General features: G+C 57.4%; 51 protein-coding genes and 1 pseudogene (1 of these 52 only partly in view). 48 read left to right on the top strand and 4 right to left on the bottom strand.

The annotated features are described in order from the left end of the window. From flgG to JNL86_05895, 11 genes are all read left to right on the top strand, one after another. Nucleotides 1–381 carry the final stretch of a flagellar basal-body rod protein FlgG gene (gene flgG, locus JNL86_05945; protein MBL8042445.1) on the top strand. Its footprint begins 411 nt before the window's first position, so 381 of the gene's 792 nt are visible here — the last part of the coding sequence; the start codon falls outside the window, past its left edge; the stop codon is at nucleotides 379–381. A 33-nt stretch (nucleotides 382–414) separates the two neighbouring features. Further along, nucleotides 415–1,212 carry a flagellar basal body P-ring formation protein FlgA gene (flgA, locus tag JNL86_05940; protein MBL8042444.1) on the top strand — a complete coding sequence of 266 codons (798 nt, stop codon included), beginning with the start codon at nucleotides 415–417 and terminating at the stop codon, nucleotides 1,210–1,212. Nucleotides 1,213–1,222: 10 nt separating this feature from the next. Then, nucleotides 1,223–1,915, top strand: a complete 693-nt coding sequence (locus tag JNL86_05935; GenBank protein ID MBL8042443.1) for a flagellar basal body L-ring protein FlgH — start codon at nucleotides 1,223–1,225, stop codon at nucleotides 1,913–1,915. 43 nt (nucleotides 1,916–1,958) lie between these two features. Next, nucleotides 1,959–3,269: a flagellar basal body P-ring protein FlgI gene (locus tag JNL86_05930; protein MBL8042442.1), complete on the top strand. Its 1,311-nt coding sequence runs from the start codon at nucleotides 1,959–1,961 to the stop codon at nucleotides 3,267–3,269. 18 nt (nucleotides 3,270–3,287) lie between these two features. Next, nucleotides 3,288–3,617 carry a rod-binding protein gene (locus tag JNL86_05925; GenBank protein MBL8042441.1) on the top strand — a complete coding sequence of 110 codons (330 nt, stop codon included), beginning with the start codon at nucleotides 3,288–3,290 and terminating at the stop codon, nucleotides 3,615–3,617. A gap of 101 nt (nucleotides 3,618–3,718) precedes the next feature. After that, on the top strand, nucleotides 3,719–4,024 hold the full coding sequence (gene flgM, locus JNL86_05920; GenBank protein ID MBL8042440.1) for a flagellar biosynthesis anti-sigma factor FlgM: 306 nt from the start codon (nucleotides 3,719–3,721) through the stop codon (nucleotides 4,022–4,024). Nucleotides 4,025–4,100: 76 nt separating this feature from the next. Continuing rightward, nucleotides 4,101–4,550, top strand: a complete 450-nt coding sequence (gene flgN / locus JNL86_05915) for a flagellar export chaperone FlgN (protein MBL8042439.1) — start codon at nucleotides 4,101–4,103, stop codon at nucleotides 4,548–4,550. Between the two features lie 11 nt (nucleotides 4,551–4,561). Further along, complete coding sequence (flgK, locus tag JNL86_05910) at nucleotides 4,562–5,956, top strand: flagellar hook-associated protein FlgK (protein MBL8042438.1); 1,395 nt, start codon at nucleotides 4,562–4,564, stop codon at nucleotides 5,954–5,956. Between the two features lie 31 nt (nucleotides 5,957–5,987). Next, the gene (gene flgL / locus JNL86_05905) at nucleotides 5,988–6,878 is read left to right on the top strand and encodes a flagellar hook-associated protein FlgL (GenBank protein ID MBL8042437.1); all 891 of its coding nucleotides are present in this window, start codon (nucleotides 5,988–5,990) and stop codon (nucleotides 6,876–6,878) included. Between the two features lie 74 nt (nucleotides 6,879–6,952). After that, nucleotides 6,953–7,198: a carbon storage regulator CsrA gene (csrA, locus tag JNL86_05900; GenBank protein ID MBL8042436.1), complete on the top strand. Its 246-nt coding sequence runs from the start codon at nucleotides 6,953–6,955 to the stop codon at nucleotides 7,196–7,198. Between the two features lie 9 nt (nucleotides 7,199–7,207). Further along, nucleotides 7,208–7,681 carry a flagellar assembly protein FliW gene (locus tag JNL86_05895; GenBank protein MBL8042435.1) on the top strand — a complete coding sequence of 158 codons (474 nt, stop codon included), beginning with the start codon at nucleotides 7,208–7,210 and terminating at the stop codon, nucleotides 7,679–7,681. 121 nt (nucleotides 7,682–7,802) lie between these two features. Here the strand turns inward: JNL86_05895 and JNL86_05890 are convergent, their stop codons facing one another. Together JNL86_05890 and JNL86_05885 are read right to left on the bottom strand one after the other, a co-directional pair. Beyond that, on the bottom strand, nucleotides 7,803–10,643 hold the full coding sequence (locus JNL86_05890) for a response regulator (GenBank protein ID MBL8042434.1): 2,841 nt from the start codon (nucleotides 10,641–10,643) through the stop codon (nucleotides 7,803–7,805). Then, nucleotides 10,640–11,896 carry a DUF3391 domain-containing protein gene (locus tag JNL86_05885; GenBank protein ID MBL8042433.1) on the bottom strand — a complete coding sequence of 419 codons (1,257 nt, stop codon included), beginning with the start codon at nucleotides 11,894–11,896 and terminating at the stop codon, nucleotides 10,640–10,642. The genes JNL86_05890 and JNL86_05885 overlap by 4 nt, the downstream gene beginning before the upstream one ends. Nucleotides 11,897–12,110: 214 nt before the next feature. Between JNL86_05885 and JNL86_05880 the strand changes: the two genes are divergently transcribed. The 20 genes from JNL86_05880 (at nucleotide 12,111) to JNL86_05785 (ending at nucleotide 38,664) form a co-directional block, all read left to right on the top strand. Then, a complete protein-coding gene (locus tag JNL86_05880) occupies nucleotides 12,111–12,824 on the top strand; it encodes a flagellar brake protein (GenBank protein MBL8042432.1) in 714 nt (237 codons plus the stop codon). 195 nt (nucleotides 12,825–13,019) lie between these two features. Further along, a complete protein-coding gene (locus JNL86_05875; GenBank protein ID MBL8042431.1) occupies nucleotides 13,020–14,213 on the top strand; it encodes an aminotransferase class I/II-fold pyridoxal phosphate-dependent enzyme in 1,194 nt (397 codons plus the stop codon). 46 nt (nucleotides 14,214–14,259) lie between these two features. Continuing rightward, nucleotides 14,260–15,207: an NAD(P)-dependent oxidoreductase gene (locus JNL86_05870; protein ID MBL8042430.1), complete on the top strand. Its 948-nt coding sequence runs from the start codon at nucleotides 14,260–14,262 to the stop codon at nucleotides 15,205–15,207. A gap of 30 nt (nucleotides 15,208–15,237) precedes the next feature. Next, nucleotides 15,238–16,308: a kinase gene (locus JNL86_05865; GenBank protein ID MBL8042429.1), complete on the top strand. Its 1,071-nt coding sequence runs from the start codon at nucleotides 15,238–15,240 to the stop codon at nucleotides 16,306–16,308. Nucleotides 16,309–16,310: 2 nt separating this feature from the next. Next, on the top strand, nucleotides 16,311–17,039 hold the full coding sequence (locus JNL86_05860) for an NTP transferase domain-containing protein (GenBank protein MBL8042428.1): 729 nt from the start codon (nucleotides 16,311–16,313) through the stop codon (nucleotides 17,037–17,039). A gap of 10 nt (nucleotides 17,040–17,049) precedes the next feature. Further along, nucleotides 17,050–17,937 carry a transketolase gene (locus tag JNL86_05855; protein MBL8042427.1) on the top strand — a complete coding sequence of 296 codons (888 nt, stop codon included), beginning with the start codon at nucleotides 17,050–17,052 and terminating at the stop codon, nucleotides 17,935–17,937. Between the two features lie 71 nt (nucleotides 17,938–18,008). Continuing rightward, nucleotides 18,009–19,025, top strand: a complete 1,017-nt coding sequence (locus JNL86_05850; GenBank protein MBL8042426.1) for a hypothetical protein — start codon at nucleotides 18,009–18,011, stop codon at nucleotides 19,023–19,025. 14 nt (nucleotides 19,026–19,039) lie between these two features. Next, nucleotides 19,040–20,575 (top strand): cobalamin-dependent protein, encoded by a 1,536-nt coding sequence (locus JNL86_05845; protein ID MBL8042425.1) that lies wholly within the window; start codon nucleotides 19,040–19,042, stop codon nucleotides 20,573–20,575. A 69-nt stretch (nucleotides 20,576–20,644) separates the two neighbouring features. Next, the gene (locus JNL86_05840) at nucleotides 20,645–22,534 is read left to right on the top strand and encodes a radical SAM protein (protein ID MBL8042424.1); all 1,890 of its coding nucleotides are present in this window, start codon (nucleotides 20,645–20,647) and stop codon (nucleotides 22,532–22,534) included. A 24-nt stretch (nucleotides 22,535–22,558) separates the two neighbouring features. Next, a complete protein-coding gene (locus tag JNL86_05835; GenBank protein MBL8042423.1) occupies nucleotides 22,559–29,092 on the top strand; it encodes a glycosyltransferase in 6,534 nt (2,177 codons plus the stop codon). Further along, entirely contained in the window at nucleotides 29,082–30,275 is a 1,194-nt protein-coding gene (locus JNL86_05830) for a glycosyltransferase family 9 protein (GenBank protein MBL8042422.1), read from the top strand. Before JNL86_05835 ends, JNL86_05830 begins: the two co-directional genes overlap by 11 nt. Further along, the gene (locus JNL86_05825) at nucleotides 30,272–32,089 is read left to right on the top strand and encodes a glycosyltransferase (protein ID MBL8042421.1); all 1,818 of its coding nucleotides are present in this window, start codon (nucleotides 30,272–30,274) and stop codon (nucleotides 32,087–32,089) included. Before JNL86_05830 ends, JNL86_05825 begins: the two co-directional genes overlap by 4 nt. Continuing rightward, complete coding sequence (locus JNL86_05820) at nucleotides 32,086–33,762, top strand: glycosyltransferase family 9 protein (protein ID MBL8042420.1); 1,677 nt, start codon at nucleotides 32,086–32,088, stop codon at nucleotides 33,760–33,762. The genes JNL86_05825 and JNL86_05820 overlap by 4 nt, the downstream gene beginning before the upstream one ends. A gap of 42 nt (nucleotides 33,763–33,804) precedes the next feature. Further along, nucleotides 33,805–34,347: a hypothetical protein gene (locus tag JNL86_05815; protein MBL8042419.1), complete on the top strand. Its 543-nt coding sequence runs from the start codon at nucleotides 33,805–33,807 to the stop codon at nucleotides 34,345–34,347. 235 nt (nucleotides 34,348–34,582) lie between these two features. Continuing rightward, a complete protein-coding gene (locus tag JNL86_05810) occupies nucleotides 34,583–35,410 on the top strand; it encodes a flagellin FliC (protein ID MBL8042418.1) in 828 nt (275 codons plus the stop codon). Nucleotides 35,411–35,475: 65 nt separating this feature from the next. Beyond that, nucleotides 35,476–35,835: a flagellar protein FlaG gene (locus tag JNL86_05805; protein MBL8042417.1), complete on the top strand. Its 360-nt coding sequence runs from the start codon at nucleotides 35,476–35,478 to the stop codon at nucleotides 35,833–35,835. A gap of 27 nt (nucleotides 35,836–35,862) precedes the next feature. Beyond that, a complete protein-coding gene (gene fliD, locus JNL86_05800; GenBank protein MBL8042416.1) occupies nucleotides 35,863–37,257 on the top strand; it encodes a flagellar filament capping protein FliD in 1,395 nt (464 codons plus the stop codon). 14 nt (nucleotides 37,258–37,271) lie between these two features. Beyond that, complete coding sequence (gene fliS, locus JNL86_05795; protein ID MBL8042415.1) at nucleotides 37,272–37,664, top strand: flagellar export chaperone FliS; 393 nt, start codon at nucleotides 37,272–37,274, stop codon at nucleotides 37,662–37,664. Then, nucleotides 37,651–37,995 (top strand): hypothetical protein, encoded by a 345-nt coding sequence (locus tag JNL86_05790; GenBank protein ID MBL8042414.1) that lies wholly within the window; start codon nucleotides 37,651–37,653, stop codon nucleotides 37,993–37,995. Before fliS ends, JNL86_05790 begins: the two co-directional genes overlap by 14 nt. Before the next feature lie 57 nt (nucleotides 37,996–38,052). Next, nucleotides 38,053–38,664: a PilZ domain-containing protein gene (locus JNL86_05785; protein MBL8042413.1), complete on the top strand. Its 612-nt coding sequence runs from the start codon at nucleotides 38,053–38,055 to the stop codon at nucleotides 38,662–38,664. Between the two features lie 19 nt (nucleotides 38,665–38,683). Here JNL86_05785 and JNL86_05780 read toward each other — a convergent pair whose 3' ends face one another. Further along, the gene (locus tag JNL86_05780; GenBank protein ID MBL8042412.1) at nucleotides 38,684–39,631 is read right to left on the bottom strand and encodes a P-loop NTPase; all 948 of its coding nucleotides are present in this window, start codon (nucleotides 39,629–39,631) and stop codon (nucleotides 38,684–38,686) included. Nucleotides 39,632–39,827: 196 nt separating this feature from the next. On the opposite strand from JNL86_05780, the gene JNL86_05775 reads away from it, so the two are divergent. From JNL86_05775 to JNL86_05735, 9 genes are all read left to right on the top strand, one after another. Further along, nucleotides 39,828–40,058 carry a helix-turn-helix domain-containing protein gene (locus JNL86_05775; GenBank protein ID MBL8042411.1) on the top strand — a complete coding sequence of 77 codons (231 nt, stop codon included), beginning with the start codon at nucleotides 39,828–39,830 and terminating at the stop codon, nucleotides 40,056–40,058. Between the two features lie 110 nt (nucleotides 40,059–40,168). After that, nucleotides 40,169–41,032 carry a protein-glutamate O-methyltransferase CheR gene (locus tag JNL86_05770; GenBank protein MBL8042410.1) on the top strand — a complete coding sequence of 288 codons (864 nt, stop codon included), beginning with the start codon at nucleotides 40,169–40,171 and terminating at the stop codon, nucleotides 41,030–41,032. A gap of 34 nt (nucleotides 41,033–41,066) precedes the next feature. Further along, a complete protein-coding gene (locus JNL86_05765; protein MBL8042409.1) occupies nucleotides 41,067–41,429 on the top strand; it encodes a chemotaxis response regulator CheY in 363 nt (120 codons plus the stop codon). Between the two features lie 26 nt (nucleotides 41,430–41,455). Further along, nucleotides 41,456–42,106 (top strand): protein phosphatase CheZ, encoded by a 651-nt coding sequence (locus tag JNL86_05760; GenBank protein MBL8042408.1) that lies wholly within the window; start codon nucleotides 41,456–41,458, stop codon nucleotides 42,104–42,106. A gap of 8 nt (nucleotides 42,107–42,114) precedes the next feature. Beyond that, nucleotides 42,115–44,010 carry a chemotaxis protein CheA gene (locus JNL86_05755; GenBank protein MBL8042407.1) on the top strand — a complete coding sequence of 632 codons (1,896 nt, stop codon included), beginning with the start codon at nucleotides 42,115–42,117 and terminating at the stop codon, nucleotides 44,008–44,010. A gap of 87 nt (nucleotides 44,011–44,097) precedes the next feature. Beyond that, the gene (locus JNL86_05750) at nucleotides 44,098–45,081 is read left to right on the top strand and encodes a chemotaxis protein CheV (protein MBL8042406.1); all 984 of its coding nucleotides are present in this window, start codon (nucleotides 44,098–44,100) and stop codon (nucleotides 45,079–45,081) included. A gap of 82 nt (nucleotides 45,082–45,163) precedes the next feature. After that, on the top strand, nucleotides 45,164–46,261 hold the full coding sequence (locus tag JNL86_05745) for a chemotaxis response regulator protein-glutamate methylesterase (protein ID MBL8042405.1): 1,098 nt from the start codon (nucleotides 45,164–45,166) through the stop codon (nucleotides 46,259–46,261). A 61-nt stretch (nucleotides 46,262–46,322) separates the two neighbouring features. Beyond that, on the top strand, nucleotides 46,323–47,999 hold the full coding sequence (locus JNL86_05740) for a methyl-accepting chemotaxis protein (GenBank protein MBL8042404.1): 1,677 nt from the start codon (nucleotides 46,323–46,325) through the stop codon (nucleotides 47,997–47,999). A gap of 27 nt (nucleotides 48,000–48,026) precedes the next feature. Next, on the top strand, nucleotides 48,027–48,545 hold the full coding sequence (locus tag JNL86_05735) for a chemotaxis protein CheW (protein ID MBL8042403.1): 519 nt from the start codon (nucleotides 48,027–48,029) through the stop codon (nucleotides 48,543–48,545). A gap of 56 nt (nucleotides 48,546–48,601) precedes the next feature. On the opposite strand, the gene JNL86_05730 is transcribed toward JNL86_05735, so the two are convergent. Then, on the bottom strand, nucleotides 48,602–48,844 hold the full coding sequence (locus JNL86_05730) for a hypothetical protein (GenBank protein ID MBL8042402.1): 243 nt from the start codon (nucleotides 48,842–48,844) through the stop codon (nucleotides 48,602–48,604). 139 nt (nucleotides 48,845–48,983) lie between these two features. Here JNL86_05730 and JNL86_05725 point away from each other — a divergent pair, with 139 nt between their 5' ends. From JNL86_05725 to JNL86_05690, 8 genes and pseudogenes are all read left to right on the top strand, one after another. Beyond that, nucleotides 48,984–49,754 (top strand): flagellar motor protein, encoded by a 771-nt coding sequence (locus JNL86_05725; protein MBL8042401.1) that lies wholly within the window; start codon nucleotides 48,984–48,986, stop codon nucleotides 49,752–49,754. A 72-nt stretch (nucleotides 49,755–49,826) separates the two neighbouring features. Then, nucleotides 49,827–50,606 (top strand): OmpA family protein, encoded by a 780-nt coding sequence (locus tag JNL86_05720; protein ID MBL8042400.1) that lies wholly within the window; start codon nucleotides 49,827–49,829, stop codon nucleotides 50,604–50,606. Between the two features lie 142 nt (nucleotides 50,607–50,748). After that, complete coding sequence (locus JNL86_05715; GenBank protein MBL8042399.1) at nucleotides 50,749–50,979, top strand: STAS domain-containing protein; 231 nt, start codon at nucleotides 50,749–50,751, stop codon at nucleotides 50,977–50,979. 535 nt (nucleotides 50,980–51,514) lie between these two features. After that, nucleotides 51,515–51,661: pseudogene (locus JNL86_05710) on the top strand (chemotaxis protein). Nucleotides 51,662–52,175: 514 nt separating this feature from the next. Next, nucleotides 52,176–52,547, top strand: a complete 372-nt coding sequence (locus JNL86_05705; protein MBL8042398.1) for a response regulator — start codon at nucleotides 52,176–52,178, stop codon at nucleotides 52,545–52,547. Between the two features lie 91 nt (nucleotides 52,548–52,638). After that, the gene (locus JNL86_05700) at nucleotides 52,639–54,759 is read left to right on the top strand and encodes a chemotaxis protein CheA (GenBank protein ID MBL8042397.1); all 2,121 of its coding nucleotides are present in this window, start codon (nucleotides 52,639–52,641) and stop codon (nucleotides 54,757–54,759) included. A gap of 57 nt (nucleotides 54,760–54,816) precedes the next feature. Then, nucleotides 54,817–55,326, top strand: coding sequence for a purine-binding chemotaxis protein CheW (locus JNL86_05695; protein ID MBL8042396.1), 510 nt, complete (start codon nucleotides 54,817–54,819; stop codon nucleotides 55,324–55,326). Between the two features lie 25 nt (nucleotides 55,327–55,351). Continuing rightward, on the top strand, nucleotides 55,352–57,664 hold the full coding sequence (locus JNL86_05690) for a PAS domain S-box protein (protein ID MBL8042395.1): 2,313 nt from the start codon (nucleotides 55,352–55,354) through the stop codon (nucleotides 57,662–57,664). Nucleotides 57,665–57,671 lie beyond the last annotated feature (7 nt).

The following is a 57,671-nucleotide window of genomic DNA, read 5'->3' as shown; positions in this document are numbered from 1 at the left end:
CCCGTCATCACCATCCCGTCCGGCGCCCTCAAGATCGATATCGGCCAGGATGGGACCGTCTCCGTGCTGCTGCCTGGTGTGACCCAGGCGTCACAGGTGGGACAGATTCAACTGGTGCGTTTCGACAATCCGTCCGGTCTGGTGGCCATGGGCGGCAATCTGTTTCTGGACAGTTTTGCCTCGGGCCCGGCACAGCAGGGCACCGGCGGATTCTCTACCGGCTTCGGCACCTTGCAGCAGGGATTTTTAGAAAGCTCGAACGTCAATCTGGCGGAAGAAATGGTCAACATGATCATCGCCCAACGGAGTTACGAAATTAACTCCAAGACGATCCAGGCATCCGACGAAATGATGCAGATCGCGAACAACTTGCGCCGATAATCGGCGCCGTACTTTCAACGAAGGGTGACACCCGTGAATCGAATCGGCCTCGTCAGTGTCGTCACGCTCAGCCTGATCACAGGCGCGGTGCTGCCTGCATCGGCAGGGGAGAAGGCGCCGGTTCGGCCGCTGTTTCGCGTGCACGAAGCGCTCGTACACAGTGCGCAGGGGCTTCCGCACGCACGTGCAAAACGCCTCATCTATCCGGAGCAGATCCGCGGCGTCATTCACGATTTCGTGAAGCGAGAGCTCGCGGGTCGCGCCGCTGATTGCCAGGTGATGCTAGGCGAGCCGCAACAGCCGATTGCGCTGCCGTCGGGAACCGTCGACATACAGGTGAGCGGTGGCCGCTCGGATGAGCCGCTCGGACGACGAGTGTTTCAGGTTCACTTGGCGGTGAACGGCCGCTTCATCAAGACCGTCGAGGCCACGGCTGATGTGGCCGCGCTCGTCGACGTGGTGGTGCCGGTTCGCTCCATCAAGGCCGATGAGGAGATTGCGGCCGACGATGTCGCCACCGAGCGTATCGTGCTGTACGACCTGAAGCAGCCGTTCGCAATCAATCCGGCCGACGTGATCGGGAAAGCCGCCATCCGTCCGTTGCCGCCACAGAATGCGATCCGGCTCACTTCGGTCCGACGCCCCTTCGCCGTGCACAAAGGCGATCGGGTCACGATTGAAGCCCGGCAGGGAGGGCTTTCGATTCAAACCGTGGGAGTCACCAAGTCGCACGGCGAGTTGGGCCAGACCATCACTGTTTCCAATGTCGATTCCGGGAAAGACTTGCGGGCGACGGTCGTCGCTCCGGGGGTGGTCCGTGTTAGCTTTTAAGTTATTGTCCATGGGATCTCGCAGTGCCGCCATGCTGGTGTGCCTTGTGGCGCTCTGCGCCCACACCGGCTGCTCCAGTTCACCTGCCGCGAAGCCTACCAAGACCGATGTGGCCAAGTTGCCGCCCCCGAAAACGACGGGATCACTCTGGCAGGAGGAAAACGGCCGAGCCTATCTCTATGAAGATCTCCGCGCCATGCGGGCGGGCGACATCATCACGATTCTGATTTCCGAAAAACATAAAGGGTCGAAGAGCGCCGACACCAGCGCGGAAAAAGATTCCACGGTATCGAATGGAATCGGCGGCACAGGCATGGGGTATCTCGGGCTTCCGGGCATCCGGCTTGGCGGAGAAGCCAAACGTGGATTTGGGATCGATGCCAGCGCGAAGAACAAGTTCGGCGGGAAGGGCGCGACGAATCGCGAGGATACGTTGACCGGGACCATTTCGGCCACCGTGACCGAGGTACTCCCGAACGGAGACTTGCGGATCGAAGGGCGACGCGAAGTCACGGTCAATTCCGAACGGCAGATCATGACGATCGGCGGCATCGTTCGACGGGTGGATGTGAATACGAAGAACACGGTGCAATCCAGCGCGATCGCCGACGCCAAAATCGAATACTCCGGCTTGGGGGTCGTGGACGATGTGCAACGGCCGGGTTGGTTCGTCAGGATACTGGACTGGGTCTATCCATTCTAATCGCAGGATCAGGGCAAGAGCATTGGGTCAGACAGGAGTCATCATGTCGATGCCACGCAAACAACAACGAGCGATGATCATGCAATGTTTTCGTCTGATGATGTCCAGCGGCGTGCTGCGAACACCGGCAGTGGATCCGGAGCAACTCACCCGCTCCTGGCTGTCTCCTCAGCCGCAAACGACTCCCGCACCGGCGCCGCGCCCGTCCGTGAGTCCCTGGCTGCGTCGAACCGTGGTCGGCATGATCGCATTTCTGACGCTGTCGCTCTTCAGCGTCTCGATGGCCCATGCCGTGCGCGTAAAAGATGTGGCCACCATCGAGGGCGTGCGGGAAAACCAATTGATCGGGTACGGTTTGGTGGTCGGTCTGGATCGGACCGGCGACCAGGTCATCGGCGGACAATTCACCATTCAGGCCATGATGTCGATGTTGAACAAGATGGGCATCAACCTAGTGATCGATCCGATCCAATTGCTGACGCGCAACATTGCGTCGGTCATGGTTACCGCCAAATTGCCTCCGTTTGTGAAGCCCGGTATGACGCTCGATGCAGTGGTGTCCTCCATGGCGAATGCGAAAAGCCTCCAAGGCGGGACCTTGCTCTCGACCCCGTTGAAGGCTCCGAACCAGCAGGTGTTTGCCGTGGCCCAAGGGCCGGTCTCGATCGGCGGGTTTCTGGGCGGAACAGGAGGCGCAGGGGGTGCGACGGTGACGAAGAACCATCAGGCAGCCGGCGTGGTTCCCGCAGGCGCCATCGTGGAAAAGGAAGTCGCTGTGGACATCGATACCTGGGATACCGTGTCGGTGTTGTTGCGGCATCCTGATTTCACCACGGCCATTCGCACGGCAGAGGCCATCGACGGGACCTTCGGGAAGGGAACCGCGGTCCCGGTGAATGCCGGTATGGTGAAGACGACGCTTCCCTCCGCGTTCCATGGGCGGGTGGTGGAATATATCGCGACCATGGAAGGACTGGATGTCAGCGTCGACGTCGCCGCCAAGGTCGTGGTGAACGAACGCACCGGCACGGTCGTGCTCGGTGAACATGTCCGGCTCTCCACTTGCGCCATTTCGCATGGCAACCTCACGATTTCCGTGAAGAACACACTCAACGTGTCGCAGCCTCCCGCACCGTTGATTGGCTCGACCCAAGGTCAGACGACGGTGACGCCTGACGTGCAAACCGAGGTGGCCGAGCAGGAGTCGCGTTTGATCGTGGTGGATCAAACAGTCACGCTTGGAGAAGTGGTACGGGCGCTCAATGCCGTGGGGGTGACGCCACGAGACCTAGTCGCGATTCTGTCCGCTCTCCGGGCCGCCGGAGCGCTGCAAGCGAATCTTGAGATTGTCTAAGAGAGGATACTGCCCCCTATGGAAATACGGGATTTTCTTGCCGGACAGATGGATCTGGCCCAAATGTCCGCCACACAGCCGGCCGGGCTTGATCGAACAAACGAGCAGGGAGCGCTCGCACAGGCGTCCAATAAGGATCTGCACAAAGCCGGGCACGAGTTTGAGGCCTATTTCATTTCGTATCTTATTGGAAAGATGAGAGAAACTGTCCCGAAAGGCCTCTTGGATCGCAAGGGGGAACAGGTCTGGTATTCCTTCTACGACCAGGAGATTGCCAAATTGGCGACTCAGGCCGGAGGTATCGGAATTACCTCCTTTGTCGACGCATATATAGAAAAAAACCGATAATTCGACGGCTTGTCCTAAAGTTCCGTTCCGTCCTCGCCGATAGAGTACTCGACTAGGGGAAAGCCTATCGGAACACCCTGGTAAGGGGAGGAGAAGCAGTTATGGAGATCTCACACAACGGCCGGGCGGCGGATCTCGCAAAGATTTTGTTGGGCGTTCAGGAAACGGATCGGACGCACAATAAGAAGACCGCATCTCAGCAGACGCAGTCGCAAGATCGCGTTCAGATTTCCGAGCGAGCCAAAGAACTTCAGCGTCTGAGGGCGAACGCTGAACAACCGGATACCGAGAGAGACGCCAGAGTCGGCAAGATTCAGCAATCAGTTGAAGGGGGCACCTATACCGTCGACGGGAAAAAGGTCGCGGACGCCATGATCCGTCACGTCTTGACGGACGCGGTCCTGTAGCCAACCACACCGACGGTCGCACCCTTCACGCACGTGTCCTCGCAGGCCGGAATCATATCGTCGGGGAGGAGACAAGGTGTCGACCGTTTCACAAGGCATCGCGACTGAAGCCGACGCGCTCATACAGCGCATGCTCGAGCACATCCTTGCATTCCAGGCATTATTGCGTGAAGAACAGGAAGCGATTCGCTGCCTGTCGTTTGGCCAGTTCACGTCCGTCACGATGCGAAAAGCTCAACTGTTGGATGAGATTCGTGAGTTGGAGCACACACGGCGAGCACGACCAGTTCCGGAAGGCGCCCTGGCGGGACAGGCACGCCAGAGTCGGCAAGAACGCGAGCTGGTTGCAGCAATCGGGGAGACGGATCGCTTGAATCGATTGAACGCCACTCTCATCGGGCAGTCCCTCGAATTCTTGCACGGAGCACTCAAGCGCTGGCAAAAGTCCCCCGAATCAGCCGCACTGTATTCGTCATCCGGCACAGCAGTGGCGGCTGGTACAGGCATGGTGAGAGCCAAAGGATAACGAGCAATCGTATGTCTGGACTCAATGGATTATTCGGCGTCGGCTCCAACGCACTGGCGAGTTTCCAGCGCGCCATGTCCGTCACCAGCCAAAACATCGCCAACGTCAGCACCCCAGGCTATTCGCGCCAGGAGGCGGTGCTCACCGAAACCCTGCCGGAAAATGGGCGCCCGGGTCAGATCGGAACCGGCGTTCAGGTGTCGGAAATCCGCCGCTCCGTCGATAGCTTTGTGGAACAGCAACTGCTGGGTTCCAGCGAACGCATCGGGCAATTCGATGCATCACAGAAAGCGCTCTCTCAAATCCAAATCCTGTTTAACGATTCGAACGACCAGGGTATTGCTGCGGGGCTGAACGATTTCTTCAAAGCCTGGCAGGATGTGGCGACCAATCCCGCTGACCTCACCTCGCGCACCGTGCTTCTGACCAAAGCCGACGCGTTGACGAAACAGTTGAACCAGGCCTCGTCGCAGCTCTCGGCGCAGCGTCTCTCGCTCGATAGCCAAATCGGGAGCGGTATCAACGACATCAATGCGTTGGCGAGCAAGATCGCGGACCTGAATGCCCAGATCAAGTTGACGGAAGTCAGCGGGCAGCAAGCCAATGATCTACGGGACCAACGAGGCCGCTTCCTGAACGAACTTTCCGGCCTGATTGATATTTCCTCCATCGAAGATGGAAGCGGGCAGGTGACCGTATTTGTCGGAATCGGGCAGGTTCTGGTGACAGATCACACAGCGTTTAAACTCACAGGCGTTCCCGACGCGACCAACAACGGGCTCCTCGACGTACGATACGACGGCGGAACTGGGCCCAATACGGATATCACCTCTTCTATCAACGGCGGTCGGCTCAAGGGATTGATTGATGCGCGGGATACCACCGCCGCCGGCTTGCAAACGTCCCTGAACACACTCACGTCGCAACTCGTGTCGCAGGTGAATACGCAACATCGCTTAGGCTACGGGCTCGATGGCTCCACCACGCAAGATTTTTTTACGGCCTCCGGAACAACCGCCGGGACCATCAGTCTGGCGCTGACCGATCGGCAAAAAATCGCCGCGTCGTCGACCGCCACCGGCTTGCCTGGCAACAATGTGAATGCCCTCGCCGTTGCGAATCTCCAAACAGCCGCAGTGTCGGGGTTGGGCAATACGACGTTTCAAGGCTACTACAGCGCGATGGCCGGAAGCTTCGGCGCCACGCTCCAGGGTGCTACACGTGATTTGCAGGGACAGGAAATTCTGAATGACCAACTGCTGGCTCATCGGGCCGAGATCTCCGGTGTCTCCATGGACGAAGAACTTATCAACCTGTTGAAGTATCAGCGGGCGTTTCAAGCCGCCTCAAAGCTCATCACCACCAGTGATGAGATGTTGCAGACGATTATATCTTTGAAGCGGTAACCGTTTTCTCACCTCACCGGGAGCAGGTATTATGAGAGTCGCCGATCAACAGATGTACAACACCCTGCTCGGCAATCTCCAACGTTCCCGGCTACAGATGCTGACCTCACAGGAGCAGATCTCCAGTCAAAAACGCGTCGCTACGCCGGAAGACGATCCAAGTTCGTACGGCCAGATCGTGCTCGACAAATCTGCGTTGTCACAAACCAACCAATGGATTCGTAATATCAATTTTGGGACGTCGCGCGTGAACGCTGCCGATCAGGCATTGGGGCAAGTCCAGACTCTCATCACCCGGGTTCGCGAACTGACCATTCAAGCAAGTAGCGATACGACTTCCGCAGAAGGACGTCAAAGCATTGCGAAGGAAGTCCGGCAGCTGCAGCGACAATTGGTTCAGCTCGGCAACACGGAAGTTGCAGGGCAAGCCGTGTTCGGCGGAACCAAAACCAACGTCAGCCCCTTTGTGGTCACCACCGGCGATACGGTGACCTATCAGGGCAACACCGAGACCCAATCGATCTCCGTCGGTGAAAACCAAACCGTGCAAATTCTCGTTCCGGGAAGCAGCATCTTCACGGGCGGCACCACGAACATGTTCGATTCGCTTCGAGACTTGCTTGCCGCACTCGAAAGCAACAATCGCTCGAGCATTCAAGCCGGAATCGGCAATCTTGACCTGGCCACGGCACAGATCAGTGATGCGCAGGGGACGGTCGGAGCGCTGGCCAACCGCCTGCAAGTGACCCACGACGCGCTGGATACAGCCACATTGACGATTTCCAAAGCGATCTCCGACAATCAGGATGCCGATCTTGCCACAGCGATCAGCCAGTTGAGTCTCCAGCAAGTTGCGGTACAGGCTGCCAGCCAGACATTCAGCAAGATTTTTGATGCCTCGTTACTGAACTATCTGCCGTAACTAACGCTTAAGTTCATCCCTATCTCAACCGATATACCCAATGTACCCGTATTCACACGCCAAGGAAGGCTTGTATGCTGGTCTTAACACGACGTCGGGGAGAGGGTGTTACCATCGGGCCCGATGTCCGCATCGTGGTGCTGGGCATCAAAGGCGGACAGGTTCGGCTTGGCATCGAGGCACCACCCAATGTGCAAGTCCATCGAGATGAAGTACATGCGAGAATCCAGGATGAGAATCGCATCGCGGCAGGGCCAGGAGTCATTCCCCTGGAAGCCTTCCGCCAATTGTCCAACAAAACCAGCCGCCGGGGAGGCTGAACGCTATTTATGAAGTGTCAGTCGACCAGATTCGGCACGTTTGAGGTCAAGGACGACACGCTGCTGGTGTTTCCCTCCGGCATCCTGGGCTTTCCAGACTGGACCACGTATGTGATGCTGGACCATGATACGGATGCCCCGTTCAAATGGCTGCAATGCGTCGACGCGCCGGAACTGGCCTTCGTCGTGATGGATCCGGCGTACTTTAAGTCGGATTATCAGATTACGATTACGACGGATGCCTTGATCGAGATTCAAAAAGCGGAAGAGGACGAGTTGTCGGTCGTGACAATTCTCACCATTCCCTCTGATGATCCCACCGCAGTAACTGCCAACCTGCGGGGCCCGCTGATCATGAATCACCGGACCAGACTCTGCAAACAATTGGTGCTCTCTGAAGATCTGCCTACGCGCTACCCTCTCTTTGCTTCCTCTGCACAGAATCAGACCTCTTCTGCAGCCATACCGGCATCCGTCCGCTAACTCATCGCTTCAGACCAACACGCGTCTGATTTCGTGACACATGATCGTTTCGGCATGTCGTCGTATGGCGACGAGGCGATCGGTCCAAGCGTCGTCCGACTGGTGCCAGTGGACAACGAGGTTAGTGTGAGGCAGGAGGCGTGACTTGGCGTGACAGGACAGGAAGCAGTTCTTGAACAGTGCGGTCGAGTTGGACCAGGAGGGAAGGGGCTTCAGTCAGCGTCCCCAGGCGACCGGTCGCTTCCAGTTGGCCCGCCACCAAGACGACGTCCGGCGCGCAGAGGTTGGCGGCGGTGCCCTTAAGGCTGTGAGCCGCCCGCTCCAGGGCGGATGCATCGGCTTGCCCGATTGCGGTTTCGATGTCTTTCATCAAGATGCCATGCCGATCCAGAAACAGTCGAATCAACTGGTCAAACAATTCGGCATCCCCGCCGATGTTGGCCAACATCGCCGCCGCGTCAAACACGCGTGCGTCGCCCATGGACATTTCCCGTCGCGGCATCGGGGCAGGGGCGTCGGCAGCAGTCGGCAACGGCGCCCATCGCTGCAGGATAAGACCGAGATCATCCGTCTTCACCGGCTTGCTCAAATAGTCGTCCATGCCCGCAGCTTTGCATCGCTCTCGATCCCCGGGCATGGCATTCGCGGTCAACGCGATGATGGGGATGTGCGCTCGCTTCTGGGCATCACCCGATTCCTGCTCTTGCTTGCGAATGCTCCTCGTCGCTGCATAGCCGTCCATCGTGGGCATCTGACAATCCATCACGATTGCGGCATACGATTCCCGTTCGAACGCCGTAACCGCTTCCTGGCCGTTGGACACGACGTCCGGCTGATAGCCGAGTCGATCCAGCATGCGGACAGCCAACTTCTGATTGACGACGTTGTCTTCTGCGACCAGAATTCTCGGGCGTGGAGCCTGCTCAGCCAACGTATGCCTGGTGATGAGAGGCGGGGCGGCCGGCTGGAGTTTTCCGGTTCCGGATGTGACCGGTCCGGATCCCTGCTGTAACCCGAATACGACTCTGAGGCAGCCCTGGAGTTGATCGTGACGAACCGGCTTCGTCAAATACGCAGCAAACCCTGCACGACGAGCCCGCTCTGCATGTCCGGGTTGAATCAGCGAGGTCAAGACGATCAACCGAACACCCGCGCCCTGTGGATGGGTCTTGATGTCTTGCGCCAATTGCAGGCCGTCTTTATCAGGCATCAGCATGTCCAGCACGGCCGCATCGTAGGGTTGTCCCTTGGCCGCGGCTTGCGTCAGCAGCTCCATCGCTTCGGCTGCATTGCGAGCCTGACTGTCTTGCATGCCCCATCCTGAGACCAGATGATGCAGAATCGTACGATTCGACTCATTGTCATCGACGATCAGAATGCGACGGCCACTCAATTCAGCAGACGGGACGATGGCGGGTGCGCAGACGAGTTGCTTCTGGAAGAGAGCCGTGCACCAGAAGGTCGTTCCTTCCCCGGGCCGACTGCGTAAGCCGACCTGACCGCCCATCAACTCCACCAGCTGCTTGGAAATCGCGAGACCCAGGCCGGTGCCGCCATACTTACGCGTGGTGGAGCTGTCGGCTTGCGCAAAGGCTTGGAACAGTCGTCCCTGGACTTCTTCACTGATGCCGATGCCGGAGTCGGTCACCTCGAACTTGATCGTCACGCCGGCCGGAGTGTCGCTTTCCAGAAATGCCTGTAACGTGACTTCGCCCTTTTCGGTGAATTTGACCGCATTCCCTACGAAATTCGTCAGCACTTGCCGCAGGCGGCCTGGGTCGCCTCGAAGGGCATTCGGGACGGACGCATGCACCAGACCGGTGATCTCGAGCCCCTTCCGCTGAGCGCGTTCGGCGAATTGAGACAAGACGTCTTCGACCGTGGTACGCAGGTGAAAGTCGAGGCTTTCGAGTTCCAGTTTGCCGGCTTCGATTTTGCTGCATTCGAGCACATCATTGATCAGCGACAGTTGGGCTTCACCACATTGTTGGATCGTGTGTGTGAAGGAGCGTTGTTCTTCCGTCAACGGCGTGTCCAGGAGCAAGCTCGCCATGCCGATGACACCGTTCATCGGCGTCCGCAGTTCATGCGTAATCATGGCCAGGAACGAGGATTTCGCTAGCGCCGCCGATTGGGCCTGTTGCAATGCCTGATCCAATTGCCGATTACTTTCTCGAAGATGATCGGCTGTGGCGTTCAACGCGCGATGGGTGGCGTAGACTTCCGTGAGATCGATGCCGTACGCGCGCACGAGATGATTGCTGGGCACCGGGCAGAGTGTCCAACTGTAGCAGACCTCGCCACGGACTACGTCTTGCGAACGGAGCGTCCGTCCCTCGAGTAAACAGGTGGCAACCAGAGTGGGAAGGTTGTCCGGAAGAATGTCCGGTCTGCCGCTCAGGTCGTATCCGAACCGACAGAGCACCTCCACCATGGCAGGGTTCACGTAGAGGATGTTTCCATCCCGATCGATTTCGACGATCGGGTAGGGACTTTCATCGGCCACAGTGGCGAGCCGGTCACGATCCGTTTCCAATTCGCATTCGCGAGTCACATCGCAAAGCGTCAGCAGTGCGGCGACACCCGGGATGCCGGATACCCGTAGTTGCTCCCATTCGATCAAGGCAAATGCAGGGGAGTCGGTGTCATTCGTCGCGGTCGCCCCCATCGAATCGGCACCCGCACTTCCCGGCACTTTCCACACACCCGACGATCGCAGTGAATCGTGTAGTTCGACCGTCTGTCCCAGGAGATCGGAGAGGGTATAGTGTGCGCAGTCTTCCGGCTTCCGGTGAAAAAGGCGGGCGGCCGTACGGTTTGCGAATATGACGCGCGAATCGGCTGCCAGAAGACAGACCCCCAGAGGCACGGCATCCCAGAGGAGATACAATGCTTCAATGGGAAGGTCAGGGCCGCCGGGAGGTTGCGCATGCGGAAACGGGGACTGTGACCGAGGACTCATACGGACGCTCCACCCACCGCAAGATCGAGGTATTGCGGTAGGTCTATATGTTCCGTGCCGGGATCCAGCGCTCGGAGAATGGATCGAGTCGGCTGATCGGACGGTTGGTTTTGAAGATCGATATCCACGGGCTGGTGCTGACGTTCTCCATCGACACCCTTGATGATACGGATTCGCGGCCGTAATCGATCTTCATGGTTCAGACCGATCACCACCGCGCATTCGTTGGTGTTGAGCTTGATGAGACTTCCCAAGGGATAGACACCCAACACTTTGATCGCCACCTCAACCAGGGTCTTATCGTACCGGCCTTTGGCGCCCAGCACGAAGAGCTGTCGAATGGCATCGTGGGGTAGCAGGGGCGGGCGGCCATATCTGGTCGTGACCAGATCATCATACGCATCCGCCAGTGCCATCAGTTGAGTGAGGGGGGAAATCGCGCCGGCCTTCACCAGTTTGGGAAAGCCGGTTCCGTCCTGAAATTCGTGATGTTCGGCAATGATTCTGGTGACCGTCTCCGGCACTCGGTCGACTTGCGCCAAAACACTGGCCGCCAATTGCGGATGTTGCCGCATCAGCACCTGTTCCTGCTCCGTGAGCGCGGAGGTCTTCCGATAGAGGTTCCGCGGTAGCCGGACAAATCCGATATCGTGCATGAGCGCGCCCAGTCCGAGCGCTTCCATCTCATCTTCCGTACACTTATTTTCCACCGCCAGAATGAGCGTCAGGACGCACACGTCCATACCGTGGTTGGCGAGCGTGCCGTCAAAGCGGCGCATCTTATCCAGACAGAACTGAATCATCATCGCTTCCGGCTGTTCGATAATCTGCTTCAGCAGGTCGCGCACAACCGGCTTCAAGGCCACAATCTTGGGTGGTTGACCGGCCTCGATATCGAGGAAGACGCGTTCGACCGCTTCCATCGCTTGTCGGTACACCGCCGCAGCCGCCGCGGCTGGAGATGGAGGCTCGTTGCTCTGAGGAGTCGTAGGCTCTGCAGGAGCAGGGGACGCCTGCTCTTCGACGACTGCCGCACTCGACTCCGGCGCAGGGGCTGCGCCCACGTCCAGTCCGCGCTTCGTATCGATGGTGACGATGTGAATGCCGTGCCGTTTGAGTTGAACAATGTCGTCGGGGTTGGTGACCAGCCATTTGTGGAGCAAAAACGGCGTTCGGTACCAGGGTTGATCGAGGCCCGCGATAAACATGCCGACCGTGAGCTGATCAATGGAAATGCGTTTAGTCGAGTCCATATCCGAGTCAGGCTGAATCCGCGCAGGGACGGCGTCGTCGGTAAACGGTATCGGTGCGTTCAGTTGTCGCGGAATATATATCGGTAGATCTGAGGAGGTCCTTTACCGGACAGGCAGCGCCACACGCCCTGCGCACTTCAGGTTGTGCACGTCTCGACCGATACCGGTGATGAGGGTGTGTCTGTGCCGTACCGTACATGTGGGGAGCAGAAGAATGACCGACCTGATCGTGCATCGTCACCCCGCGTCGTTTCTCGAGGTCGGACTTGCGCTTCAGCTGAGCCTGGTCGGGGAAGACACGGGAGCGCAATATGGCTCCACGGTACTCGGCTGGAAACATCGAAGTTGGATCATCTGTGAATGGCCGTTTCATTTCGGGCAACCGATTCCCTGTGCGGCCGGAACGTCGTGTCTGCTGCGGTATATCCATGCCGGACGTATCATCGGGTACCGCACTGAGGTGTTGCAGGCGCTGATGCAGCCGTTTCCATTTCTCCTTCTGGCATTTCCTTCGACGATCGAAGCCGTCTCGCTCCGCAAGCATGGACGGGTGGTGGCGCAGGAACCGGTGGTGGTATTGCAGCTGACCGGTGGCTCGCGCGATCCGCAAGCCGCTCATCAACCGCGTATCGGTGGACTCCTGACGGACCTGAGCGCATCGGGATGCGCGATACGTCTGCAGCGGCCGATGCAGGACTTTTTCCCCGGTCTGGTCTTGCGCGTAGAATTCGAAATCGTTGGGACCGGCCACGTCAACAATCTGACGGCAGTCGTGCGAAACGTGTCAATGCAGGCCGACGGAACAGTCCTGGGGCTGGAATTCCGTTTCGATGGAAAAGAAACCATCGAGTACCGCGGGTGGGGCGGATCGGTCAGAAAAGCCCTCGAATCTTTCGTGCTGCAAAAACACTCCTTCGAATCCGCCTAGACTGCAGCGGCTTCCAGCGACTGGGAATTTTTTGCCCGGCCTTCTCTGCCGATCTCCTCTGAACTCCTGAAACACCCCTGTTTTCGCATGTGCCGCCCGCTCCGGGGGATGGCATGCATCTTGATTAGTCTCCTCATGTCACCCCTCGTCCTGTGACGAGGCTGAGCCTGATTTGACGCGGAGGGGACGATCACCATGACGCTTCATGCCCAGAGTGCCAAGTTGAATCCACGATGGAGCCTTGCGCAGGACACGATCGACCGTCAGGACATCGACCGGTTGATCGACTGGCTGAAAACCTATCCACGCCTCACCAAGGGGGCGCTCACGTTGGATTTTGAGCGGCAATGGGCCGAGTGGTTGGGGCGCCCCTATGCCGTACATTGCAATTCCGGCTCATCCGCCAACTTGCTCATGTATTACGCCTTGCTGCGTTCAGGAAAACTGCGAAATACACAGGTTGTCGTTCCCAGCGTCGGGTGGGTGACGTCGATTGCCCCGGCCATGCAATTCGGCTTCACGCCGTTGATGTGCGAGGCAGACCCGGACACCTTCGGACTCGACCTGAATCATCTTGAAGACCTGCTGAAGCGGCACCAGGCGCAGACCGTCCTGCTGGTGCAGGTCCTGGGCGTTCCCCATCGCATGCGCGAATTGCAAACCTTGAAAGATCGTTATGGGTTTTATCTTCTCGAAGACGCCTGTGCGGCGATCGGCGCCGAATATGAAGGCAAGAAAGTCGGCACCTTCGGCGACATGGCCAGTTTCTCCTTCTACTTCGGCCACCAGATGTCCACGATCGAGGGCGGCATGGTGTCGTGCAGCGACCGACAGTTTGCCGATCTCCTGCTGATGCTTCGCAGCCACGGATGGAGCAAGGACGTGCCGTCCGCACGGCATCAGGAACTGGTCGACGAATACCAGATCGACGACTTTCACTCACCCTTTGTCTTTTACGAGCCGGGATTTAACCTCCGTTCGACGGATCTCAATGCCTTTCTCGGCATCGAACAGCTGCGCAAGCTCGATTGGATGACAGGGCGGCGACAGGCCAATCACAATCGGTACCTCGAACAATTGGGGAAGCGGTTTTACACACAACGTCCCCCTCAGCACAGCAAAGTCGCAAGTATTTCGTTCGGCCTGCTCGCCGATTCCTCTGATCAACGCAAACGCATCGTCCGGGCACTGGTCGCCGAGGGCGTGGAAACGAGAATTTTCTCGGCCGGCAATCTGGGCCTGCACCCGTTCTGGATGAATCGTTACGGGAAGGCCAGTTTTCCCGTGGCGGACCGGGTCCATCACTGCGGATTTTTTCTGCCGAACCACGCCTCGATGACCGACCAGGATGTTCTGCATATTTCCCGGATCGTCCTGGAAGCTGCATGAGGAGGGGAGTGACACATCGGCAGACTCAAGGGGAGCTCGTACAGTCATGACGACAGGTTCAACACAAGTCCTCATCACCGGTGGAGCCGGATACCTCGGCTCCGTACTGACCAGACAACTGCTCGACCGGGGTTATGCGGTCACCGTCCTCGACAATTTCCTCTACCGGCAAAACAGCTTGATGGACTGTTGCGCCGAAGAGCAGTTTCAGGTCGTGCGAGGCGACTGCCGAGATGAACGGCTGCTGACAGACCTGCTGCGCAAGGCCGACCTCATCATTCCGCTCGCCGCTTTAGTCGGAGCACCTCTGTGCGACAGAGACCGGGTAGGGGCCTATACGGTAAATTTCGAAGCCGTCCAGCTGCTCTGCAAACTCTCGTCGCCTCGCCAGCGGATTATCTTTCCCGTCACCAACAGCGGGTATGGCATCGGCCAACCCGGCGTGCCGTGTACCGAAGATTCGCCGCTTCGCCCTATCAGCCTGTACGGCGAAACAAAGGTCAAGGCGGAGCGTGTCGTGTTGGATCGCGGCAACGCCATTACACTGCGACTGGCGACCGTGTTCGGCGTGTCGCCGAGGATGCGCATGGATTTGCTGGTCAACGATTTTGTCTGGCGAGCCGTGCACGATCGAGCAGTGGTCGTGTTTGAAGGCCATTGCAAGCGGAACTACATCCATATTCGCGATGTCGTGCGCACCTTCCTGCATGCGATCGATCATTTCGAGGAGATGAAAGACCGGCCATACAACGTCGGATTGGACGACGCCAATCTCTCGAAGTTGGAGCTCTGCCGGGAAATCCAGCGCGTGCTCCCGCAGTTCGTGTCATTCGAGGCGCCCATCGGCGAAGACCCCGACAAACGCGACTACATCGTCTCGAATCAACGACTGCTGCACACCGGGTTTAAGCCGGAATGGTCGCTGGAGCGGGGCATTCGCGAGCTGATCAAGTGCTACACCGTCGTCAAAGCGGGGCAATACGCCAATGTGTGAGTCCCCCGCGAACCGTCAGGGAGGGCGAGGATGATCATCAGCCGAACGCCATTCCGTATCTCCTTTTTCGGTGGCGGCACTGATTATCCTGTCTGGTTCCGCGAACATGGCGGAGCGGTGCTCGCGACGACCATCGACAAATATTGCTACATCAGCTGCCGGCAGTTGCCGCCGTTCTTTGAACATCGCACCCGCATTGCCTATTCGCGCATCGAACTCGTGAACAACAATCAAGAGATCGAACATCCGGCGGTGCGCGGCGTGCTCAAGTACCTCAATATCGACGACGGGTTGGAAATTCATCACGACGGTGATTTGCCGGCGCGAACCGGGTTGGGTTCCAGTTCCTCCTTCACCGTGGGGTTGCTGCATACCCTGTATGCCTTGCAGCACATTATGCCTAGCAAGGCCCAGTTAGCGCAGGCCGCGATTCATGTCGAGCAGGATGTGTTGGGTGAAGCCGTCGGCTGCCAAGACCAGGTCCTGGCGGCTCATGGCGGGCTATGCAAGGCCACGTTTTCCCAGAACGGGGACATCGGACATACCCCGATCATCATGCGTCCAGAGCGCCTGGCGTCGTTCCAAAGCCACCTGCAACTGTACTTCACGGGGTTTTCGCGGATCGCTTCCGAAGTGGCCCGCGAGCAGATCGATCGCACGAAACATCGGCAAGTCGAACTCTCGGCCATGTTGCAGATGGTGGAGGAGGGCATTGCGATCCTCACCGGTGATCGCGACATCGCCGACTTCGGCACCATGCTGCACGAGGCCTGGATGCTCAAACGACGGTTGACCTCGCGCATTACCACTCCGGCCATCGACGAGATCTACACGGCGGCAAGGGAAGCGGGCGCACTCGGCGGGAAGCTGCTCGGAGCCGGAGGGGGTGGGTTCATGTTGTTCTTTGCCAGGCCCCAAGACCATGAGCGTATTCGATTGGCCCTCCCGGGGCTCTTACAAGTGCCTTTCAAGTTTGAAGGTCTGGGCACACAGATCGTGTTCTATCAGGAAGATCAACTCATGTTGGACGATGTCTGGGCACAAAGCTCGGCACAGACCGCCACGCAACTCAAATCCGCGCTTATCGGAAAGGCAGCGTGACGATGAGCCGTGTTGAGGATTGTGATGTGATCATTCTCTGTGGCGGCCTCGGCAGTCGTCTGCAATCCGTCGTGGCGGATCGTCCGAAATCAATGGCGGACATCCACGGCAGACCATTCCTGTCGTTCCTCCTCGAACATTGGGTTCGACATGGGGCGCGTCGGTTCATTTTCAGCACGGGATACATGGGCGATCAGATCGAATCGTGGGTTCGGGCAGAAGGGGGTCTCTATCAAGCCTCGTTTGTACGAGATCCTCAGCCGCTGGGAACCGGGGGAGCCTTGGCCCAGGCGTTTAGTGTGGCGCGCAGTCAACGGATGTTCGTTGTCAACGGTGATTCGTTCTGCGACGTCGATCCTGCAAGACTTTTGCGGTTTCATGTGATGAAACGGACGCAGGGCACAATGGTCGTGACAATTCCCGATGACCGATGTGATGCGGGAAACGTCGTGCTGGGACGCGACGACCGGGTCTTGTCGATGGTGGAGAAACCTGGGCGGGGCACACGAGGCTATTTCAATGCGGGTGTGTATGTGTTTGAGCAGTCCGTTGAGACACTGTTCCCGGAGACTCACGTGTGGTCGCTCGAGCGAGAGTTCATTCCGCGGTTAGTTTCGGAGTCACTGTATGGATTTGTGACCGCCAGCCCGCTGTTCGATATCGGAACTCCTGAACGGCTGGCGGTGTTTACACACAGGATGGGCCTATGTGGATCGTTGCAGAAACTTTAGGAGGACATCAATGAAAACAGCACAACTCACATCGGGTTCGCAGGCCAAATCTTCGGACATGGAAGTTCGGTTGCGACGGAAGGCGCAATGGGTTCGCTCGACGGTCCTGGAGATGGCGGTCAAGGCGCACAGCGGTCACATCAGTACAGCATATTCGCAGACCGAACTGTTGGTTGCACTGTATTACGGCGGCCTCCTGCGATTTGATGCGCAGAATCCCAAATGGAACGGGCGAGACCGGTTCATCCTCAGTAAGGGGCAGGGTGGAATCGGCTTGTATCCGATTCTGGCGGACCTGGGGTATTTCCCGTTGTCCGAACTGGAGAATTTTGCCGGTGTTGGAAATCTCCTTGGCGTCCATGCCGAATGGAACATCCCGGGAATCGAAGTCATCACCGGCTCCCTGGGTCATGGGCTTCCGATCGCGACGGGGATGGCCGAAGCGGCCCTGATCAACCGAGAGGAACACATGGTGGTCTGCTTCCTCGGAGACGCCGAATTATTCGAGGGCTCCAATTGGGAAGCGGCCATCTATGCCGGGCATCGCGGCTACCGGAATCTGGTCTGCATTGTAGACCGGAACGGACAGGGCGTGCTTGGTCCCACGGACCCTGCCGACCGACGGCTGGCCTCCGACAACCCGCGTCTCAATCCACTCGATAAAAAATTCAAGGCGTTCGGGTTCGAGACTCGCGTGATCGACGGCCATTCTTTCGCTGAGATCTTCGAGGCGTTTCGCGATGTGCGCTCGCCGAAACGCAAGAAACCATTGATGATCATTGCCAACACCCAGAAGGGGCATGGGGCGTCGCTCATGGAGGGAAAGCGCTTGTGGCATTACCGGGTGCCGGAAGGGGCGGATCTCGAATTGACCAGACACGACATCAATAATAAGTGACCCCCAGACCATCCGAACGCCATGGGCGGACAGCCCTACGACAACCTCGTCGATGACGAAAGGAAGCATCCATGGGATCGACCAAGTTCATATTAGGTATGCGGGATCAGTTCTTCAACGAATTGTATAAGTTGTTCCAAGAAGACCCCCAGGCGATTTTCATCACGGCCGATAACGGGGCACCCACGCTCGATCAGTTCGCCCGCGACTTTCCCGATCGGTTCTTCAACGTCGGGATCGCGGAGCAACAATTGATCGGCATGGCCTGCGGCATGGCCTTCGAGGGAAAGAAAGTGTACGTCTATGCCATCGCCCCATTCGTCAGCTTGCGTTGCTACGAACAGGTCAAATTGGACGTATGCGCCATGAATCTTCCGATCGTCCTGATCGGCGTGGGGGCCGGGTATGCCTACGACATTATGGGGCCGAGCCATCACACGGTGGAGGATGTCTCCATCATGCGTGCCCTTCCCAACCTGAAGATCTACAGCATGGCCGACGGGACTAGCGCAGCCGAGCTCGCCTCGGTAGTGCATCACGACCGATCGCCTCAATACATCCGCTTTGATCGCGCCGGCCTCCCAGAAGTGTACGCGGGACGCCGTATTGAGATCGCGCAGGGACTGACACAGCTGCGGTCAGGAGATGACGTCTGCATCCTGACATCCGGCGTGATGGTGCATCAGGCGTTGGCGGCAGCCGATCTCCTGCACGAGAGTGCGGGCCTGAACGTGGGAGTGATCGACGTGTTCCGGTTGAAGCCGCTCAATGGCCATGCCTTGAAGCAGTACTTGAAGAATGTTGCCCGCGTCGTAACCCTTGAGGAGCATTTGCTGGCTGGTGGCTTGGGCAGCCTCGTCGCCGAATGGATGATCGATGAGGATAGACACATTCCGACGATGCGAATCGGACAGGACGATCGATTCGTTTTTGATTACGGCGGGCGCCAGGCGATTTGGGAAAAATATGGCCTGGATGTCGGCGCTGTCGTCTCACGTATTGCCGGTTGGGTGCGTGGAGACCATGAGAAGGCCAAGGGCGTGCAGCCAGTCTCGACCCATATGGCGCCACACGGCGCCGCCTACTAAGGAGGGGCGCTATCATGTCACAGCCCGTCCTCGATGTGCTTTTGGTGAATCCCGGAAGTCGGACACAGATATATCAGGAGCTCGGGAGCAGCCTGAGCGCAATTGAGCCTCCCGTATGGGGAGGACTCATCGCCACATTCCTGCGTCGTCGGGGGATTACAGTAGAAGTTCTCGACGCCAATGCGGAAGACCTACTGCCCACGGAGGTGGCTACTCGAGTGGAGACGCTTGCGCCTCGCCTCGTGGTGGTCCTGGTCTACGGACACAATCCTTCCGCTTCGACGCAGATCATGCCGTCGGCCGGAGCAATCTGCCGAGCCATCAAAACACACGGTCTTGTGAGTAAGGTCTTGCTGTTGGGGGGGCATGTTGCAGCGCTTCCGGAACGCACCTTGCGCGAAGAGGACGCTGATTTTGTTTGCGGTGGAGAGGGGCTGTACACGATCACCGACTTGATCGCTGCCTTGAAAGGTGGCTCCAGCGAGTGGAGTCGAGTACGGGGATTGTATTACCGAAGCGACAGCGCAATTCTCAAATCAGATCCGGCGCCGAATATCGAACGCTTAGACGAAGAGATGCCTGGATTGGCATGGGATCTCCTGCCGATGAATCGGTATCGCGCCCACAATTGGCACTGCTTCGGATCCCTCGACCGACGCAGCCCCTATGCCTCGCTCTACACCACTCTGGGCTGTCCGTATCATTGTTCGTACTGTTGTATTCAAGCGCCATTCAAGAGCGGGGAGGCGGCCCTCGGGTATCGCACGGAAGTCAACAGCTACCGGTTTTGGTCACCGGCGACGATCGTGGCCGACATCGATCGACTGGTCATACAATACGGGATCCGCAACATCAAGTTTGCTGATGAAATGTTTGTGCTCAATCGACGGCATGTGGCCGAACTGTGTCAGCTCCTGATCGAGCGCCGATACGATCTGAACATTTGGGCCTATGCCCGGGTCGATTCGGTGAAGGACGGCATGGAGGACCTACTGGTCCGTGCCGGCGTCCGGTGGCTCTGTTTCGGCATCGAGTCCGGCAGTGCGAAGGTGCGAAACGATGTATTGAAAACGTTCGAACAAGATCAAATTGGACGGACAATTCACAAAGTACGAGCGGCCGGCATCAATGTCATCGCCAATTACATCTTTGGTTTGCCGGAAGACGACTATGAGACGATGCAGGCCACTCTCGATTTGGCTATCGATCTGAACTGCGAGTTCGCCAACTTTTATTGCACTATGGCGTACCCCGGTTCTTCCCTGTACCAACGCGCCTTGGACGAGGGATGGCCATTGCCTGACTCGTGGACGGCATATTCTCAACATGCCATCGATTCACTCCCGCTCCCGACGCGCCATCTCCCGGCAACGGAGGTGCTCGCCTTCCGCGATAAGGCATTCCAGGCGTATTTCGATCGGCCGGAATACCGAGCCATGTTGGCGGAGCGATTCGATGAAGGGACAGTTCAACACGTGCAAGCGATGACGGCACGCAAGTTAATTCGTCGACCATCTGCTCCGGCAGCCTGCGCGTCCCGCACGCTGTGACTCAATCGACGCATGCTGTGACAGTCAAGCGGGGCAACACGACATGAGACCTTTCAAGGAGGCCGTTGCATGAAGGTGTTACTGATTCCCCCCACTTACCGATACACAACGCAATATCCTTCATTTCTGGCGGCGTCTGATTTCTCCTGTGGATTTGCCTACATCGCCGCGGCGTTGAAAGCGGCGGGACATCAGGTGTTTGGCTGCAACCCCAACAATGCACCAGGCTATGCCTCGGCATTCGACATGATCCACGACAGAATTGCGCAGGCCATTGCCGAAACCAAGCCGGACATGATCGGCGTAGGGGGAATTTGCACTGACTATCCGTTTTTGCAAGACGCGATGAGCATCATCCGCCATTACGCGCCGACCGTTCCGGTGCTCATGGGGGGCTCCATCATCACCTACGACCAGGAGTTTATTCATTCCACGCTCAAGCCGGATTATTCGCTGGCAGGCGAAGCCGAAGAGACGGCAGTCATGCTCTTGAATGCACTGCAGGGGCGCGGTGACCTCAACGCCATTCCTAATCTCTGCTATCCGAACAATGGTCGCCTGGTGTTTACAGAAAAGAATCTCAAGTTCGGAGGCGATCTGAACGAGCAGCCGTTTCCGGACTATACGATTTTCGACATTGAAAAGATGTTGGATTCCTCATGGGGTGCCAGACCACTGTTTCGCTACACCCGTAACAATCCCCGAATTATGCCGATTGTGACGGCGAGAGAATGTCCATTCGCCTGCACCTTCTGCTTGCATGGGCATGGGGGACGCGCCAAATACCGCGCCCGAACGACTGAAAATGTCATGGCGGAAATTAAGCAACTGTATGAATCGCATTCGTTCAACATTCTCATGGTTCTCGACGAACTCTTTGCCGTCAACAAGCAGAAACTGGATGAGTTCTGCCGTACGCTAATCGAATACCGTGAGCGATACGGGTGGGATTTCGATTGGCAGTTTCAAACGCACGCAAACGCCAGACTCAATCTAGAGGCGTTGCAATTGGCTCAGCAGGCTGGGTGTACCTACTTTAGCTATGGCATGGAAAGCGCGAGTCAGCGAGTACTCAAGAGCATGAAAAAGGGTACGCAGCCTGAACAGTATGCCGAGGCGATCGCCCTGGCGGACCAAGTGGGAATTGGGTTCGGCGGGAATTTTATTTTTGGCGACCCGGCAGAAACTCCGGAAACGATCTCGGAAACGCTCACGTTCTACCGAAAGTATTGCGCCGATATCCATTGCTATCTGGCAGCGATCCAACCCTACCCCGGCAGTACATTGTACGTCGCGTGCCAAGAGAAAGGGCTGATCCCTGATAAGGAAGCGTTTTACAAAACGATCGATCAAAAACTATTCAATATGACCACCATGACCGATGCGCAGTGGGTTGGGTATGTGCGGTCCATCCATGCCCTCGAAGCCTTGTCGCTCTGTCGCACCGTAGATGTCAGCCGGATTCTGATTCGAGCGATCACCAATCCCATGACGCTGAATGGAACCCGGCAGTTCTGGGAGCTTTTCGCAGAGTGCCCGCATTGCCTTCGTGGTTTCTCCTATGTGGAGTTGACAGAGCCGAAGCGTGTTCCTGTGCATGGACTACAAGTCGTGGCAGGGTGTGCGCACTGCTCTAAGCGCGTCCGGCTCAATGTGCCGGTTACAAAAGAGAAGGGCGTGATGGTCCCGCTGGAGACCGAAGAAGTGGTGGGCGAGGCGCCGGTGGCACTGACTTCTCCGGGTCTTGCTAGGGGAGGATCGGTCGAGGCGGAGGTCCGTCACAATGCCCAAGGTGAGGTGCGTGCATTCATGGAGCGTTTGGTGGGGCTTTGTGAGCAAGGGGCCTACCACGCGGCAGTGTCCTATTACGATGCCTGTCGGCCACAGCTTCTTCCGGATCCGGCGCTCGTTGAATTCGACCAGATGGTGGTACGGCTACGCCAAAAAATGGCGGCCTAAGGTGATGTGAGAGACGGAGAGTTCATGGCACAGCCAAAAATTCTGCTGGTGCAATTGGAGTTTGACACGTGGGCGCAAGCGAAAGCCTGGTCCTACGTGGGCAATTTCGCCGTCGAGGACGGACTTCGAGCCAATGGGTGCGACTGTGTGACTCTCCCGGCACTGGCCCATGTCTCGGATACGTCCCCACAGTCTTGGCTGTATCACGCCAAGTCGCTTCTCGCCGGTCAACAGTTCGACCAGGTATGGGTCTGGCTCGTCCATAATCGCTATTCTGAGGGGTTTCTGGAATGGGTGGCCGGGTTAGCCCCTGTGCGAGTCGGCGTCCTCATGGAGTCGCTGCGGTATAGCGAGGAAGACTGCCGCCGCTGGCCTCATTTAGGAGAACGGCTGGAGTTCGTGGAGCGTCAGGCAAGATATATGACGCATATCCTGTCGGCGGACGAGTTGGATGCTGAGGCATTCAACGAAGCGGGACGCACCCGCGCTACTTTCTGGCTCCAGGCCGTGCCTGCTCGTTTTGTCACACCGACCATCGCGCAACCGGTTCGCCGTGAAGCGGCGTTTTATGGAGAACTCTATGGGGAGAGGAATACCTGGCTGAAACATCCGCGCCTGAAAGATCGACTGGTCCACCCTCCATCGGCCGAAACCGGAACGGAATTCCCTGCACGGTTCGATCTCTTACACCAGCGCATGGCCGGACAGTTGCAGCGGGGGCGGCCAGATCAGGTCGCGTTGACGGAATATGTCGGTCAGTGTCGCCAATTGAGGGAGGAGATCTTTGTTAATTGGCTGACAAGTCTGAAACGCTGGAGCGCGATCGTCAATCTCCCGAGTCTCTTTCAAGCCTATGCCGGGCGTGTGGTGGAAGCGATGGCAGCAGGGCGGCCGGCAATTTCGTGGGAGATTCAAGGCCGGCCGCTTACCAAGAGCCTGTTCCGGGATGGGCAGGAGATTTTGTTGTATCCCAAAGACCAGCCAGCCGTACTGGCAGACCATCTCGCTCGGGTGGCGGATGATGCCGACTACGCACAAGCACTCGCCGGCGCAGCGCGGGCAGAAGTGCTCCGATCGCATACCTCGGAATACCGTGCATGGCAACTGCTGTCATGGATTCAGACGGGGCAGGTGCCCAGTTTCAATCGCGAGGGGGCCGACACAGCAGCCGGAGTGGACGGCTCAGCGGGGGCGAAAGAGATCCTGCAGAAACATGCACCAGGTACGAGAGAGCTGCCATCAACGCCGGCCACCACGGTGTATGTGCTGACGGTCGACGATCCGGCGTATCCGGCCTGCAAGGCGGCAGTGGATGCCCAGCAGGGCGGTCCGTTTCGCGTCGAGATCATCCGCAACGTCACCCCGTTCAGCGCAGCGGCTCAGAAAATGATCGCGGATTGCAGGAGCGAGTACTTCATCCAAGTTGATGAAGACATGATGCTCAATCCCGATGCCGTCACAACGATGGAAACCGCGATGCGGCGCGCGCCCGCCGACGTCGGTATGATCTGTTTTCATCTCTTCGATGAGGATCGCGCCTGCCCGATTCAAGGCATCAAAATCTATCGCACGGCGGCCATGAAGCCCTTCGCCTTCCAGAATGTCAAGGCGAGTGAGATGGATTTGCTCGAACAGATGGGTCAGCGCGGCGTGCGCTGGATCCTGCATCCGGAGGTCCTGGGCCGGCACGGAACTGTCTACACACCGGAGACCATCTACCGTCGGTATAAGACGATGTATGAAAAGGACATCCGTCAGTGGAATACCCTGACCTCCGACATCCGGCGAAAAGCAGACCAGTTTCGAGCGACAGGAGATCAACTGGCGCTGTTTGCCCTGCTTGGTGCTGCACATGGGATTATCGAGGGGCCTCGCTCAGTCGACCGTGAAAAAGATGCGCGAGACTATGCTCTGAAGGAACTGGACGTCTTCTCACGGCTGTTCCGCCACACTCCGCCGGTGAGCCAGCCCTATGATGCCAACCGCAGCACGACCCCGGTCACGAATAGACCTCTGACGCCAGAGGAAGTCCATTGGAAAAAGGAGACGACTGTCGAGAAAACGTCGACACTGCGGACACTCGTGAGTCCTGCCGCATCGCCGCAGTCGAAAACGCATGCGGCGATGCGCATTCTCATCGTCACGCCCTATTTTTGGCCGTCCGTAGGCGGTGTGGAAAAAGTGGCGGAGACACTCGCCATCGGCTTGAAATCTCGGGGGCATGCCGTCGAAGTCGCGACCTATGCGCTCTCTGTGCGCAAGGCGAAATCGCATCGTGACATTCCCATCATTGATCTCACCTTCCCCGACGATTTTGAAACCACCAGCCGCCACTCCCTGCTGGAAGTGAAGCGGTTGCTTGAATCGGGGCAATACGGAGCCTGTATCCTGCTCGGTGCCCCGCTGCATCTGATGTTTTATGCCCCCCTGGCAATTTCGAAGAATTGCCCCACGCGATTCATTCTACAACCCACGATCAACAAAGAAATTGATGAATCGTTGCAGGGGAGCGAGCAGGGGCGGGCCATGTTGTCCCAATTGGGGAAACGGGTGCACGCCGTCGTCACGTTCGGCGGCAAGGGATACGATGAACAGTTTTTTCGCGAACGAAACATTCCGACCTGCGTCATTCCGAACGGCACTGCGACACTCGCGCCCAAGGAGGATTTCAGACAGAGATACGGGATCGCCCGCGAGACATTCCTGGTGATTCACCTCGCCAATCTCTACACCGTCAAAAATCATCTGGGGTTGCTCGATGCACTGGAGCAGCTTCCTCAAGGGGTTCAACTGGTCTTGATCGGGAATGACACGCCTGATATCGAGTACGTCGAGGCCGTGAAGGCCCGCCTGACGTCCCGACCGGATGTCCGGCTGCTTGCAGGCTTGGATTACGCCGATGTCGCCTCGGCGTTGACTGCAGCTGATCTCGTGGTGCTGGCCTCGCATGCGGAAGTCTCGCCGCTCTGCCTGCTGGAGGCGATGAGCGCTGGCCGACCATGGCTCGCCACGCCGGATTGTGGAACAGCCACTGAGCACGCCGGCGGACTGGTGCTTCCTCTGTCGCACTTCGGCCCTGCCGTACGGTTGCTCAAGCAGCATCCAGAGTTCTGTGCGGAGCTCGGTCGGCTTGGTCGAGAGCACTGGGCGCAATCGCATGATTGGACGACCGTGTTAACGGCCTGGGAAGCATTGGTCGAGGGCCGGCCGATCTCCCATTCCTTTGCCACACCGGTTTTCATCGCGCAGCGCCGTGACGCGCTTCGTGAACAATTCCGCCATCTCTTGGCGCGAGCCGAATCCTTAGGAGCATCGCCCTCTTCAAGGCGACAGGTCGAAACGAAAGGGGTCGTGATGGACGGGTTGAATCATGCACCGCTAGCCTCGGCAGGCCGTCGAGCCTTACCGGATTCGGCGCCGACGCCTCAAGAGCAGAAACAGCAGGATCAATTTTACATCGACATGTTCGTCAACAGTCGGGGGTGGTCTTCTCCTGGCCCCAACCATGAGGAAGCAGCGCGTTGGAGCAAGATCGCTGCATTTCTGGAATATCTGCTTCGCCGCGTGCGTCAGGCGGATCCTGACCGGCAACTGCGCATCCTGGATGTCGGATGCGGGCGCGGTTGGCTGACGAACTTGGCGACGGCGTATGGCACCTGCGAAGGCATCGAGCCCGTAGCTGGCGTGATCGAGCACGCGCGGCGGTTGTTTCCGCACTTACGGTTCGAAGTGGGCGTTGCTCAGAATGTGCTCACTCGACCGGATTTTGCGCCCTACGATGTCATCCTCTGCTCCGAAGTCATCGAACATATTCCGCACGGCCGGAAAGAGGAATTTGTCGCGGAATTGGGCATGCTCCTGAAGCCGGATGGCTATGTCATTCTGACGACACCCCGCGGAGAGATGTGGGAACAGTGGAAAACGATCGCGCCACCCAGTCAACCGGTTGAGGATTGGGTCACAGAAGCACAACTGCGTGACATCTTCACGACGCAAGGATTCTCTGAACTCGGCCTGGAGCGGGTGCACTGCGAAATTCCCTCGCTGCGATATATCCCTGCGCCGACCCCGGCCGATTTTGCCAAGCAGACGCTCGTACCCATCTATCAGATATGGGCCTGTCAGCGTCGGGGTGCCTCACCCGTGCTTTCGTTTACGCGTCCGCCGATGGTCTCCGTCATCGTGCCCACATACAATCGGCCTGAGCGATTGCAGGTCGCGCTCAATAGTGTGCTGGCCCAAACGTATCAGGATTTTGAGATCATCGTCGTCAACGACGGTACGGTTGATGTGAACGAGGTGATCGCCCCGCTCAATAAGAACGGTCGTATCACGACGATCCGGCACGATCACAACCGTGGACTGGCAGCGGCTCGCAATACGGGAATTCGGGCAGCCAAAGGCATCTATATTGCCTATCTCGACGACGATGACACCTACCTCCCGGACCATCTGCACACCCTGGTCACGGCCCTACAAGGCGGCGAGCATAAGTTCGCCTATACGGATGCCTGGCGTATCCATGAAGTACGGCAGGGCGATCAATACGTGGTGACCGGACGAGATATCCCGTATTCGCACGACTTCAACTGTATCGATCTTCTGTTGTGCAACTATTTCCCGGTGCTTTGTGTCATGCATGAAAAAGCCTGCCTCGAACAGGTTGGCATGTTCGACGAATCGCTGTTCGCGCATGAAGATTGGGATCTCTGGATCCGGATGGCGACGATCTATCCGTTTCTCCACATCAAGCACACCACCGCGGCGTTCACTTGGCGTCGCGATGGGTCATCGATGACCAGCAGCACGAGCGACACCTACCGACGCACGACCGAAATCATCTATAGAAAATACCGGCCGTATACGGATCGCATAGCCGGCGTGCTGGAGGCGCAGCAAAAGAAATTGGAAGGCATGCGATCCGACGCCCAAGCCAAGACGTTCGATTGCTCCATTATCATTCCCGTATGGAACAACCTGGCCCTCACCACGCAATGTTTGATGGCTCTGGCGGAGGTCACGCACGGCGTCTCCTACGAAGTCATCCTGGTGGATAACCACTCGACGGACGGAACTCCGGCGTTTCTCGCCGGCCTGAGTGGCGATGTCACCGTGATCACCAACGACGAGAACCTCGGATTTGCGAAAGCCTGCAACCAAGGGGCTCGGGCGGCCAAAGGTGAATACCTCGTGTTCCTGAACAACGATACCATTCCGCAGGCTGGATGGCTCAGCGCCCTTGTCGACGAGGTACAGGCCCATTCCGATGTGGCGGTAGTGGGAAGCAAACTGTTGTATGAAGACGGCACGATTCAACATGCGGGAGTCGCATTCTCGCGTGAGTTCCTGATGCCCTACCATATGTATCCGGGAGTTCCGGCAGACGCGCCCTTTGTCTCGCGCCGCCGCGAGCTGCAATGCGTCACCGCCGCCTGCATGCTCATCCGCCGGCAGGCATTCGCGCAGGTCGGGGGATTCGATGAGGGCTACAAGAACGGATTCGAAGACGTCGATCTGTGTCTCAAACTGGGTGAAAAGAACTGGAAAATCGTCTACCAGCCTCAGAGCACGGTCATTCATTTGGAAAGCCGTACACCCGGACGGAAGACACACGACGAAGAGAACACCATCCGTTTTCGGGAGCGCTGGGGCCGTTGCTGGTGGGTGACGGACGAAGATCGGTTGCACTTCGACGATGGCTATTCTGTGCATACCCATCTCAAAGAGCGCCTCCTCGGGTACACGCTGTACCTCATTACCGATCCCGCGGTTCGGGCGGAACGGGCACTCGTCGCCGACCTCCAGCGGGCGACGGCGAGCAAGGATCAGCAAAAAATGGTCGCGTTGCTTTCGCACGTCGACCAGTGGCCTGACGATGTCTGGATTCTTCGCTGGGGGGCGTCACTCAGTGAAAGTATCGGCCATCCAGAACTGGCCTCTCCTATCTGGAGACGTGTGCTTCAGTTGAAAAATGATCCGCAGGCTCGATTGGCTTTGGCGAAACAGGCATTGGAAACCGGCGCCATGAAAGAAGCGGATAATCATGTGACTGCGCTGCTGCAGACAGAACCGGCACATGGGGAAGGGTGGCTCCTGCGCGGCATTCTTGCCATGCAGCTCAATGCCTATCGCGACGCGGAACAGGCGTTCGAACGGGCGAAACAATCCGGCGCGAATCCTCGGAAGGCCATGCTAGGCCTGGTCATGGCGGCGATGGGTGACAATCGGGCTGAGGCCGCCTGGTCTCACGTAGCAGATCTGTGTGCCGATCATCCCGATGACGAAGAATGCATGCATTGGATGCTCAAATGCGGCACGATGCTCCAACGCTGGGATGCCCTGGCGTCGAGCCTCGCCTCATTTCTTGCCCGCAATCCAGGCAATATCGCTATGCGTTTTGCCCTGGCCGGAGTACTCTTGAGAGCAGGACGTCGAGCAGATGCGCGGCGAGAATATGACTGGTTGCGTGCCATAGTCCCGACGTTCGAGGGCATGGACGAGTTGGCAAAACACCTCGCCGAACCCGAACGCCCCCTGGTGCCGAACCATGCCGCATGAGGTCTCACCGGAGCACCACGATCTGGTGATCCAGTTGGCCCGATTGGGCGATCTGGTGCAAACGCTTCCCGCGATCGAGGCGTTGCAGGAAGCCTATCCCGAACGGACATTGGATGTCGTCTGCGCCGCACCCCTGATCGCAGTCCTGACGGGAGCCCGTCATATCCGCCGCGTCATTCCCTGGAACGGGGCGCAATGGCAGGCCTGGGCCAATCGTTGGCAGGACAACCCGACTGATACCCTGCAGGCCATGCAGACCTATATCGCGTCACTCGGCGACACCACCTATGAACGGGTGTATCCACTCAATCAGCACGCACGAAGCTCTCTCATGACGCAGCTCTTTTCATCCCGTTCTTCCCGCGAAACCGCTCAGGAGCTGATCGAGGCGCACATACGCCCATGGGCGCAGCATCTGCGACACGTCGCTAAAGAACGGGGCGCCAATCGTGTGCATCTCGCTGATGCCTGGTGCGGCATGTGCGGAGTGAGACCGCGGGGACAGGCGCCGCTGCATGTGCCGCCGGCAGTCGAACTCCCGGACGACCTGACCGAGATCGGTGAGCGCCGCGGATTGTGGGTTGCGCTGGCCACGGGAGCAGGGGAGGCGGATCGTTGTGTTCCACCGACCGTATGGAGCCAATGGATTCGTGAATTTCTCTCGCAGACCGGGGAGGGACAGGTCGTTCTGATCGGGAGCGGCACGGAGCGTGAAACAGCGAGAGCGATTCTGGACTCACTCCCCACGTTACTCCACGGCCGTGTCTGGGATGCGACCGGCCGCACGACTGTGTCCCAGTTGATGCGCGTCCTTCAGAAATGCCGCTGGGTCATCGGCGCCGATACCGGCCCGCTTCATCTCGGCACGCTGGTCGGCACTCGCGCCATAGGATGGTACTTTTCACGTGCCCGCGTACACGAAACCGGTCCCTATGGCGAAGGGCATTGGGTCTATCAGCATGCCGCGCATGGACAACCTCAACGCTGGCCGATCAGGGATAGTCTCGCGCTGATATGCGGCAACGAGCATCATAGTGCGGCTGATTGGATGCTCTGGAGGAGTCGGATGGATCGATGGGGAGCATTTTTTGACGACGGCTCCGATAACGACGCAGTCGAACGCTCGCGAGTGGAAATCTGGCGAGCTTGTGCACCGGACCTTTGCGAATCGATGGCCGCATGAGTCTGCTTCACGAGAATCTCAAGCGTCTGGCGAGACGCAATCAGGACTTCGCGGCAGCGGTCACCTGCGCTTCCGGCGGAGTGCTCACGATCGAACCGTCGAAAAGCGGTCCCCCTTCAGCGCGTCGAGCCGGTCGCTGGATTCATAGTGCCTACGATCCCATTCGGGAAGCGCGAACCTGGGCTGAGACCCATGCACCGGCCTGTCAACCGGGGGAAACGGTCGTTGTGGCGGGGGTAGGGTTGCTCTACCATGTCGAGGCCCTTCGAAACACGCTGGCGTCTGATGTGTCGCTGGCTGTGCTGATTCCCAACCTCGGTGAATTGCACGATGCCCTTGCCGTACGCGAACTCGAGTCTTGGAGCGAACAGGTTCAATGGCTATCGGGATCACCGAGCGAGATTGCTGAAAGCCTGAGCACGACTGGCCGCCCGCTACGCTGTGTATCCTATACACCGGCGACCGCCTGGGATACCGAGTTTCACTGTGCCCTCGAAGACGCGTTGCGACGGGGGATCGCCCGCCAGGCCGGCGGGCAACTGAGCATTGCCCTGGTGGGCCCGATCTACGGAGGATCGCTCCCGATCGCCCGCTACGTGAAACGGGCATTGGAAACGCTCGGTCACAAGGTGCAGTGGATCGATCATAGCGTGCATGCGGCGAGTTATGAGGTGATGGGCACACTCAAAGACGCACGCAACCGCCAATTGATGCAAGGCCGGATGGCCGACGTCTTGAGCCAATGGACCTTGGCGACGCTCGCCGAATCACCTCCGGATCTCGTGCTCTCCATGGCACAGGCTCCGTTGACGTTGCAGGTCCTCGAACATCTTCGAAAGAAGAAATTCCTCACGGCGATGTGGTTCGTCGAGAACTATCGCCATCTGACCTATTGGCAGCAAATGGCGCCGGGATACGAATTTTGGTTTGTGTTTCAGCAAGGCGCATGTATGGACGCGTTCCGGCAGGCCGGTGCGCGGCAGGTCAGTTTTCTTCCGATGGCGGCCGACCCGGATCTGCATTGTCCCTTGGTCTTGTCGGAGGAAGACCGGCGCCGGTTCGGCGCCGACGTGTCGTTCGTCGGTGCCGGGTATGCCAATCGCCGCCAACTGTTCCCAGCGCTGCTCAGCCAGCCCTGGTCCTTCAAGCTCTGGGGCAACGAATGGGACGGAGCCGGGGATCTCCGTTCCGTCCTGCAACTGGACGGAGCCCGGATCGATACGGCGACCTGCATGAAAGTATTCAATGCCACGGCAATCAATCTGAATCTGCACTCCACCACTGGCGCAGGCTTGGATCCCCAGGCCGATTTCGTGAATCCACGCACCTTCGAACTGGCTGCCTGCGGTGCCTTCCAGTTGGTTGATCATCGCTCGCAGCTACCCGAGTTTTTCAGTGAACAGGAGATGGTGTCATTCAAAGACTTTGGCGACGTGCCGGGGTTGGTCCAACATTGGCTGGCAGACCCCGCGGCTCGGCAGGCCATGGCGAATGCCGCTCGCGCACGTGTGTTGAACGCCCATACGTATGTGCATCGAATGCGCGATTTGTTGGGACAGATCGGGTTGTCTCAGCCGGACCGCATCGGATCCGTGATGCGAGGGGAGCGGCAGCAGGACTCGTTACTGAAACGCTGTGCTGAGAATACTCCGCTCGAAACGTTACTCAAAGGCCTTCCTGCGGGACAGCGTGTCGAATTGAAAGATGTGGCGGCGCACATCCGGGGCAAAGGTCCGACGGCGACGCTCAAACGCGAAGAGTTGATGGTGCTGATGTTGGATGAATACCGGAGCGAGACACGCGATCTGTTATGAGCCAGCAAGTACTCCTTATCAATATCACCCGGATGGGCGATCTTGTGCAGATGGGCACGTTGCTTCAGCGCCTCCAGCACGAATGGCCGGGAGCGGCGGTCGATCTGGTCGTAGACCAGCGGTTCGCTCCCGTTGCGAAGCTTCTGCCGCACCTGCGGCACATTGTCAGCTTTGATTTTCATCGCCTGGTGGATGAAAGTCGCGCCCAGACCAAGGATGTCGTGACGCTCTACCAGGACATGGTCCGGTGGGCCGCACCGTTGGTTGAAGCCCGGTATGACCGGGTCGTGAACCTGACCTTCAACCGCAGGAGCGGACTGCTGACCTCATACGTCGGCGCGAAAGACATACGCGGCATCGCGGCCCCGAAGGATGGAGATGTGACCATCCATAACCCCTGGATGGCGTATCTCACAGATGTGCATCATGAGCGTCGCTTCAACCATTTTAATCTCGTCGACATCTACGCGCTGGGCGGCAGCGGCAGCGGGCCGTTTGCACCGCTCTCGCTCACTCTAGCGCCTGACACCGCTCAATGGGCGCGCGACTTTCTCGCATCTCATGCGGGAGCGCAGATCTCTTGGGTGGCGGTCCAGGTGGGCGCCAGCGACCCGATGAAAGCATGGCGGCCTGAATTGTTCGGTCACACATTGGCCGCCCTCAGCCGCCAGGCCCCGGTCGGCTACGTCTTTATCGGTACCGAGGAAGAACGGAAAGCCATCCACCTCGCTCAGACAACGTACCGGCAGCAAGGGGGAACCGCTCCGCTCTGTGATGCAGTGGGAAAGACCTCGTTACCGCAACTCGCCGCCGTGCTTTCGCAGTGCCGGCTCCTGCTGACCAACGATACCGGCCCGATGCATCTCGCGGTGGGAGTCGGCACCCCCGTTATCGACCTGTCAGTCGGACACGTCGATTTTCGAGAAACCGGACCGTATGGACCAGGCCATTGGATGGTACAGCCGGATCTGGGGTGCGCTCCCTGCGGGTTCGACAAAGTCTGTTTTCATCATGCCTGCAAGGACCGGCTCGTGCCTGAGCAGATAGCTTCGCTCTGCCTGCACGTGCTTGCGGGGGCCGCATTCCCCCAGTCGATCACAGGCGCAAGAATCTATCGCTCCTGCGCCGATGAAGATGGCCTGGGCAGCACGCAACTTCATGCCGGACGAGAGAATCCGGTGATCGAGTGGTATGGCCGATTTTGGCGCCGCTTCTGGTTCGAGGAATTCACCGGCCGCGCCAGCCAAGTTCCTGCTCATCCCGAACCGGCTCCCGATTGGGCTGAGGCTCTGGCTGTACTCGAGCATCTGGCGCCTCTCGCAAAAAAGCTGGTCGCGAAAGCCGAAGAACTAGTCCGCCTTACGACCAGACACCCGCTGCCGGTCAGCGCGTTGCAACAGTTGCAACGTGATGAGACGTCGGAACGGCAACAGATCCTGGCGCTGAGCATGAACACACCGGCCACTGCTTCACTGGCGGTGGCGATGGTACGGGATACTCACAATGATGATGGCAGCGAACTGACTGAGCTGGCGCAATCCCGGCTGGGCACCTATCGACGATGGCACAAGCGGCTGCAGGCAGTCGCAAGCAGATTCCGTTCGTTCAACCGAGCACAGGGACTCGTCCGTCGGGGAGGATCCCGACCTCTTCCCATGGTGCGCTCTGCGTAGCGTGACCCGACAGTGTTGTGTACCTTCCAAAGGAGTTTGACCATGTTGATCACCCTTGATGGCGAGCAGTTTCAGATGTCGGATGACACGTCGATGATGAACGTGCTGGCGACGCTGAGCGACAGAGCGCATGCCCAACATCGTATTGTGACGTCGTTGACCGTCGGCGGCAAGCCGATCAGCGATCGCGATCTCACTCCGCCGTTTCTCAATCAGCCGGCTCGGAATGTGGGGGCACTGCAGGCCGTCTCCCAGTCGCTGCATACCATCATCGTTGAGGCGAAACAGGCCATCGACCGCTTTGCGAAAGAGCTGCGAACAGACGGGCAGGTACTGCTGGCTCCCTTGCGTTCCGGCACCGCCCATATCGGCACCATTGATGCCTGGTTGGGACGCCTGGCTGACTACACGGAAATGTTGGACGCCGGGCAGGCCCAAGGTGTCGAGGGACTGTCGTCAGCCTCGCTCTTACCTTGGATTCAAGAACTGTTGGGCGCGCGCACCACCGCAGACGCGATTCATGTCGCGGATTTGCTGGAGTATGAATTATTGCCTCGGCTGACCGAGGGCCGTCTTGCTGCTTAGTATCCGTTGTTGTCTATTGCGACTCGGCAGCGCGGAATGCGCCCGGTTTCAGACATTTCCTGTAGATCCTGAAGCACTTAAGTCTTCCCCGTCGATTACCGATAAGGGGCACAGCAACACGGTAAACAGGCCAACGAGGATGTGGCCACATCTTCACCCAACCTGCTTACCACCTCGTCGGCACGGACGCTGGCGACTCCGAGAGTAGTGCAGAATCTTCAGGAGGAAGTACGTCATGGCATTAGTAGTCAACACCAACGTTGCATCACTGGCAGCTCAGCGAAACCTGGCGACCAACCAAGCTCAATTGGGTAAATCCGTTGAGCGGTTGTCATCTGGTCTGCGAATCACCCGAGCGGCGGATGACGCGGCCGGATTGGGCGTGTCGGAAACGTTGCGCGCCCAGATTCGTAGTATCAATCAGGCGAATCGCAACGCCGGTGACGGCATCAGCTTGACCCAGGTCGCGGACGGTGCCGCGGCGACGGTCGGCAGCTTGCTGTCTCGTATGCGTGAGTTGGCAACTCAGTCGGCCAGCGGGACGCTGGGAACGACCGAGCGTTCTTACCTCGATCAAGAATTTGTCGCGTTGCGGTCGGAAATCGATCGCATTTCGACGACGACGGAATACAACGGTCAGCCGCTTCTGAGCGGAAGCAGCAACACGTTTGAGGTCTTTATCGGCTTCAAGAGTGGATCCGGTAACTCGTTGAGCGTGGCCTTGGATGACCTCGACGTAGCGGCGGTCGGCTTGACCGGCGCAAGCGTGTCGACGGCGACAGCCGCGCAATCGATGCTTTCCAAGATCGACAGCGCGATCAGCGCGGTGGCAACCGCCCGCGCGAATTACGGTTCCATCCAGAGCCGCTTCGAAGTCGCGATCCAGAACCTGACGGTTACGGCCGAAAACTTCACCGCGGCCGAATCGCGGATTCGAGATGCGGACATTGCTCAGGAAACATCTGTGTTCACGAAGAACCAGATCCTCACCCAATCCGGCATCGCAATTTTGGCCCAGGCCAATTCGTTGCCACAGCAAGCGTTAGCGCTGCTGCGAGGATAAGGCGTCACCCGACGGGTAGCCCTCCGCAGGGAGGGCTACCCACGGACTGATCCTAGGAGGGTAACATGGTCCACGATGTTTCCAATTATAAAGACCTCCCCGCAGCCGCGCTTCAAGCGACGCAGAATGGGCCACAGCATTCGACTGAAAAGAAGGTCGAGGCCAAGGCTCCAGAGCCTGAGTCGTCTACAGCTGAGACGAAAGGAAAGGATTTGGAACAGGCTCTCACGCGTGTGCGTGAGGTGTTCAAGAAGGCAGACTCTAGACTGGAGTTTACCGTCGATCCAGATCTCGACCGGGTAGTCGTTAAGGTGATGGATGGGGATTCGGGTACTGTCATCCGCCAGATTCCACAGCAGGAAGTCATTGATCTGGCCAAGAGGCTGGAGACGCCCACCGGGCTGCTCTTGCACCACAAGGTGTAACCTCCTTCGCCACATGAAAGGGATGTCATGGCGATCAGTTTCGGCGGGTTAGGCAATGGCGTGGACTTTGGCCAGGTCGTCACCGAGCTGGTTAAAGTCCAACGCGTGCCCATCGACGCGTTGAACACCAAGAAAAATAACCTGCAGACCAAACTGACCGACTACGGGACCCTGGGCACGAAGCTGCTCGCGTTGCAGAGCGCCGCGAACGCGCTTCGGTTGCCCAATAGCTTCGACCGCACGGCCACCACCGTCAGCGACGAGACCAAATTGACCGCCCAGGCCGGCGCCGGCGCGGCCCCCGGCAGTTATACGGTACAGGTCACTCAATTAGCCAAAGCGCATCAGATTACCAACAGCGCTGCCAAGGCGGTTGCCTCCACCACCACGGCGATCGTGTCCGGCGGCTCAGGCACCTTTACATTCAAAGTCGGAAGCGGTGCGAATCAAACCGTGACGCTCAATGATGGCGCCACACTTGACGACCTTCGTTCAGCCATTAACGATCTTGGAGCCGGTGTCACCGCCTCCGTGATCAATACCGGAACGACGGCAAGTCCGGCCTATCGCTTGACCCTCACCGCCGCTGCAACCGGCGCCGCCAATGCCGTGACGGTCGTCACGGATACCACGAGTTTAGACTTGACCAACGCGAGTGGATCCGGAGGCAGCAGTACGCTTCAAGCGGGCCAGAACGCTATTGTCGTCATCGGGGAACCGGATCAGACGACGATTTCCATTGAACGCGAAAGCAATGTGATCAGCGATGCCATTCCGGATGTCACGCTGACCCTGAAGTCCAAGACTGTCACGACACCCACACCGGAACCGGTCACGGTCAATGTCACCACCGACCCCGAGAGCGTCAAAAGCAATATCGCGGCTCTGGCGAGCGCTTACAACGATATTGTGAAGTTCGTCAATGAGCGAACGACGTATGATATCTCGACGAAGACCGGCGGGATTTTTTTCAATGAGAGTACGGCAAAAAATGTGCTGAGTCAGTTACGTACTGCGCTTTCCGGTAACGTCGCTGGACTCTTCACCTACACGACCTTGGGAGAGGTCGGGTTCAAGACAGAGCGCGATGGCACCGTCACGATCGACAATGCGAAGTTGGATACAGCATTGGCGAATAACTACAGCGCCACGAAGGCGCTGTTTATCACCCAACCGACATCCAGCGGCATTGCAGACCGGGTGGTCAAGGCCGTCGATTTTCTCGATGCCGTCGACACCGGTGCTTTTACGATCAGGAAGACGGCGATCACGAGCCAGATCAGCAAGCTCACCGACGAAATCGGCCGCAAGGAAGATATCGCGTCGCAATATGAAGAACGGCTGCGACTGCAATTCGCCTCACTTGATTCAACACTACAACAACTTCAAAGCCAAACCAACGCTCTCAAAGCATTACAATAACTCATAGGATTACTATGATCGTTGCTGCAGCCAATGCCTACCAACAAACGCAAGTCATGACCGCCAACCGGGTACAACTCATCGTGATGCTCTACGATTCTGCGATTCAATCGATGGAGCTCGCCCGGGAAGCCATTCTCACGAACAATTACAAGGATAAGGCCCGATTCCTCGACCGCGGCATGGCCATCGTCGGAGAGTTATCCAGCGTCCTGGATTTCGAGCGTGGCGGGGAGATCGCCGTGTCCCTGCACCGTCTGTACGACTATATGGTTCAGCAGTGCATCCAAGCCAATCTTCGGCACAATGGAAAACATCTCGACGGACCGATTCGCTGTCTGACAACTCTACGGGAAGGCTGGCAGGTCGTGGCAAGACAAGAAGCGGTGGCCCATGTCGGCAGCTAGTCCCTCCCATACCAGCTTACCTCACGATTATCGCTCCATCGAACTGCTTACCATCCAAGCGCTGGATGCGGCCCGGGCCGGCGACTGGGATCAAGTCGACGCCTGCTATCGTGCGCGTGGGATGAGTCTGGCCGCATGCACCCTCGACCGTACGTTCGCACAGCGACTTCTGATCATGGACGAAGAAGTTCGCACCGCTATTCTGGTTGCTCAAGCAGGGATCTCCGGCTTATTGGTGGAGGCGGCTCAGATCACACGACATCTGCACCGATTGCGCGAAAGTAACGGACAACTCGCCTCTGACCGTGTCACGATACATCGTGAAGCTTGAGGATCGTACGGCCAGCGCATCTGGCGTACCCGTTATCTTCCACCGTAGAGGTTTGGTATGACGCCCTCGCCCGACCGGCTGTTTCAACGCCCGCAGAACGACATCAAGAATGAAGATCGGCGGGAATGGTTACGCATCGACGATCGGCTGTTGCTCGAGTATCGACGAATCGATGAAACGGCAGATGCCATGAATGCGTACCTCCCGCCGGCTACGGAAGACACCATTGCCACCGCGGTCTCGAAGCCGACACTCGACCTGCTGATCCGTGGAGGGGAGACGTTTGCGGGTTCTCCGCTGTTGCCATGGGTATCGAAAATCGATTGGATGCTGGAGACCATTCTCAAATCGCTTGTCAAAAGTCATCCCGGCAGCGTGGCGATTGCCCGACTCACCGACGTCGACATCAGCGCCGGAGGAGTGGGCTTTCATACGCCTCGCCGATTCGAAGCGGATGACGTGCTGCTGCTCAAAGTGATCCTGCCGCCGTTCAGCATGATCGAAACCACCGCGCGCATCATCCGGGTCACACCGATGCAGAAGACTCCCGCCGAATTTCACGTCGCGACTCAATTCATCGAACTGGGAGGAGACGAACAGGAACTCATCATCCGGCATATCCTTCACGTCCAGGCCGAACGGCTACGGGCGAGAAAAGCTGCGATCTGAGTGCGGAGCAAAAACTCCTTCAGGAGGGAATGGGCATTTGCGCGACCTGTTCCGGGGCGGGGGAAGGCTCGGCAGGAGGAATTGCCTGACGCGCCATCGCCGCCAATAGGGCGTCGGCCGCCTGACTTAAGGCGAGGGCTGCGGGCGCGGTCGGCTCACATTCGACGACCGGCAAGAAACTACGGACCGCGCGTGTGACAGCCGGATCGTCCGGAATCTCTCCCAGTGTCGTCAGGTCACCACCAACATACTCCTGCAACAGTTTCTTCAAGTGCAAGACGTTGACGCGCGACTTGCCTGAGACGCGGTTGACGATCAGGTACGGTTGGAATCCTTGCAGGGTTCGACTCGCGACCTCCCGCGCATTGGGATCCGTCTCGGCGACGGCCTGAATCACTTCCTCGATGCTTGAGAAATCGCGTTCGGAGAGGGCTTCGCTCACGGCATCGCGCGACAGGAATGCCGAGAGGACTCGGCGAATGGCCGCAAGCTTGATGAAGCGGTAGAGATCGAGGACTGAGGTAGGGTCGGGAGTCGCCACAGTGACATAGTGATCGGCCATGAGAAAAAAGTCGAGCGCATGGTAACTGGTGCCAGCACCGATATCGACGACGATCACGTCTGCCTGCAATTGTGCGAAGTGGCGAATCAATCGCTTTTTCTTGGCATACGGCAGATTTGCCGTAGCCAGCGTATCTCCGGTCCCTGGCAGCAATTGCAGAAAGGGGTGCGCCGAAATTGGTTGGAGCACTTCGTCCAGCCGCTCCACACGGCGATCGATAAAGTCGGTCAGCGTGCGGGGAGGATTCAGCATCCCGAACAGGATATGCGCGTCGGCACCTCCCACGTCGAGATCGGCGAGAACGACTCGCTTGCCTCGTTTTGCCAGTAACATGGATAAATTAGCGGCGAGAATGCTTTTTCCAACCCCGCCTTTTCCTGAGCCGATCGAGACAATCGTAGCCATCCAGGTTGCTCTCTTACCGTTGGTTAAGGATCTTGTTCACGCGGTCTGCCATTCGGATTACACGTCTGCGCGGAATGGGACTAGAGGCCGGAGTCTCTCTCGCCCAATGGCCTCACCTCATGATGCCTATTTAACCCCATCGTATAAAAACCGGCAACTAAAGTTTGAGACGGCGCACACCGATACCATATCCGTTATGAACGACACTATCGCCACAGCAACCAGAACAAACCTTGACAGTGTATTGCCTTCGGAAGGCGAGATTCTCACCGTCTCGGAAGTGGCGCACTTCCTGCGCGTTCCGAAGTCCACGGTGTATAAGCTCGCGCGCCTCGGTGAATTGCCGGCTTCAAAAATCGGAAAGCATTGGCGGTTTCTCCGGCGCGACATTCACGAATGGATGCACAGCCGGACGCAGCACAACTGATCTCTCCGAGGGACAGGCGGTCCGGCATACGGGAATTGATTCGTCGTCGAGGCCTGAGACCGGCCTGACGGATTCGCTTATCACGACCCAGGGTTCAGACGAGGTTATCGATGACCGACAGCAATGCCGTAAGAAAGACAGAGTTGCCCGTCCCGAAACTCGTACCCGACACCTTCAAACAACTTCGCGATCTCATCTACGAAAAGACCGGCATCCACTTTCAGGACAACAAAACGTATCTCCTCGAGAGCCGGCTCCTGCCGCGACTGAAGGCCTGTCGGTGTCAGACCTTCGAAAGTTATCTGAATTTTCTGCGCTTCGATGCCTACCGTGACCGTGAGGTCACCGAACTCTATACGGTGATCACCACCAATGAGACGTATTTCTTCCGCGACGAAGCCCAGCTGGACAGCTTTATGAAGGTGATGATCCCCGAAGTGATGAAAACCAATGCGGGCACGAAACAGATTCGTATCTGGAGCGCCGCCTGCTCGACCGGGGACGAACCCTATACCCTTGCGCTGCTGCTTCGCGACTATCCGCCGCTTGCCGGGTGGACTATCGATATTCTGGCGACCGACATCAGTGAAAATGTCCTGAACATCGCACGGACGGCCACCTATTCATCCCATTCGTTGCGCAAAGTTCCTCCGGCACTGCTCGCGCGCTATTTCACCGGGAAAAAGGAAGAACACACGCTGGTCCAGCCGGTGAAGGACATGGTGCGCTTCATGAACGTGAATCTCTACGACCGTCCGCGGTTAAAACTGGTACGAGGCATTGATATCATTTTCTGCCGCAATTGCCTCATCTATTTCGACGAAAAAGCCAAGGCCCAAATCGTGTCAGATCTTCGAGACGCATTGCGTCCGAAGGGGTATCTGATGATCGGATTTTCAGAAACCTTGCACGACACATCCGGCCTTTTCAAAACCATTCATGCAGGCCGATCCGTTATTCATGAGAAACAGTAAGTAAGGAGGATATCGCATGCCAGCCGATCCAAATATGAAAATTCTTGTCGTCGATGACATGTCCACGATGCGTCGCATCGTGAAGAACATTCTGAAGCAACTCGGCTTCAACAATCTGGAGGAAGCCGAAAACGGCCAGGACGCGCTCACCAAGTTGCATGCCGATACGTATGGCTTTGTGGTGTCGGACTGGAATATGCCCGTGATGATGGGGATCGACATGCTGCGCGCCATTCGCGCCGATGAAAAGTTGAAAAAGATTCCGGTGCTGATGGTCACGGCCGAAGCGCAAAAGGAAAACCTCATGGAAGCCGTTCAGGCCGGTGTCAGCAACTACGTCGTCAAGCCGTTCACCGCAGAGACGATGCAAGACAAAATCAACAAAATCTTCAAGTAATCGCCTCTTAACCGGTGAGGGTGACGATGACACAACCACGCGTGGCGGCAAAGGCGCAAGAGGTCGTGGAAGACAGCGAGCAGACGGAGAAGGCACCTGACAGCAAGCTCTATGAAGAGCTCGGTGAGCTTGCCCGTTTTATCGACACGACGATGAAGACGCTGTCCGAATTCAGTACGCCGGTCAGCACGTCGACCGAACAGTTGCCTCAGGCCCTAACCCATCTGACGAATCTCAAGACCATGACCGAGCAGGGGACGCACGAGGTCATGCGTCAGGTAGAAGCGATTCAGGATCATCATCTCAAGCTCGAGGTGATGTTAAAGGATCTGACCCAAGCGCTTCAGAAGCAGCAGACGAGTCCGGAGATACTGCAGCAGGTTCAGAATATCGGAGAGGCGATCGGCGCCGACGACAAACGGCTGCTCGCTATCATGACGGCGCTCTCCTTCCAGGACCTCGTCGCGCAAAGTGTCAACAAACTCGTGACCATTCTACAGGAAGTCGAACATAAGCTGCTTCAACTGGTCGTCGTCTTCGGTCCGTACCAGAAGCAGGCAGCGAAACAGAGCCAGGACAAGGCGAGCGAAATGCTGAAGCAGTTGGAAGCGACCAAGAATACCTCCATGGATCAAGATCTCGCCGACGAGATTTTGAAGCAATTCGGTTTTAACTGAGGTGGGCTATGAGCGATGAAATGCAGGAAATACTCAACGACTTTTTGACCGAATCCAACGAGATGCTGGAGGTCCTTGATCAGCGTTTTGTCACGCTGGAATCCGACCCAACCAATACCGATCTGCTCAATGAAATCTTTCGTGCGATGCACAGCATGAAGGGATCCGCCGGGTTTCTCGGTTTCAACAACCTCGTGGACGTAGCCCATCGCGGCGAAAACATTCTGAACAAACTTCGTCAGGGTGAAATGGCCGTCAACCCGGCCATCATCAGCATCATTCTTGAAACCATCGACGTCATTAAGGCGATCATGGCCGACATTCGGGAATCAGGCACCGACAGTCATGTCCCCACGGGGGCAATTGCGGCAAAGCTCGACGATATTCTGAACGGCACCACGCCTGTTTCGGCGCCGACGGCCGCGCCTGCAGAACCTGTGGCTGCTCCAAAGGTCGAAGCCCTGTCGCCGGCGGCTCCGCCCGCAGCCCCGGTCGCCCCGCCGCAGACACTGGGCGAAATTTTGGTCACAGACGGATTGGCATCTAAGGAACAGGTCCTCGATGCGTTGACCGCGCAACAGCATCAACCGGAGCCCAAGACGCCACTGGGCGAAATTTTGCTCCAAGCCAAAGCGATTACCGAGCGCGCCCTGGATCAAGCGCTGCACAAACAAGAAAAACAGCCGAAACCAGTTGAAGAGGATGCCACCATCCGCGTGGAGACCAAACGGCTCGACAGCGTGATGAATCTGGTCGGGGAGCTGGTCTTGGGGCGGAACCGTCTGATCAAGATCGGCACGCAATTGGAGCAACAGCATGAATCCGATCCCCAGGTGCGCGTCCTGAGCGAAACCCTCGCGCAACTCAACTTGGTGACGACCGATCTGCAGTTGGCCGTGATGAAGACCCGCATGCTTCCGATCAAAAAAGTATTCGCCAAGTTGCCTCGCATGGTGCGGGATCTGTCCCAGAAACTCAACAAACAGGTCCATTTGGAAATGCGCGGCGAAGAAACAGAGCTCGATAAATCCGTCGCCGACGAGATCGGTGATCCGCTCGTGCACCTGGTACGTAATGCGATCGACCATGGGATCGAAACTCCGGCCGAGCGCCAGGCGAAAGGGAAGGCGGGAGAAGGCCAACTGACCATTGCCGCAAGTCAGGAAGGCAACAGCATCGTCATTCGGATCAACGACGACGGGCGCGGCATTCAGGTTGAAAAGATCAAAGAAAAGGCGTTGGCCAAAGGCCTGATCAGCGAAGCTGAACTCGCAACGATGGAGCATCGCGAAATTCTCAATCTGATCTTCCTGCCGGGATTCAGCACGGCCGAAAAAGTGACAGATGTATCAGGCCGGGGCGTCGGCATGGATGTGGTCCGTACGAACATCCGAAAAATCAACGGCAGCGTGGATCTGGAGTCCGAGCCGGGCAAGGGGAGTCAGATCATCATCAAGCTGCCGCTGACGATCGCCATCATTCAGGCCTTGATGGTGGAAGTCGAGCGTTCGATTTTCGCCATTCCATTGAGCACCGTCATCGAAGCCGTTCGCATCTCGCGCTCCGAGATCAAAACGATCAATGGACGCGAAGTGTTACACCTGCGCGACCGCGTGCTGCCGCTCATTCGTTTGGCACAGGAGTTTGATATCCCGACGGATTCCAATCGCGAGCGGTTTTACGTGGTCGTCGCAGCGTTGGGAGATCGCCGGGTGGGGGTGGTCGTCGATGAGCTTCGATCCCAGGAGGAAGTGGTGATCAAGTCGATCTGGGATTATCTGGAAACCGTCAAAGGCGTATCAGGCGCCACAATCACCGGCGAAGGCAAGGTGGTACTGATTTTGGATACCTCGGAGTTGGTTCAAAATGCGCAAGCTTGGCACAACCCGGGTATCGCCGCCTGACACAAGGAGTGCGCGTCAGGGCGTGGCATCAGAATACGGGTGTTCAAGAAAAATAGATGAACAGGTATCCGCGAGATCGGAGGAAGTATGTCCACACTGATCAATGAAATTGATGCCAGGACTAGGCTGGCCGGCGCAAATCAGATGGAGTTGCTGCTGTTCAAACTCGGCACGAATGAAATATTCGGCATCAATGTGTTCAAAGTGCGTGAGGTGATGAAACTGCCGGAGCTCACCCAGATTCCGGAAGCCGATAGCCGCATTGTCGGCATGGCCAATATCCGGGGAATCATGGTCCCCGTCGTCGGCCTCAAGCGTAGTTTGGGGTTAGGAGTGGAAACGGATGGGCAGGGAAATGGAACTCCCGGGGGAAACCCATACCTCATCGTCTCCGAATACAACGGCAGCTTGCAGGGATTTCTTGTGGCCGGCGTGGATCGCATTATCCGGTTCTCTTGGTCCGCGATTAAGACACCACCGGCCATTGTTCGGGAGAACAACAAAGGCGCCGTGACCGCCGTCACGATGCTGGAAGATGGACGGATGGTCCTGATCCTCGATGTGGAAAAAGTTCTGAACGATATCTGCCCTCGCACGGACGACGATGTCTTCGCGGGCATGACGATCGCGCCGGAGTTGAGATCGAAGTGCGTCTTGTTTGCCGACGATTCGTCCGTGGCTCGAATGCAGATTCGCAAGGCCTTGGACCGCCTCTCCATGTCCTATGTGATCGCCACGACCGGCGGGGAAGCCTGGCAAAAGCTGCAGGCCCTGGCTGATCAGGCGACGGCTGAGGGCAAAGAAAAGGTGGATCAGATCCAATGCATTCTGAGTGATATCGAAATGCCCGAGATGGACGGCTTCACGCTGACCAAGCATATCCGGGCCGACCCGAGGCTGGCGCATTTGCCGGTCATGCTTCACTCGTCCCTGACAGGAGCCTGCAATATGGAAAAGGGACGGACGGTCGGCGCAACGGACTATATCACGAAGTTTGACGCGAAAATGCTGGGCGAGAAACTGGCGCTCTATATTCAGCAACCCAATCACCAGGGGAAAAAAGCCGCCTAAGTATCAGCGGCGGACGCCTTCGTGACGGTGACGGCTGATTCAAGCTTTTGCACCGGACAGCCGATGTATCGGTAAAGACCCTATGGCACTCCCACTCACACAGCCGCAGAGCGTCGCGAACCCGGTTCGCGTGTTGGTCGTGGACGATTCCGCCTTCATGCGCAAAAGCCTCACCACAATGTTGGAAGAGGGGAAGCAGATTCAGGTGGTTGGCGTGGCGCGCAACGGCGAGGAAGCCGTCCAGCAGGTTCAACAGCTCAAGCCCGACGTGGTCACGATGGATGTCGAGATGCCCGGGATGACTGGGCTCCAGGCGCTTCAGCAGATCATGGCCAAGAATCCCGTCCCGGTCATCATGGTGAGCTCCGTGACGGTGGAAGGCGCACAGGAGACATTGCAGGCGTTGGAGTGGGGTGCGGTTGATTTCATCCCCAAACAATTGGACGGCGTGGCCTCGAAAATCGCTGAAATCCAAAAAATCCTGGTTCCCAAGGTTCTTGCCGCCAGATATGCGGGCAGCAAACTGAAACGGCTCACTGTCACCGGAGCACCGAAGCTCTCGGTGCCCGTGGCCAAGGCGTTGAGCAGTCGATCCGTCTCCGTGACTCGCGGCACCAAACTGATCGCGATTGGATGTTCCACCGGTGGACCGCAAGCGCTTTTTGAAATCATTCCGACCATTCCCGCCGATTGTCCGGCCGGAATCGTTATCGTGCAACACATGCCGAGCTCGTTCACCAAACCGTTCGCCGAACGCTTGAACAATCTGTGTGCCTTAGAAGTGCGGGAGGCAGTTGACGGCGATGAGGTGAAACCGGGACGGGTGTTGGTGGCTCCAGGCGGCATGCAGTTCCGGGTCGTGAAGAAAACTATCACGACATCGGTGGTCAAATTGGCACCCAATTACGAAAAGCATGCTCATGCGCCCTCCGTCGATATCATGCTGCAATCCGTGGCCGCATTGTTTGGGGAACGGAGCATCGGAGTGATTTTGACGGGCATGGGACATGACGGACTGGATGGCATGAAGGCCATCAAGGCAGTAGGAGGTCGAACCGTGGCGCAGGACGAAGCATCGAGTGTCGTCTACGGCATGCCGAAGGCTGTTGTTGAGGCAGGCTGTGCAGAGAAAGTGGTGTCGTTGTCAAAAGTCATCGGCGAAATCATGAATATGGTGTGAGAGGAACTCGTCAAGTCAACCGTTCACGCATGAAAGGGTAAGAGGAGGAGTTATGGGGAGCATGATGAAGCACATGTCTATCGGGCCGAAGTTCATTTTATCCATCTCGTTGGTGGCTTTAGTCGTCATTTCGATCGGCCTCGCTGTCCTGTACCAGCAGGAAGAAACCAAGATGGACACGATGTTGACCGGGCGTGCGAACGTCGTGGCCACCCAAATCATGATCAGCCGCGCGTACATCACGCAAAACTATGTTGCAAAGGTGAAGAAATCCAAAGCCGGCAATGAGATCCAGGTGGTCAAAGACCATACGGCTGTAGCGGATGCAATCCCATTCCCTGCAACGGCCGTTCGTGAAATGGGCGAAGAGGCGAATCGCACCGGACTGTACAACGTTCGGCTCATCAGCCAAAACCCGATGAATCCGTCCAATTCACCGAAAGACAACTTCGAGAATGAAGCCATCCGGGCGATCATGGCGGGAGCCGAATCGTATGCACGCCGGGACGAACTAAACGGGGTACCGACGTTCCGGCGCGCCACGGTGGATAAGGCCACCTCCAGCGCGTGTCTGAGCTGCCATACCAGTAACCAGGTCGGCGATGTCCTGGGTATGTTGAGCATGTCCGTGCCGATGACCGAGGCTATTGTGCTCTCAAATCGTTCGATGTGGCAAACGGGCGGCTTAATGGGCGCCATCGTCGCGATCATTCTTGTCGTGACCTATCTGCTGCTCCGAAACATTGTCTTGCAGCCGATGGCGAAAATGAGCGAGATCTCCCGCGATATCGCCAAGGGTGAAGGCGATCTCACCAAGCGTGTGCCGGCTGATGGCCACGACGAAATCGCACAGATGGGCCAATACTTCAACGAGTTCATCGAGAAGTTGCAGCACATGATCAAGAAAGTGGCCCACGTGACGGACAAGGTTGCCTCTGCCTCGGTCGAATTGTCGGCTACCGCCGAAGAGATTTCGAAAGGCACCGATACCTTGACGTCGCGTGCATCACAAACCGCTGCCGCGGTGGAAGAGATGAACGCCACGGTCGGTCAGGTTGCGCAGAATTCCGGGAAGGCCGCCAGCCTGGCGCAAGACACGGTCAAGACCGCGCAAGAAGGTGGAACGGTGGTGTCGAGCACCATTTCCGGCATGCAACAGTTGTCCGAAGCGGTGTCGAACTCGGCGACCATCATCTCCGATCTGGGCAAGTCGTCCGATCAAATCGGCGAAATCGTCCGCACGATCGAAGATATCGCCGACCAGACCAACCTGCTGGCTTTGAACGCCGCGATCGAAGCGGCACGAGCCGGCGAACAAGGACGTGGATTCGCCGTCGTGGCTGATGAAGTCCGGAAGCTCGCAGAGCGGACGACCAAAGCTACGAAGGAAATCGGCGATATGATCCGCCAGATCCAACAGGATACGCGGGGAGCCGTCGATTCGATGCAGCAGGGCACACAGAAAGTGACGGCAGGTGTGGATCTGGTCAATAAGACCGGTGAAGCCCTTTCCCAGATTGTGCGGATGGTCTCGGAAAGCGCCGATATGATCCGGCAGATTGCTGTGGCCTCCGAAGAACAATCGGTTGCGACACAACAGATTGCCAGCGACATCGAAAATGTCGCGAAGGTCACGAAAGAGTCTTCGTCCGGGGCGCATGAATCGGCGAAGGCCAGTCAGGACCTGAGTCAGTTGGCAGTCGAATTGCAGGGAATCGTGGGTGGATTCAAGCTGTAAGCAGCCAACCACGAGAAGGAGCCCAGCATGAGTGCGACTGAACAGCAAGTGCAATCTCACATCCAGGCGGCCGCAGACAACCCTGCGGACCGTCTGGCCGAGAAGTCCGCCGACGATCTGCTGCAGTTCGTGATCTGCTTGATCGGCAGTGAAGAATTCGCGGTGGATGTCTTGAGCGTGCAGGAGATCAACCGGATCGTGGAGGTGACGCGAGTCCCCAAGACTCCGCCCTACGTAGAAGGGGTCATTAATTTGAGGGGCCGCATCATTCCCGTGCTGGATCTACGTAAGCTCTTCGGCCTCACCGGCGCACAACAAACCACCCAGACCCGAATCGTGGTGGTGTCGGTGCAGGCACGATTGGTCGGGCTGATCGTGGATTCGGTGGAAGAAGTGCTGCGTGTACCCAAAAGCGCGATTGAGCCGCCGCCTTCCGTCGGCACCATGGCTGGCGCGGAATTTACCCAGGGAGTAGGCCGTATCAATGACCGGCTTCTGATCTTGGTAGATCTGAGTCGGCTACTCCTAGCTCGGGAAGCAGCTTAAGCAAGAGGGAAGGGCCATCATGGCCGGCCTTCTCCAAGGGGAGTGAGCGGTACGGGTTAGGACTGGTTCGGATCAGAAGAATCGGGCAGGGAGGGGCCTCGACGATTCCGTGCGTCGAGGACCCGTTCCAGCAACTGAATCGACTCTGCCAGAACGTCCGACGCGCAATTTAGAGTGACATGAAATTGTTGCATGGCTTCGGTCCAACGACCTTCCTTCTGCAAGACCTGAAACTTTCGGTGTTGCTCATCGAGGATGGCTTGTTTGGCATCGAGCATCAAGCTATCGGCAGGACCCACAAGAGCACCTCCAGGCAAGACGTTTGTGACAGGCTGCACGCTATCAAAATCATTTCGAGGGGCGCAATCCCACCATTCCGACTTGGTACAGGTACTTTTGGGGAACGCCGACAGCCCAGGGCATCGAGGTAACTGAACCGTGGATATCGCCACAATACTCGGCATTGTCGTCGCCCTTGGGTCGATCATCGGCGGTCAAGCGCTGGAAGGCGGGCATCTCAGCTCCATTCTTCAGTTGACGGCCTTCATCATCGTTGCGGGTGGAACCCTTGGGGCCTGTTGCGTGCAAAACCCTCTTTCTGTCGTGATCAAAGCACTGACGGGCGCCACCCTCGTCATTACCAATCCCCCGCATGACGTCAAGGGCACAATCACGCAGATTCTCGATCTGGCCAATGTCGCGCGGAAACAAGGGCTACTTGCACTGGAGGGAAAGATCAAGGACCTGCATGACCCTTTTTTCAAGAAGGGCATTCAACTGATTGTGGATGGCACCGACCCCAAGCTGCTCCAGGAAATCCTGGAGATCGAGGTTGAACATCACGAGGAAGAAGGCGTTCATGCTGCGAAGGTTTGGGAGGCCGCCGGTGGCTACGCGCCAACGGTCGGTATTCTCGGCGCCGTCCTTGGTCTGATCCACGTGATGGAAAACCTGGCCGATCCCTCGAAACTGGGCGGCGGGATTGCGGTAGCCTTCGTCGCCACCGTCTACGGCGTCGGCTTGGCTAACCTATTTTTTCTCCCCATTGCCAACAAGATGAAGTTCAAGTTGAAGGAAGAGGCCGGTTTGCGCACGATGGTGATTATGGGGCTTGTCGGACTGGCTCAAGGCGAAAACCCCAGGCTGTTACAGGAAAAACTCGAAAGCTTCCTCCCTCCGCACGAACGCACCAAGGACGACAAGAAATGACGCGGTATGTCGCCTTGTGCCTCGACACACCAACGGCTTACGACTGACGGATGACGTGTATCGGCTGATGCCATGGCGAAGAAGAAACACGAAGAACACGAGAACCATGAACGCTGGTTGGTGTCCTATGCGGATTTTATCACGCTGCTGTTCGCATTCTTTGTGGTGATGTATTCGGTCTCCTCGGTAAACGAAGGAAAATATCGAACCGTCAGTGACTCCATTAAAGCCGCCTTGAATCCAGTCAACAGTACTCCCACCAGCCGTCTCCCGTTTGCGGTAGGCGACGCAAAGCCAAAAATGATCAACACCGACATGGCAAGTGCCAATGAGCCGGTCATTCGACGGATGAAAGAGATTCTGAAGAAAATTCACCCCTCACTGGCTCTCGAGATGCCGGATATCAAAATCGTGGAAACCGGCAACGGCACCATCATGATTTCCTTGCCTGAATCCATTCTGTTTGCCAGCGGTGAGGCTCGTGTTCGGCCCGAGGCATTACCCTTTCTGAAATCTCTTGCGCAGATTCTGATCGAAATGGATCGCCATGTCCGGATCCTTGGCCATACGGATAATGTCCCGATCCGAACGGCTCAATTCCCATCGAACTGGGAACTGTCGGCCGTGCGCGCAGTGATGGTGGTCCGAATCTTCTCAGAGCTGTACGAAGTACCCATCACCCATCTATCTGCCACGGGATTTGCCGATTCGAAACCGGTTGCCACGAACGATACGCCGGAAGGGCGGACCAAAAACCGACGGGTAGAAATCATCATTCTGGAAAAAACCCTTACGGAAGAGACCCTCGATTCTATGCTGCCTGGGGCACCGCCTCCGGCGATGCCTTTTTGAGCCGACTGGTCGGCAGCCATCTGGGCAGATCAGCCTCTCCAGATGGGTCTTACGGACACACCCTTACGTGTAAAGAAACGTATGCAACAGACCGATACAGCGTTACGCCAGCAAGCGTGCGTCTTCTGAAAGGAACCTGTGTATGACTGTGAAACCGGCTGGTGATCTGACGATATTTGAGGTCGGGGCACTTTGCGAGGATTTGAAGCAGGCAAGCACCGCCAATCCTCAGGTGGAGCTGGACCTCTCCGAAGTCGATAAGCTTGACGCATCGGCAATTCAATTATTGATTGCCATGCGACAATCGGAGCATTTCGTGTTGACAGGCATCACTGATTCCATGCGAGCCCGAATGGCCGAGTTGGGCGCATAATTTCTGACCTCATGCGTACGTACGGAAAAAGGCACCAATGATTCTCGACTGGTTGTACGTAATTTGTGCGTTCTGTCTCGGCGGCTATCTGTCCTGGGCTTGGTGTCGACGACAACACCCCTCGAATAACACCGAGGTTCGCTCCGCACAGGACGTCATGCTCAAGGAACACGCTGAGCACAACGCGCTTTGGGTAGAACTCGGGCATTCGATGATCCCACTCGTGACCGTGCTCAATGCGCAAATGAAGAGCGTCATTCATCAAACCGAAGAAGCCGCGACCGATCTCGGCCAACGATTCGGCATGATCGCCGCTCGAGCCACTGCTCAAGGCAAGGAGTTCATGACGCTGTACGGCGGCGCCGGCGGCGAACTCAATCTGGACACCGTCCTCAAAACCACCGACACCATGCTCGAAGGGTTTGTCAGTGACGTCATGAAGTCGTCGGAAATGGCTCTGAATGTCGCCACCATCATGGATGAGGTTGAACGCAGTACGAAGGCCATCACCGGCATGATCGGCGAGATCGAGTTCATTGCCGACCAGACGCGGTTGCTCGCACTCAATGCCGCGATCGAAGCCGCTCGAGCGGGAGAGCATGGTCGCGGATTCGCCGTCGTGGCGGATGAAGTCACGAAACTGGCAAACCGGTCTGGCCAAGCCGCCAGTAGCATCAACAGCATGGTGAAGGATGTGCAGAAAAGCACCAGCCATGCCATGCGCACGGTTGAGAGCCTCGCCTCGGTAGATCTCAGCAAGACACTCTCGATTAAACATCGTCTCGACCAGATGACCCACGGCCTTGCGGAACGTAATAAAACGCTCCAGTTCGCCATCATGAACTCAAAAGCGCACGCCGACGAACTCGCACAGGATGTCGGCAAAATCATCATGGCGTTGCAGTTCCAAGACATCACCAGACAAAAACTTGAACATGTCATTGAGCCTCTCACGCACGTACGTGAACTGATGGACGCGCTGATTCAAGGTCATTCCCGCGACCGTGTTGCAGACAAGCTGGATATGCTCGCGAATCTCGACAAAACCTACACCATGGAAGAGGAGCGAGTCCTGTTTCATCAGTCCACGAATGGGCAGTTTGCGCCAACGACGCAGGCCGCTGCCCCAGCAGACGATGCGAATGTCACCCTGTTTTAAGTAACGCCGGATCATCAGAGTAATTAAGGAGTGCGTCATGCCGAAAACAGTCTTGGTTGTCGACGATTCCCCCACGATGCGACAGATGGTGGCTTTTACACTGAGTAGCGCCGGCTACCAGGTTGTGGAGGCCGGCAACGGCAAGGAGGCCGTCGGCAAAGTCAATGGCGGCACGAAGCCGGATCTTGTCGTCACTGACTTGAACATGCCTGAAATGGACGGCATTTCGCTAATCAAGGAAATTCGGAAAATGCCGGCTCTGAAGTTCACACCGATCCTCATGCTGACCACGGAAGCCTCCGATGACAAAAAGAAAGCAGGGCAGGCGGCTGGCGCCACGGGCTGGATCGTGAAGCCGTTCAACCCCGAGCAGATGATGGCGGTGATCAAGAAAGTGTTACCCGGCTGAGCGGACATCGTCGAGGCGAATCGTGACATTGATGCAACGACACGCAAACATCGACTGACGCGCGACGCACGAAGACCGACGCGGAGAGACCATGAGCACTGACCTTTCCCATTTTAAAGATGCCTTCTTTGAGGAATCGCAGGAACACCTGACGACCATCGAGGAGGGATTGCTCCAGCTCGAACAACGTCCGGGGGACATCGACCTTCTCAACCGAATCTTCCGCGGTGCGCATTCCATCAAGGGCAACAGCGGCATGTTCGGCTTCACAGCCGTCTCCCAGTTTACGCACAAAATGGAGTCGGTTCTGGATCAACTCCGCAGCAGCCAGATGGTCGTGACCGTGGAAGTCACCGATCTGTTGCTGCAATCACTTGATTGCCTCAAGACGCTGATCGATTGCGCCAAATCCGGCGAGGCGCCGAACGATGCAGTGGTGTCCGGCCTGGGGGCCCGTCTCGAAGCCTGTCAGAGCGGAGCGTCTGCAGTAAAGCAGGAGGCTGCCCCAGCCGCACTGAATCCATCACACACCAAGGGCGACCACCACTTTACACTCACATGGGTTCCCCCGCGTTACCTGTTTCAGCGTGGGCTCGACCCCACTCAGTTCATCAAAGAACTGGGAGAGCTCGGTTCCGTGACCAGCGTGACACTCGACGCCAGCCGATTGCCGGCCTTCAAAGATCTCGATCCCGAACAATGCTACTTGGGCTGGACGATCGAACTGGATACGGCCAAAGATCTCAAAGTCATCGAGGCCGTGTTTGATTTTGTTCGGGAAGACAGTACCTTGACGATTGTCGATCGCCAGGTGGCACCGACACCATCCCTTCCGTCGGATGGAGTCAAGCCCTTGGGTGAAATCCTCGTCGAAACCGGCGTGGTGTCACAAACGGAACTCAATCAAGCCCTGTCTCAACAGAAGCGAGTCGGCGAAATCCTGATCGAACAACATATTGCCACGCCGAAACAAATCTCCGACGCGCTGAAACTTCAATCGGAAGGCACTCCGCCGACGAAGAAGGCGGAGACTCCGTCGATCCGTGTAGACACCGTCAAGATTGATCGGTTGATCAATCTGGTGGGCGAACTCGTCATTACGCAGTCCATGCTCAGTGATCTGGGTTCCCGATTCGAGATGAGCCAGCTGCCCGTCCTGCTGGAACGCGTGGCGCAGCTCGAGCGTAACACGCGCGAGATTCAAGAACGTGTGATGGGCATTCGTATGGTTCCGATCGGAAATGCCTTTAGCCGCTTCCCGCGTCTTGTCCGCGATCTCTCCGGTAAAGCCGGTAAGAAGATTCATTTGATTCTGTCCGGCGAGGAAACCGAGCTGGATAAGACCGTGATCGAGTCCATCGGCGATCCATTGACGCACCTCGTGCGCAACTCCGCGGATCATGGTCTCGAACCACCGACCGAACGCATCGCGGCCGGCAAACCTGAGCAGGGCATCATTCGCCTTAATGCCTTCCACGAGGGCGGCAATATCTGCATCACCGTGGAGGACGATGGGCGAGGTCTCAATCGAGACAAGATTCTGGCCAAAGGCATCAAACAAGGACTGATCGCAGAATCCGACAAGCTGTCGGATGAGCAGATCTGGATGCTCATTTTCAAACCTGGATTCTCGACCGCAGAAAAAGTCACGGACGTATCCGGCCGCGGGGTCGGAATGGATGTGGTGAAACGTAACATCGAGGGGCTCGGCGGCACGGTCAGCATTAAAACCATGGCCGGCAAGGGCACCACCTTTACACTCAAGCTTCCGCTGACACTAGCGATTATCGAAGGCATGACGGTTCGAGTCGGCAAGGACACGTACATCGTTCCGTTGCTGTCGATACTCGAATCGATCCAGCCCAAGCGTGAGATGATCAAGACGCTCGTCGGCAAAGGGGAGCTGGTGAACGTGCGCGGCACCTATCTGCCGCTCATGCGACTCTACGAAGTCTTCCGGTTAGAACCAGAGCTCTCAGATCCTACCAAGGCGATTCTGTTGATTCTGGAAACGGAGGGCGAACGCGTCGCCGTGATGGTCGACGAGATTCTCGGACAGCAGCAAGTAGTGATCAAGAGCATGGAGCAAAACTTTCGAAAGATCGAAGGCGTCGCCGGGGCCACCATTCTGGGCGACGGCACGGTCGGGTTCATTCTGGATGTCCGCGGGTTGCTCAATATTTCTCGAAAGGGTACGGCCAAGGCGGCGTAAACCACACATTCTCAAACGATTGAGGCGGCGATTTCACGGAAAGGCTGGGAGGAGACGATGGCTGAACAGGAGTCCACAAACAAAGAGTTGAATCATCAAATGGGCATCACCACTGACGGCAGCCAATTTCTGACATTCCAGCTCGGAGAAGAACTCTACGGCGTAGACATTCTCCGGGTGCAGGAAATCAAGGGGTATACGGCAGTCACCCGCATCCCCAACACCCCAGCTCACATTAAGGGCGTGTTGAATCTGCGTGGCACCATCGTCCCGATTGTCGAGCTCCGTACGAAGTTCGGAATGCCGACGATCGAATACACGATGTTCACCGTGATCGTCGTCGTGGTCGTCAAAGAGAAAATCATGGGCCTCGTCGTGGATGCGGTCTCCGACGTGCTCGATATCGATAAGAAAGATATTCAGCCGGCCCCGCAGTTCGGCGCCCAGGTTGATGTCAGTTTTCTCAATGGCATCGGCAAGGCCGGAGACAAACTGGTCGCGTTGCTGGATATGGATCGCCTCTTGACCGACGGAGATATGACGGAAACCGAGAAGATCGCTGCTTAACCATCGCACCCGAGGAGACTACGACATGGGATTAAACGTTGAATTGTTGGAATCGAGCTTTAAACTTGTGGCACCCCAGGGCGACGCGTTGGTCACCCGCTTCTACGAACGGCTGTTCGAGAAGTATCCCGCCGTGAAGCCGTTGTTCAAGAATGCCTCCATCCCGGAACAGAAGAAAAAGCTGTTGGCCTCCCTGGTGTTGGTTATCCAGAACATTCGCCGTCCTGAGAAGCTCACACCGGTGCTGCAGGACATGGGGGCCAGACATGTCGGATACGGCGCCAAGCCCGCGCACTACGACGCGGTCGGAGAGAACTTGTTGGCCGTGTTAGGCGAATTCGCCGGCGAGGCCTGGACACCCGAAGTCAAGCAGGCCTGGACCGACGCCTACACCGCCATTAAGACCATTATGCTTGCGGGCGCAAAACGCGCACACCACACACAAGGAGAGAAGACGATGAGTAAGGCTACGGCGAAAACAAAGAAAACGCCAGCGCAGACTGATATGAGTGGGTTTTATCTGGGTGCGCTCGAGCAATCGCAGAACAACATTTTGCTCTGTGACCGCAATCTGGTCATCACCTATGCCAACTCCACCGCGAAGAGGACCCTTGCGGCCCTCGAATCGGAAATCAAGAAAGTATTGCCCAAGTTCAACATCAATACGGTGGTGGGAACCTGTATCGATGAGTTCCATCTCGATCCCAGCAAGCAGCGCAGAATCTTGGCCGATCCCGGGAACATGCCGCACAAGGCGGATATTCAGATCGGCCCGTTGACCCTCAGCCTGCTGGTCACCGCGGTAATGAGCCAGACCGGCGAGTATCTCGGCAATGCCTTGGAGTGGGCGGATGTCACCGAGAAACGCAAGATGGAGCAGCAGGCTCTCGCCATGAGCAAGTCGCAGGCGGTGATCGAATTCAACCTGGACGGCACCGTCGTTACCGCCAACGACAACTTCCTGGCCTGCTTGGGCTACAGCCTGGATGAAATCAAGGGGAAACATCACCGGATGTTTGCCGATCCAGCCTTCGCCAACAGCCTGGAGTACCAGGCATTTTGGGCGAAACTGAATCGCGGCGAGTTTGATACCGGCGTCTACAAGCGCATCGCCAAGGGCGGCAGGGAGATTTGGATCCAGGCCTCCTACAACCCCATCTTCGATGCGAGCGGGAAGCCATATAAGGTGGTCAAGTTTGCCACCGACATCACCGCGCAGAAGCAGTCGCAGATCGATATGGAGAAGCTGGTAGCGGAAGCGCAAGCGGTGTTGGGACGATTGGCAAGCAACGATCTGACGTTGGAAATGACTGAGACCTATCGCGGTGATCTGGATAAAGTGAAAACCAGCATCAACGCGGTCGTTCAAAACCTGACCCAAACCATCACGACCGTACGGGAAGCCGTCCAGGCAGTGTCCTCAGGGGCGGAACAAATCACCAAAGGCAACGAAGACCTCTCTCAACGCACCTCGGAACAGGCGAGTGCGCTGGAGGAGACCTCGGCCTCCATGGAAGAGATGACCTCGACCGTGAAGCAAAATGCTGATAATGCCAAGCAGGCCAACCAGTTGGCCATCGCGGCACGGGATATCGCCGATAAGGGCGGTTCCGTCACCGTCCGTGCGGTTGAAGCGATGGGCGAGATCAACAAGAGCAGCAAGAAGATCGCGGACATCATCACCGTGATCGACGAGATCGCGTTCCAGACCAACCTGCTGGCCTTGAATGCCGCGGTGGAAGCGGCTCGGGCAGGGGAACATGGTCGAGGCTTCGCAGTCGTCGCCGCAGAAGTGCGCAATCTGGCTCAGCGGTCCGCGACGGCCGCGAAAGAGATCAAGGGATTGATCAACGAGTCGATCCAGCGCGTCAGCGACGGCAGCGAGTTGGTCAACCAATCCGGGAAAACGCTGGAAGAGATCGTCAGCTCGGTCAAGCGCGTGACCGACATCATCGCTGAAATCACGGCAGCGTCTCAGGAACAAGCCCAGGGCATCGATCAGGTCAATAAGGCCATCATGCAAATGGACGAAACGACCCAACAGAACGCCGCCTTGGTGGAAGAAACGACATCGGCCAGTCAGTCGATGAAGGATCAGGCCAAGGAATTGATGAGCCAGATGGACGTGTTCGTGGTCAACTCGTCCGGAGGGCATACGTCCGCACGCAATGCCGCTCCGGCGGCCAAGACTACAACCAAGCCTGGTATCACCGCCGCGAAGCCGGTCCTGAAAAAGCCAAGCTTCTCATCAAAGTCGGCAGATGCCAAGCCGGTGGGTGTGGCAGCCGGAAACGGTCATGATCGCCACAAGAAGGATGACGATTTCGAAGAGTTCTAGCATCTTG

The sequence above is a fragment of the Nitrospira sp. genome (assembly GCA_016788885.1).
GTDB lineage: Bacteria > Nitrospirota > Nitrospiria > Nitrospirales > Nitrospiraceae > Nitrospira_A.
Note: the sequence above shows the minus strand (reverse complement) of the source record. Positions and strands in the feature narration are given on the sequence as shown.

What these genes read in the sequence shown, in the direction of transcription:
- JNL86_05735 (MBL8042403.1), top strand. Translation starts at nt 48,027, where the DNA reads ATGAGTGCGACTGAACAGCAAGTGCAATCTCACATCCAGGCGGCCGCA.
- JNL86_05790 (MBL8042414.1), top strand. Translation starts at nt 37,651, where the DNA reads ATGTCGGCAGCTAGTCCCTCCCATACCAGCTTACCTCACGATTATCGC.
- JNL86_05745 (MBL8042405.1), top strand. Translation starts at nt 45,164, where the DNA reads ATGGCACTCCCACTCACACAGCCGCAGAGCGTCGCGAACCCGGTTCGC.
- JNL86_05890 (MBL8042434.1), bottom strand. Translation starts at nt 10,643, where the DNA reads ATGAGTCCTCGGTCACAGTCCCCGTTTCCGCATGCGCAACCTCCCGGC.
- flgL (MBL8042437.1), top strand. Translation starts at nt 5,988, where the DNA reads ATGAGAGTCGCCGATCAACAGATGTACAACACCCTGCTCGGCAATCTC.
- JNL86_05835 (MBL8042423.1), top strand. Translation starts at nt 22,559, where the DNA reads ATGGCACAGCCAAAAATTCTGCTGGTGCAATTGGAGTTTGACACGTGG.
- JNL86_05765 (MBL8042409.1), top strand. Translation starts at nt 41,067, where the DNA reads ATGAAAATTCTTGTCGTCGATGACATGTCCACGATGCGTCGCATCGTG.
- JNL86_05860 (MBL8042428.1), top strand. Translation starts at nt 16,311, where the DNA reads ATGAGCCGTGTTGAGGATTGTGATGTGATCATTCTCTGTGGCGGCCTC.
- JNL86_05740 (MBL8042404.1), top strand. Translation starts at nt 46,323, where the DNA reads ATGATGAAGCACATGTCTATCGGGCCGAAGTTCATTTTATCCATCTCG.
- JNL86_05830 (MBL8042422.1), top strand. Translation starts at nt 29,082, where the DNA reads ATGCCGCATGAGGTCTCACCGGAGCACCACGATCTGGTGATCCAGTTG.
- JNL86_05825 (MBL8042421.1), top strand. Translation starts at nt 30,272, where the DNA reads ATGAGTCTGCTTCACGAGAATCTCAAGCGTCTGGCGAGACGCAATCAG.
- csrA (MBL8042436.1), top strand. Translation starts at nt 6,953, where the DNA reads ATGCTGGTCTTAACACGACGTCGGGGAGAGGGTGTTACCATCGGGCCC.
- JNL86_05750 (MBL8042406.1), top strand. Translation starts at nt 44,098, where the DNA reads ATGTCCACACTGATCAATGAAATTGATGCCAGGACTAGGCTGGCCGGC.
- fliS (MBL8042415.1), top strand. Translation starts at nt 37,272, where the DNA reads ATGATCGTTGCTGCAGCCAATGCCTACCAACAAACGCAAGTCATGACC.
- JNL86_05695 (MBL8042396.1), top strand. Translation starts at nt 54,817, where the DNA reads ATGGCTGAACAGGAGTCCACAAACAAAGAGTTGAATCATCAAATGGGC.
- JNL86_05855 (MBL8042427.1), top strand. Translation starts at nt 17,050, where the DNA reads ATGAAAACAGCACAACTCACATCGGGTTCGCAGGCCAAATCTTCGGAC.
- JNL86_05845 (MBL8042425.1), top strand. Translation starts at nt 19,040, where the DNA reads ATGTCACAGCCCGTCCTCGATGTGCTTTTGGTGAATCCCGGAAGTCGG.
- JNL86_05840 (MBL8042424.1), top strand. Translation starts at nt 20,645, where the DNA reads ATGAAGGTGTTACTGATTCCCCCCACTTACCGATACACAACGCAATAT.
- flgM (MBL8042440.1), top strand. Translation starts at nt 3,719, where the DNA reads ATGGAGATCTCACACAACGGCCGGGCGGCGGATCTCGCAAAGATTTTG.
- fliD (MBL8042416.1), top strand. Translation starts at nt 35,863, where the DNA reads ATGGCGATCAGTTTCGGCGGGTTAGGCAATGGCGTGGACTTTGGCCAG.
- JNL86_05770 (MBL8042410.1), top strand. Translation starts at nt 40,169, where the DNA reads ATGACCGACAGCAATGCCGTAAGAAAGACAGAGTTGCCCGTCCCGAAA.
- JNL86_05720 (MBL8042400.1), top strand. Translation starts at nt 49,827, where the DNA reads ATGGCGAAGAAGAAACACGAAGAACACGAGAACCATGAACGCTGGTTG.
- JNL86_05690 (MBL8042395.1), top strand. Translation starts at nt 55,352, where the DNA reads ATGGGATTAAACGTTGAATTGTTGGAATCGAGCTTTAAACTTGTGGCA.
- JNL86_05785 (MBL8042413.1), top strand. Translation starts at nt 38,053, where the DNA reads ATGACGCCCTCGCCCGACCGGCTGTTTCAACGCCCGCAGAACGACATC.
- JNL86_05805 (MBL8042417.1), top strand. Translation starts at nt 35,476, where the DNA reads ATGGTCCACGATGTTTCCAATTATAAAGACCTCCCCGCAGCCGCGCTT.
- JNL86_05705 (MBL8042398.1), top strand. Translation starts at nt 52,176, where the DNA reads ATGCCGAAAACAGTCTTGGTTGTCGACGATTCCCCCACGATGCGACAG.
- JNL86_05715 (MBL8042399.1), top strand. Translation starts at nt 50,749, where the DNA reads ATGACTGTGAAACCGGCTGGTGATCTGACGATATTTGAGGTCGGGGCA.
- JNL86_05895 (MBL8042435.1), top strand. Translation starts at nt 7,208, where the DNA reads ATGAAGTGTCAGTCGACCAGATTCGGCACGTTTGAGGTCAAGGACGAC.
- JNL86_05760 (MBL8042408.1), top strand. Translation starts at nt 41,456, where the DNA reads ATGACACAACCACGCGTGGCGGCAAAGGCGCAAGAGGTCGTGGAAGAC.
- JNL86_05780 (MBL8042412.1), bottom strand. Translation starts at nt 39,631, where the DNA reads ATGGCTACGATTGTCTCGATCGGCTCAGGAAAAGGCGGGGTTGGAAAA.
- JNL86_05810 (MBL8042418.1), top strand. Translation starts at nt 34,583, where the DNA reads ATGGCATTAGTAGTCAACACCAACGTTGCATCACTGGCAGCTCAGCGA.
- JNL86_05870 (MBL8042430.1), top strand. Translation starts at nt 14,260, where the DNA reads ATGACGACAGGTTCAACACAAGTCCTCATCACCGGTGGAGCCGGATAC.
- JNL86_05775 (MBL8042411.1), top strand. Translation starts at nt 39,828, where the DNA reads ATGAACGACACTATCGCCACAGCAACCAGAACAAACCTTGACAGTGTA.
- JNL86_05875 (MBL8042431.1), top strand. Translation starts at nt 13,020, where the DNA reads ATGACGCTTCATGCCCAGAGTGCCAAGTTGAATCCACGATGGAGCCTT.
- JNL86_05820 (MBL8042420.1), top strand. Translation starts at nt 32,086, where the DNA reads ATGAGCCAGCAAGTACTCCTTATCAATATCACCCGGATGGGCGATCTT.
- JNL86_05865 (MBL8042429.1), top strand. Translation starts at nt 15,238, where the DNA reads ATGATCATCAGCCGAACGCCATTCCGTATCTCCTTTTTCGGTGGCGGC.
- flgK (MBL8042438.1), top strand. Translation starts at nt 4,562, where the DNA reads ATGTCTGGACTCAATGGATTATTCGGCGTCGGCTCCAACGCACTGGCG.
- JNL86_05815 (MBL8042419.1), top strand. Translation starts at nt 33,805, where the DNA reads ATGTTGATCACCCTTGATGGCGAGCAGTTTCAGATGTCGGATGACACG.
- JNL86_05850 (MBL8042426.1), top strand. Translation starts at nt 18,009, where the DNA reads ATGGGATCGACCAAGTTCATATTAGGTATGCGGGATCAGTTCTTCAAC.
- JNL86_05885 (MBL8042433.1), bottom strand. Translation starts at nt 11,896, where the DNA reads ATGGACTCGACTAAACGCATTTCCATTGATCAGCTCACGGTCGGCATG.
- JNL86_05935 (MBL8042443.1), top strand. Translation starts at nt 1,223, where the DNA reads ATGGGATCTCGCAGTGCCGCCATGCTGGTGTGCCTTGTGGCGCTCTGC.
- JNL86_05755 (MBL8042407.1), top strand. Translation starts at nt 42,115, where the DNA reads ATGAGCGATGAAATGCAGGAAATACTCAACGACTTTTTGACCGAATCC.
- JNL86_05880 (MBL8042432.1), top strand. Translation starts at nt 12,111, where the DNA reads ATGACCGACCTGATCGTGCATCGTCACCCCGCGTCGTTTCTCGAGGTC.
- JNL86_05925 (MBL8042441.1), top strand. Translation starts at nt 3,288, where the DNA reads ATGGAAATACGGGATTTTCTTGCCGGACAGATGGATCTGGCCCAAATG.
- JNL86_05930 (MBL8042442.1), top strand. Translation starts at nt 1,959, where the DNA reads ATGTCGATGCCACGCAAACAACAACGAGCGATGATCATGCAATGTTTT.
- JNL86_05700 (MBL8042397.1), top strand. Translation starts at nt 52,639, where the DNA reads ATGAGCACTGACCTTTCCCATTTTAAAGATGCCTTCTTTGAGGAATCG.